47 protein-coding genes (1 of these 47 cut by a window edge) are annotated in these 57671 nt (G+C 62.8%); 26 read left to right on the plus strand and 21 right to left on the minus strand.

Annotated elements, in window-relative coordinates; all coding sequences use genetic code 11:
* The first annotated feature begins 28 nt into the window (after positions 1-28).
* On the plus strand, positions 29-310 hold the full coding sequence (locus C0058_RS22310; RefSeq protein ID WP_003210144.1) for a hypothetical protein: 282 nt from the start codon (positions 29-31) through the stop codon (positions 308-310).
* 12 nt (positions 311-322) lie between these two features.
* On the opposite strand, the gene C0058_RS22315 is transcribed toward C0058_RS22310, so the two are convergent.
* Positions 323-883: a TetR/AcrR family transcriptional regulator gene (locus tag C0058_RS22315; protein ID WP_003210141.1), complete on the minus strand. Its 561-nt coding sequence runs from the start codon at positions 881-883 to the stop codon at positions 323-325.
* A gap of 89 nt (positions 884-972) precedes the next feature.
* On the opposite strand from C0058_RS22315, the gene C0058_RS22320 reads away from it, so the two are divergent.
* Together C0058_RS22320 and C0058_RS22325 are read left to right on the plus strand one after the other, a co-directional pair.
* Complete coding sequence (locus C0058_RS22320) at positions 973-1704, plus strand: SDR family oxidoreductase (RefSeq protein WP_102369597.1); 732 nt, start codon at positions 973-975, stop codon at positions 1702-1704.
* Between the two features lie 35 nt (positions 1705-1739).
* Positions 1740-2330, plus strand: a complete 591-nt coding sequence (locus C0058_RS22325) for a 2-hydroxychromene-2-carboxylate isomerase (protein ID WP_102369598.1) — start codon at positions 1740-1742, stop codon at positions 2328-2330.
* Here the strand turns inward: C0058_RS22325 and C0058_RS22330 are convergent.
* The 3 genes from C0058_RS22330 to C0058_RS22340 form a co-directional block, all read right to left on the minus strand.
* Positions 2327-4135 (minus strand): aminopeptidase P family protein, encoded by a 1809-nt coding sequence (locus tag C0058_RS22330; protein WP_087695275.1) that lies wholly within the window; start codon positions 4133-4135, stop codon positions 2327-2329. The genes C0058_RS22325 and C0058_RS22330 overlap by 4 nt on opposite strands.
* Positions 4136-4171: 36 nt before the next feature.
* Entirely contained in the window at positions 4172-5332 is a 1161-nt protein-coding gene (locus tag C0058_RS22335; RefSeq protein ID WP_087695274.1) for a cysteine desulfurase family protein, read from the minus strand.
* Between the two features lie 228 nt (positions 5333-5560).
* Positions 5561-5830 (minus strand): hypothetical protein, encoded by a 270-nt coding sequence (locus C0058_RS22340; RefSeq protein ID WP_008430855.1) that lies wholly within the window; start codon positions 5828-5830, stop codon positions 5561-5563.
* A 397-nt stretch (positions 5831-6227) separates the two neighbouring features.
* On the opposite strand from C0058_RS22340, the gene msuE reads away from it, so the two are divergent.
* From msuE to C0058_RS22360, 4 genes are read left to right on the plus strand one after another with little or no spacing between them, the layout of a single operon-like run.
* Positions 6228-6791, plus strand: coding sequence for an FMN reductase (gene msuE, locus C0058_RS22345; RefSeq protein WP_102369599.1), 564 nt, complete (start codon positions 6228-6230; stop codon positions 6789-6791).
* Between the two features lie 9 nt (positions 6792-6800).
* Complete coding sequence (ssuD, locus tag C0058_RS22350; protein ID WP_087695272.1) at positions 6801-7946, plus strand: FMNH2-dependent alkanesulfonate monooxygenase; 1146 nt, start codon at positions 6801-6803, stop codon at positions 7944-7946.
* 47 nt (positions 7947-7993) lie between these two features.
* On the plus strand, positions 7994-9181 hold the full coding sequence (locus C0058_RS22355; protein ID WP_003210129.1) for an acyl-CoA dehydrogenase family protein: 1188 nt from the start codon (positions 7994-7996) through the stop codon (positions 9179-9181).
* 11 nt (positions 9182-9192) lie between these two features.
* On the plus strand, positions 9193-10296 hold the full coding sequence (locus C0058_RS22360) for a sigma-54-dependent Fis family transcriptional regulator (RefSeq protein WP_003210127.1): 1104 nt from the start codon (positions 9193-9195) through the stop codon (positions 10294-10296).
* On the opposite strand, the gene C0058_RS22365 is transcribed toward C0058_RS22360, so the two are convergent.
* Positions 10288-10650, minus strand: coding sequence for an antibiotic biosynthesis monooxygenase (locus C0058_RS22365; RefSeq protein ID WP_043226062.1), 363 nt, complete (start codon positions 10648-10650; stop codon positions 10288-10290). The two genes, C0058_RS22360 and C0058_RS22365, sit on opposite strands and share 9 nt — an antisense overlap.
* A gap of 90 nt (positions 10651-10740) precedes the next feature.
* On the opposite strand from C0058_RS22365, the gene soxR reads away from it, so the two are divergent.
* Positions 10741-11184: a redox-sensitive transcriptional activator SoxR gene (gene soxR / locus C0058_RS22370; protein ID WP_008430848.1), complete on the plus strand. Its 444-nt coding sequence runs from the start codon at positions 10741-10743 to the stop codon at positions 11182-11184.
* Between the two features lie 146 nt (positions 11185-11330).
* Here soxR and C0058_RS22375 read toward each other — a convergent pair whose 3' ends face one another.
* Genes C0058_RS22375 through C0058_RS22385 form a run of 3 tightly spaced genes read right to left on the minus strand, consistent with a single transcriptional unit; the run spans position 11331 to position 14023 of the window.
* A complete protein-coding gene (locus C0058_RS22375; RefSeq protein WP_102369600.1) occupies positions 11331-12101 on the minus strand; it encodes a MetQ/NlpA family ABC transporter substrate-binding protein in 771 nt (256 codons plus the stop codon).
* Between the two features lie 29 nt (positions 12102-12130).
* Positions 12131-12796 (minus strand): methionine ABC transporter permease, encoded by a 666-nt coding sequence (locus tag C0058_RS22380; RefSeq protein ID WP_008430846.1) that lies wholly within the window; start codon positions 12794-12796, stop codon positions 12131-12133.
* A gap of 3 nt (positions 12797-12799) precedes the next feature.
* The gene (locus tag C0058_RS22385) at positions 12800-14023 is read right to left on the minus strand and encodes an SfnB family sulfur acquisition oxidoreductase (RefSeq protein ID WP_102369601.1); all 1224 of its coding nucleotides are present in this window, start codon (positions 14021-14023) and stop codon (positions 12800-12802) included.
* 235 nt (positions 14024-14258) lie between these two features.
* Here C0058_RS22385 and C0058_RS22390 point away from each other — a divergent pair, with 235 nt between their 5' ends.
* From C0058_RS22390 to C0058_RS22405, 4 genes are all read left to right on the plus strand, one after another.
* Entirely contained in the window at positions 14259-14720 is a 462-nt protein-coding gene (locus C0058_RS22390; protein ID WP_102369602.1) for a VOC family protein, read from the plus strand.
* A 238-nt stretch (positions 14721-14958) separates the two neighbouring features.
* Positions 14959-15834 (plus strand): alpha/beta fold hydrolase, encoded by an 876-nt coding sequence (locus C0058_RS22395; RefSeq protein WP_008430843.1) that lies wholly within the window; start codon positions 14959-14961, stop codon positions 15832-15834.
* A 98-nt stretch (positions 15835-15932) separates the two neighbouring features.
* Positions 15933-17237 (plus strand): C4-dicarboxylate transporter DctA, encoded by a 1305-nt coding sequence (gene dctA, locus C0058_RS22400; RefSeq protein ID WP_003207293.1) that lies wholly within the window; start codon positions 15933-15935, stop codon positions 17235-17237.
* A gap of 226 nt (positions 17238-17463) precedes the next feature.
* Positions 17464-18378 (plus strand): LysR substrate-binding domain-containing protein, encoded by a 915-nt coding sequence (locus C0058_RS22405; protein WP_173883068.1) that lies wholly within the window; start codon positions 17464-17466, stop codon positions 18376-18378.
* Positions 18379-18764: 386 nt separating this feature from the next.
* Here the strand turns inward: C0058_RS22405 and leuD are convergent, their stop codons facing one another.
* Positions 18765-19379, minus strand: coding sequence for a 3-isopropylmalate dehydratase small subunit (gene leuD / locus C0058_RS22410; protein WP_003208984.1), 615 nt, complete (start codon positions 19377-19379; stop codon positions 18765-18767).
* The gene (gene leuC / locus C0058_RS22415; protein WP_003208986.1) at positions 19376-20797 is read right to left on the minus strand and encodes a 3-isopropylmalate dehydratase large subunit; all 1422 of its coding nucleotides are present in this window, start codon (positions 20795-20797) and stop codon (positions 19376-19378) included. Before leuC ends, leuD begins: the two co-directional genes overlap by 4 nt.
* 251 nt (positions 20798-21048) lie before the next feature.
* Here leuC and C0058_RS22420 point away from each other — a divergent pair, with 251 nt between their 5' ends.
* The 8 genes from C0058_RS22420 to C0058_RS22455 are packed head-to-tail and all read left to right on the plus strand — an operon-like array spanning position 21049 to position 27203.
* Positions 21049-22251, plus strand: coding sequence for a PepSY domain-containing protein (locus C0058_RS22420; RefSeq protein WP_008431658.1), 1203 nt, complete (start codon positions 21049-21051; stop codon positions 22249-22251).
* Entirely contained in the window at positions 22248-22787 is a 540-nt protein-coding gene (locus tag C0058_RS22425) for a hypothetical protein (protein WP_008431660.1), read from the plus strand. Before C0058_RS22420 ends, C0058_RS22425 begins: the two co-directional genes overlap by 4 nt.
* Entirely contained in the window at positions 22784-23113 is a 330-nt protein-coding gene (locus C0058_RS22430) for a hypothetical protein (RefSeq protein ID WP_003208992.1), read from the plus strand. The genes C0058_RS22425 and C0058_RS22430 overlap by 4 nt, the downstream gene beginning before the upstream one ends.
* Entirely contained in the window at positions 23110-23670 is a 561-nt protein-coding gene (locus C0058_RS22435; protein WP_008431663.1) for a DUF6162 family protein, read from the plus strand. Before C0058_RS22430 ends, C0058_RS22435 begins: the two co-directional genes overlap by 4 nt.
* Before the next feature lie 26 nt (positions 23671-23696).
* On the plus strand, positions 23697-24617 hold the full coding sequence (locus C0058_RS22440) for a metal ABC transporter substrate-binding protein (protein ID WP_023659272.1): 921 nt from the start codon (positions 23697-23699) through the stop codon (positions 24615-24617).
* Positions 24614-25360 carry a metal ABC transporter ATP-binding protein gene (locus C0058_RS22445; RefSeq protein WP_102369603.1) on the plus strand — a complete coding sequence of 249 codons (747 nt, stop codon included), beginning with the start codon at positions 24614-24616 and terminating at the stop codon, positions 25358-25360. Before C0058_RS22440 ends, C0058_RS22445 begins: the two co-directional genes overlap by 4 nt.
* A complete protein-coding gene (locus C0058_RS22450) occupies positions 25357-26256 on the plus strand; it encodes a metal ABC transporter permease (protein ID WP_102369604.1) in 900 nt (299 codons plus the stop codon). Before C0058_RS22445 ends, C0058_RS22450 begins: the two co-directional genes overlap by 4 nt.
* Positions 26256-27203, plus strand: coding sequence for a metal ABC transporter solute-binding protein, Zn/Mn family (locus tag C0058_RS22455; RefSeq protein ID WP_003208999.1), 948 nt, complete (start codon positions 26256-26258; stop codon positions 27201-27203). The genes C0058_RS22450 and C0058_RS22455 overlap by 1 nt, the downstream gene beginning before the upstream one ends.
* 149 nt (positions 27204-27352) lie before the next feature.
* On the opposite strand, the gene C0058_RS22460 is transcribed toward C0058_RS22455, so the two are convergent.
* The 5 genes from C0058_RS22460 to C0058_RS22480 all read right to left on the minus strand — a co-directional run bounded on the left by C0058_RS22460 (position 27353) and on the right by C0058_RS22480 (position 32105).
* Complete coding sequence (locus C0058_RS22460) at positions 27353-27577, minus strand: MbtH family protein (RefSeq protein WP_003209001.1); 225 nt, start codon at positions 27575-27577, stop codon at positions 27353-27355.
* A gap of 80 nt (positions 27578-27657) precedes the next feature.
* A complete protein-coding gene (locus C0058_RS22465) occupies positions 27658-29058 on the minus strand; it encodes an aspartate aminotransferase family protein (RefSeq protein WP_102369605.1) in 1401 nt (466 codons plus the stop codon).
* A 150-nt stretch (positions 29059-29208) separates the two neighbouring features.
* Positions 29209-29982, minus strand: a complete 774-nt coding sequence (locus C0058_RS22470; RefSeq protein ID WP_003209007.1) for an N-acetylmuramoyl-L-alanine amidase — start codon at positions 29980-29982, stop codon at positions 29209-29211.
* Between the two features lie 123 nt (positions 29983-30105).
* Positions 30106-31425 carry an ATP-binding protein gene (locus C0058_RS22475; protein WP_102369606.1) on the minus strand — a complete coding sequence of 440 codons (1320 nt, stop codon included), beginning with the start codon at positions 31423-31425 and terminating at the stop codon, positions 30106-30108.
* A complete protein-coding gene (locus C0058_RS22480) occupies positions 31425-32105 on the minus strand; it encodes a response regulator (RefSeq protein ID WP_003209011.1) in 681 nt (226 codons plus the stop codon). Before C0058_RS22480 ends, C0058_RS22475 begins: the two co-directional genes overlap by 1 nt.
* Before the next feature lie 175 nt (positions 32106-32280).
* On the opposite strand from C0058_RS22480, the gene dsbD reads away from it, so the two are divergent.
* Genes dsbD through dsbG form a run of 3 tightly spaced genes read left to right on the plus strand, consistent with a single transcriptional unit; the run spans position 32281 to position 35617 of the window.
* Complete coding sequence (gene dsbD, locus C0058_RS22485) at positions 32281-34011, plus strand: protein-disulfide reductase DsbD (protein WP_102369607.1); 1731 nt, start codon at positions 32281-32283, stop codon at positions 34009-34011.
* Positions 34011-34880: a TlpA disulfide reductase family protein gene (locus tag C0058_RS22490; protein ID WP_003209015.1), complete on the plus strand. Its 870-nt coding sequence runs from the start codon at positions 34011-34013 to the stop codon at positions 34878-34880. Before dsbD ends, C0058_RS22490 begins: the two co-directional genes overlap by 1 nt.
* A complete protein-coding gene (gene dsbG, locus C0058_RS22495; protein ID WP_003209017.1) occupies positions 34856-35617 on the plus strand; it encodes a thiol:disulfide interchange protein DsbG in 762 nt (253 codons plus the stop codon). The genes C0058_RS22490 and dsbG overlap by 25 nt, the downstream gene beginning before the upstream one ends.
* Positions 35618-35678: 61 nt before the next feature.
* Here dsbG and C0058_RS22500 read toward each other — a convergent pair whose 3' ends face one another.
* From C0058_RS22500 to C0058_RS22510, 3 genes are all read right to left on the minus strand, one after another.
* On the minus strand, positions 35679-38267 hold the full coding sequence (locus C0058_RS22500; protein WP_102369608.1) for a hypothetical protein: 2589 nt from the start codon (positions 38265-38267) through the stop codon (positions 35679-35681).
* 132 nt (positions 38268-38399) lie between these two features.
* Entirely contained in the window at positions 38400-51338 is a 12939-nt protein-coding gene (locus C0058_RS22505) for a non-ribosomal peptide synthetase (protein WP_102369609.1), read from the minus strand.
* A gap of 60 nt (positions 51339-51398) precedes the next feature.
* Positions 51399-52157: a thioesterase II family protein gene (locus C0058_RS22510; RefSeq protein ID WP_003209023.1), complete on the minus strand. Its 759-nt coding sequence runs from the start codon at positions 52155-52157 to the stop codon at positions 51399-51401.
* 278 nt (positions 52158-52435) lie between these two features.
* Between C0058_RS22510 and C0058_RS22515 the strand changes: the two genes are divergently transcribed.
* On the plus strand, positions 52436-52987 hold the full coding sequence (locus tag C0058_RS22515; protein WP_003209024.1) for an RNA polymerase factor sigma-70: 552 nt from the start codon (positions 52436-52438) through the stop codon (positions 52985-52987).
* Positions 52988-53125: 138 nt separating this feature from the next.
* Here the strand turns inward: C0058_RS22515 and C0058_RS22520 are convergent, their stop codons facing one another.
* From C0058_RS22520 to C0058_RS22530, 3 genes are all read right to left on the minus strand, one after another.
* Positions 53126-54139, minus strand: a complete 1014-nt coding sequence (locus C0058_RS22520) for a GNAT family N-acetyltransferase (protein WP_003209026.1) — start codon at positions 54137-54139, stop codon at positions 53126-53128.
* Between the two features lie 66 nt (positions 54140-54205).
* The gene (locus C0058_RS22525; RefSeq protein WP_102369610.1) at positions 54206-54994 is read right to left on the minus strand and encodes an ABC transporter substrate-binding protein; all 789 of its coding nucleotides are present in this window, start codon (positions 54992-54994) and stop codon (positions 54206-54208) included.
* A gap of 99 nt (positions 54995-55093) precedes the next feature.
* A complete protein-coding gene (locus tag C0058_RS22530; protein WP_087695088.1) occupies positions 55094-55717 on the minus strand; it encodes a TetR/AcrR family transcriptional regulator in 624 nt (207 codons plus the stop codon).
* Between the two features lie 154 nt (positions 55718-55871).
* On the opposite strand from C0058_RS22530, the gene C0058_RS22535 reads away from it, so the two are divergent.
* Together C0058_RS22535 and C0058_RS22540 are read left to right on the plus strand one after the other, a co-directional pair.
* Positions 55872-57650, plus strand: coding sequence for an acyclic terpene utilization AtuA family protein (locus C0058_RS22535; protein WP_102369611.1), 1779 nt, complete (start codon positions 55872-55874; stop codon positions 57648-57650).
* 12 nt (positions 57651-57662) lie between these two features.
* Positions 57663-57671: the 5' portion of an SDR family oxidoreductase gene (locus tag C0058_RS22540; protein WP_102369612.1), read on the plus strand. It continues 864 nt past the right edge of the window; only the first 9 of its 873 coding nucleotides appear in the window; it begins with the start codon at positions 57663-57665; the stop codon falls past the right edge of the window.

Consider the following 57671-nt stretch of genomic DNA (forward strand, 5'->3'; position numbering starts at 1 on the left):
TTAAGCGAGGCGGCTATTAAGGATAGTAATGAAGCGAATTTTGATGCTGTTCATGATTGTGGCAATCGCAGGTTGTGCCGCGACCACCAAGACCGAAGTAAAACGGGGAAAGAAGGGCCTGCATATCAACTGCTCAGGCCTGTCCTCTTCCTGGGACCAGTGCTACGCCAGTGCAGCTAATTCGTGTGGCGCCAAAGGCTATAAAGTCATCGCCAAGTCGGGGGACAACGCCGAAGACCCAGGCGACTACCCGTTCGGTCTTAACCCCGCCGGCTACACAAGCCGAAGCATGATTGTCATCTGCAAGTAACTGTCGATGACCTCACAGCCTCGACAGCTGCTGGCTGAGCACCTCGTAGTTCGATGACAGGACCTGTGCCTGCACCTGCGGGTCGACCATCATCCGCGCCACCACCAGGGCGCCGATGCATTGCGACAGAATCGACCACGCCAGGGCCTCGCTGCCCAGTGTTGCTGCCCACCCCACCTGCAATCGGCAAATCCAGTCCTGCGCCTGTTGACGAACGGCCACATCAGATCGCGCAATCTCCGCCCCCAGGCTCGGCAACGCACATCCGGCTTCGGATTGCTCCACATGGGCCATGCTCAGGTAGAACTTCAAACAGCGATCCAGCCGCTCACGGCTTTGCACCCCGTCGCCATTCAATCGCTCAAGGCTGTGGCTCAATTCACGCTCGACAATCGAACTGAACAATTCATCCTTCGAAGCGAAGTGGCTATAAAACGCACCGCCACTCAAGCCAATGGCCTTCATCAAGCCATCCACCCCGACACTGGCAAAACCCTCTTTCTTCGCCAGTGCCGCACTGCTGTCCAGAAGCTTTTCCCTGGTTTGCTGCTTGTGACTAGCCGAATATCGCATCGCTTCCTCCACTGTGCTGTCAGCTTGACGCCTGCTGGATCGTAGCATAACGTTCGTTTGGCAAACGATCGTTTACTAAAGGATCTCCCATGACGAACAACAAGAAAATCGTACTGGTAGTGGGTGCCGGCGATGCCACAGGTGGTGCCATCGCCAAGCGTTTCGCCCGTGAGGGTTACGTCGCCTGCGTCACCCGGCGCAGCGCCGACAAACTGCAACCCTTGGTGGATAGCATCCACGCAGCAGGTGGCGAGGCGCATGGCTTTGCCTGCGATGCCCGCAAGGAAGAAGACGTTATCGCGCTGATCGAGCGGATTGAAACCGAGCAGGGCCCCATCGAAGCCTTCGTGTTCAACATCGGCGCCAATGTGCCGTGCAGCATCCTGGAAGAAACCGCCCGCAAGTACTTCAAGATTTGGGAGATGGCCTGTTTCTCAGGCTTCCTCAACGCGCGGGAAGTGGCCAAGCGCATGGTCACCCGTAACCGCGGCACCATCCTGTTTACCGGTGCCACGGCCGGGTTGCGTGGAGCCGCCGGCTTTGCCGCGTTCGCTGGAGCCAAACACGGGATCCGTGCACTGGCGCAAAGCATGGCTCGCGAACTGGGCCCACGGAATATCCACGTCGCCCACGTCGTCGTGGATGGCGCCATCGACACCGACTTCATCCGCGACAACTTCCCGCAAAAATACGCCCTCAAGGATCAGGACGGCATTCTCAATCCGGACCACATCGCCGATAACTATTGGTACCTGCACAGCCAGCCCCGGGACGCCTGGACCTTCGAGCTGGACCTGCGCCCCTGGAATGAACCCTGGTAAGCGCGCCCCATAACAATAAACTGCGAGTATCCAGCATGAGTAAAACAGTAGAATTTTTCTTCGACCTCGGCAGCCCTGCCACCTATCTGGCCTATACCCAACTTCCAGGCCTGTGCGCTGCAACCGGCACCCAGCTGATTTACAAGCCAATGCTGCTGGGCGGGGTGTTCAAGGCCACCGGCAATGCGTCACCGGCCACCGTTCCCGCCAAAGGTCGCTACATGTTCCAGGACCTGGCACGCTACGCCCAGCGCTACCACGTTCCGCTCAAGTTCAATCCGCACTTTCCCATCAACACATTAATGCTGATGCGTGCGGTCACCGGCGTCCAAATGCGCCAGCCCGAACGCTTTCTCGACTTCATCGACTGCCTGTTCCACGCACTCTGGGTCGAGGGCCGACACTTGGGAGACCTGTCTGTGGTAGCCGCAGTGCTGACCGAACACGGCTTTGATCCTGAAGCAGTCCTGGCGCTGACCAACGATGACGAAGTCAAGACAACCCTCAAGGACAACACCGAACACGCGATTCAGCGTGGCGTATTCGGTGCCCCCAGTATGTTCGTCGGCGACCAGTTGTTCTTTGGCCAGGATCGCCTGGACTTTGTGCGCGAAGCGCTGGGCTAGATCGCAGCCGTGCGCACCTGCAACCACTCCAGCGCTGCACCGCTGAGCAGCGGGCTCAGGCGCTCACGGACGTGTGCGTGGTAATCGTTGAACCACTGGCGCTCCTCCACCGTCAGCAATAACGGCTCCAGGCAACGGGTGTCGATCGGACACAGTGTCAGTGTCTCGAACTTGAGGAACTCGCCAAACTCGGTCTTGCCCGCTTCACGGTTTAACACCAGGTTCTCGATGCGCACACCCCAGCGGCCCGGCCGGTAAGTGCCGGGCTCGATGGAGGTAATCATGCCTGCCTGCATTGCCGTTTGCGGCGCCGCGACGGCTTGGTACGCGATCACCTGCGGGCCTTCATGCACATTGAGGAAATAGCCGACGCCATGACCGGTACCGTGGCCGTAGTCCACACCCTCGGCCCAGATCGGCGCACGGGCAATCGAGTCCAGCAGCGGCGAGAGAATGCCCTTGGGGAAATGTGCACGGGACAACGCGATCACCCCCTTCAGCACCCGCGTGCAGTCGCGCTTCTGCTCTTCGCTTGGCGTCCCGATAGGCACCATCCGCGTGATATCGGTCGTGCCACCCAGGTACTGGCCACCGGAGTCGATCAGCAGCAAGCCATCGCCTTCGATCAGCGCGTGTTCTTCTTCGGTCGCGTGATAGTGCGGCATCGCGCCATTGGCGTTGAATGCGGCAATCGTATTGAAGCTCAGCGACACATAACCCGGACGACGGGTACGCGCTGCCGTCAGGTGCTCATCAATGGTCAGTTCGGTGATGCGCTCACGGCCCAACGCACTGTCGAGCCAGGCGAAGAATTCGCACAAGGCCGCGCCGTCCTGCTCCATGGCCTGGCGAATGTGCTCGGCGTCCGCCAGGCTCTTGCGCGATTTGGCCAAGGTGGTCGGGTTAAGCCCCTCGATCAGCGTGACGCCACTGCCCAGGTTTTCCAGCAAGCCGGCGGTCACCCGGGCCGGGTCGACCTGCACACTCGCGCCCGAAGGAATGTCCTTCAACGCCGCTGCGACTTCGCTGTAATCGCGCAGGGTCACGCCATCCTGTTCCAGCACCGCGCGAAGCTCGGCGTCGACTTTGCTCAGGGCCACAAACAGCGTCGCCTGCTGCTGGCCGATCAAGGCAAACGAGACAAACACCGGGTTGAACGAAACGTCGCCACCCCGCAGGTTAAAGAGCCAGGCAATGTCATCCAGGGTCGCGATGAAATGCCAGTCGGCCCCCTTTTCCGTCAAGCTGGCACGCAGGGCTGCGAGCTTCTCGCCACGACTGACGGTGGCCTGGGGTGGCAGATGTTGATAGATCGGTTGGTTCGGCAAGGTTGGACGGTCTTGCCAGACTTCATTCAACAAGTCGATATCCGTGCGCAAGCGTGCACCACGTGCCTCCAGCTTGCTGCCCAGGGTGCGCGCCGAGGCCACGGCCATGACCGCACCATCAACGGCCACCACGCCGCCTTCCGGCGTCTGCTCCGCGAGCCATTCCAGCGGCCCGGGCTGGCCGGGTTGCAGCTTGACCAACTCGATGCCGCTGCCCTTGAGTTCCTTGGTCGCCTGTTCCCAATAGCGGCTGTCAGCCCATACACCGGCAAAATCCGCAGTAACAATCAACGTGCCCACCGACCCATGGAAACCCGACAACCACTGGCGCCCCTGCCAGTAACCCGGCAGGTATTCGGACAAGTGCGGGTCCGCCGACGGCACCAACAGGGCATGAATGCCCTCGCGGCTCATCAGTTCGCGGGTGTGCGCCAGGCGCTGGGGAACCGTTCCATGGGTCAAAGGCTGTGTGCTCATCGTGTCTCCTGCTAACCACTAATAATTGTTATGGGGTCAAACGGCCCAGAACGCCGGTGCGCTGGCCAGTGCCGCCTTGATCAGCTGTACCGCCTGATCGATATCCTGCTCGGTGGTAAACCGCCCGAGGCTCAAGCGAATGGTGCGACCTGCGCTGCGGGCATCATGGCCCAGCGCCAGAAGCACATGGGACGGTGCATTGCTCGCCGAATTGCAGGCCGAAGTGGCCGAGAAGGCAATGCCCGCGCTCAAGGCGGCGGAATTGAACTCGCCTTCGCTGAACGTCAGGCTCAGGGTGTGGGGAATGCGTTGGGTAAGGCTGCCATTGAGGCGCACCCCGGCAATTGTATTCAGCTGTTCCAGCAGGCGCTCGCGCAAGGCAACGATGGTCGCCTTTTCTTCAGCAAAGGACGCTGCCGCCAGGGCAAACGCGGTACCCATGCCGGCAATCTGGTGAGTTGCCAGGGTGCCCGAACGCAAACCACCTTCATGGCCACCGCCGTGAATCTGCGCCAGCACTTTCTGCTGCGCACGTGGGCCGACGTACAACGCGCCGATACCCTTGGGACCATAGAGTTTGTGTGCGGAAAATGACATGAGGTCCACTGGCCATTCGGCCAGGTCAATCTCGACCTTGCCTGCGCCCTGCGCCGCATCCACGTGAAACAGCGCGCCATGCTCGCGCACGCGTGCGCCAATCGCCCGGATATCGTTAAGAGTGCCCAGCTCGTTGTTCACCAGCATCAGCGACACCAGGAAGGTGTCCTCACGCAATGCTTCGCTCACCGCCTCGACACTGATCAAACCCTCGGCGTCCGGCACCAGGTACGTCACGGCAACCCCGGCTTCCTGCAACTGGCGAGCGGTGTCGAGCGTGGCCTTGTGTTCAATCTGGCTGGTGATGATGTGCCCGCCGGCCACGCCGCGCGCCTGGGCAACGCCCTTGATGGCGAGGTTGTTGGACTCGGTGGCACCGGAGGTCCAGACAATCTGTGCCGGCTCGGCGCCGACCAACTCAGCCACCTGGCCCCGTGCCTGCTCAACCGTTTGCCGGGCCTGTTGCCCGAACGCGTGGGAACTGGACGCAGGGTTGCCGAAGTTGGCATTGAAGCCCAGACACTCAACCATCACCTGGATGACCCGCTCATCCACCGGCGTGGTGGCGGCGTAGTCGAAATACAGCGGACGTTTATTCATGACGTTAAAGACTCGCAGAGCAGGTTCCCGAGAACAACGTCTCAGGGGCCGCAATCAGGAAGGAAGATGGTTTACCTGATCCCGTGCCGTTAAAGAAAGACCACTTTATTTAAAAGTGCGTAGGAACGCTCCTGAAATTCAGCTTAACAGGCTCCGGGAAACGGATGGCAAACAAAAAGCCCGAGGTTCCTGTGGGAAACCTCGGGCTTTTCAGACCTCGCCACTGACTCAACTGGGGCGACCGTGCAGCGTCATGCTGCGCTCGGCATTCATCTCACCCTGACGGTCGAAACCGAAGGTGTTCCGTGGCTGGCCGGTCAGTTCGGCTTTCTTCTGTTGGTATTCATCAAATGACAGGCCTCGACGGCTCAGGGCTTCAAGCGCCAGTTCCTTGCTCTCCTCGGCCGAATAGCCACGCAGTTCGGGCGACGAATGCGTCGCACAACCGGCAAGGACTGAGGTGACAAGCAATACGGAAATGGCGAGAAAACGGTTCATGGCGAAGGTCCTGCGAAACGGGCTGAAGTCAATGAGTACAGGCTACTCCCGCACCTGCACGGTGAAAAATCATCAGCCGTGATAGTCGCTATCAACCTTTGCGACACTTCTGATAGTCGCGTCATATATTCCATTTAGGTCTATAAATATGGAAATACGTTCATTTACGGAATAAACACAACCCTCTATAAATGGCCTCAACACTCACGCCACTGTTCGCCTGGCAACTGTTGCCCAGGCAACAGTCATTCAACAAAACACCAGGCAGACAACACCACCATTTTCCAACACCTGGCACAGAGGCCACGCCAGTCAAGGGCTGCACAGCTTGGTACAGCTCTTGCTCAAGCCCTGCTACTGCTCTTGCCCTGAGCCACTGTTGAAAAAGGAACTGTTGATGACCCGTCCACTGAATGTCGTTGCCCTCTCCGGCGGAACCTGGCGTCCGTCCCGCACCCTGGTGTTGACCCAGGCGGTGCTGGCCGAACTGGCCGATCAATTGCCGATCCAGGCCACCCTGATCGAACTGGGCGACATTGCCCGGCCGCTGGGCGGCGCACTGTCCCGCCAGGAATTGCCCGCCGACGTCGAAGCGCAACTGCAGGCCATCGAACAGGCCGACTTGCTGATCGTTGCCGCGCCGGTGTATCGCGGCTCCTACCCCGGCCTGCTCAAGCACCTGTTCGACCTGGTCGACCTCAACGCCCTGATCAACACCCCGGTGTTGCTGGCGGCCACCGGCGGCAGCGAACGCCACGCCCTGGTACTCGATCACCAGTTGCGCCCGCTGTTGAGTTTCTTCCAGGCCCTGACCTTGCCCATTGGCGTGTACGCCACCGAGGCCGACTTCACCGATTACCACATAACCAGTGAGCCCTTGAAGGCCCGCATTCGCCTTGCTGCAGAACGCGCCGCGCCGTTGTTTGCCGCGCATCCCACCTCTCTGCTGAAAATCGCTTAAGGATTTGTCATGGATGTTTTCTGGTTTCTGCCTACACACGGTGACGGCCACTACCTGGGCACCACCCAGGGCGCTCGCCCGGTCACCCTCAACTATTTGAAACAAGTCGCCCAGGCCGCCGACAACCTCGGCTACCACGGCGTGCTGATTCCCACCGGCCGCTCCTGCGAAGACTCCTGGGTGATTGCCTCGGCGCTGGTGCCGTTGACCGAACGCCTGCGTTACCTGGTGGCGATTCGTCCGGGGATCATCTCGCCAACCGTCTCGGCCCGCATGGCCGCCACCCTCGACCGGCTGTCCAATGGCCGCCTGTTGATCAACGTGGTGACCGGCGGCGACCCCGACGAAAACCGCGGCGACGGCAGCTTCCTCGATCACAGCGAACGCTACGAAGTGACCGACGAATTCCTCAAGATCTGGCGCCGCGTGCTGCAAGGCGAATCGGTGGATTTCGAAGGCAAACACCTGCGCGTGCAGAACGCCAAGGCACTTTATCCACCGGTGCAGAAGCCATATCCACCGCTGTACTTCGGCGGTTCCTCGGACGCTGCCCACGACCTCGCCGCCGAACAAGTCGACGTGTACCTGACCTGGGGCGAACCACCGGCTGCCGTCGCCGAGAAACTCGCCGACGTGCGTGAGCGCGCCGCCCGCCACGGGCGCACCGTCAAATTCGGGATTCGCCTGCATGTGATCGTGCGTGAAACCGAAGAAGACGCCTGGAAAGCCGCGGCCAAACTGATCGAGCACATCAGCGACGAAACCATCGCCGCCGCGCAAAAATCCTTCTCGCGCTTTGACTCCGAAGGCCAGCGGCGCATGGCCGCCCTGCACGACGGGCGCCGCGACAACCTTGAGATCGCCCCCAACCTGTGGGCCGGCGTCGGCCTGGTACGTGGCGGCGCGGGCACGGCCCTGGTGGGCAACCCTCAGCAAGTCGCCGAGCGCATCAAGGAATACGCAGAGCTGGGCATCGAAAGCTTCATCTTCTCCGGCTACCCGCACCTGGAAGAGGCGTATCGCTTTGCCGAACTGGTGTTCCCGCTGCTGCCGGAACCCTACGCCAGCCTGGCCGGGCGCGGCGTCACCAACCTCACCGGACCGTTCGGCGAAATGATTGCCAACGACGTCCTGCCGGCAAAAGCCAAGGCCTGACCTGCCGTCTGCCGGGGCACGCCCCGGCACACCATGAGGAATACCGCGTGACAGCCAAACCCAACAGCGTCCTGCCCTCACCCTTGCAGACCGCCAAACTGCTGGCCGCCGAATTTGCCCTCACTGCCGTCGAACGCGACGAGCGCGGCGGCACACCGAAGACCGAACGTGACGCCCTGCGCCAAAGCGGCTTGCTGGCCCTGAGCATTCCCACCCAATACGGCGGCCTCGGCGCCCGCTGGAGCGAAACCCTGGAGATCGTGCGCGAATTCGCCAAGGTCGACAGCTCCATCGCCCACGTCTTCGGTTTTCATCACCTGATGCTCGCCACCGTTCGCCTGTTCTCACGCCCGGAGCAATGGCAACCCTGGTTCGAACAAACCGCGCGCAAGAACTGGTTCTGGGGCAACGCCCTCAACCCGCTGGACACGCGCACGGTGGTCAAAGCCTACAACGGCTGGCGCGAATTCTCCGGCAAGAAGAGCTTTTGCTCCGGAGCCAGCGACTCGGAAATGCTGATCGCCTCGGCGGTGGATGAAAGCGCCGGCGGCAAGCTGCTGATCGCGGCCATCCCCAGCGGGCGCAGTGGCATCACCCTGCACAATGACTGGAACAACATCGGCCAGCGCCAGACCGACAGCGGCAGCGCCAGCTTCGAACGGGTACGCGTGGAAGAGTCGGAATTGCTCCTCGATCCCGGCCCGCTGAGTACGCCCTTCGCCTGCCTGCGCCCGCTGATCGCTCAACTGACCTTCACCCATATGTTCCTCGGCATCGCCGAAGGCGCCTTTGCCGAAGCCCGGAATTACACCCTGACCGAAACCCGGCCCTGGCATAAATCCACGGTGCAGGACATTCGCCAGGACCCGTACGTGCTCAACCACTACGGCGAATTCTGGGTCGCGCTGGAAGGCGTGCGCCTGCTTGTAGAACGCGCCGCCGAACTGCTGGACCAGGCCTGGGCCAAGGGCCCGAGCCTCAGTGAAAGCGAGCGCGGCGAGCTGGCCATCGCCATCGCCACGGCCAAGGTCGCTGCCACCCGCAACGGCCTGGAGCTGTGCAGCCGCCTGTTCGAAGTCACCGGCGCGCGCTCCACCCACGCCTCGCTGCGCCTGGACCGGCACTGGCGCAACCTGCGCACGCAAACCTTGCACGACCCGGTGGACTACAAGCTCCACGAACTGGGGGACTGGGCGTTGAACCAGTCCCTGCCGATTCCCACGTTCTACTCCTAGAAGAGGTGCCCATGCAGCTTTTAACCTTACCGCCCTCGCCCGCTCTTGCGACCTCGATCCGCGCCACGGCCCAGGTCTTCGAAGACCCCAAATCCCAGGCGCTGCTGGCGCACATCCAGCAAGTCGCGCCCAGCGAAGCCAGCGTGTTGATCATCGGCGAAACCGGCACCGGTAAAGAGCTGGTGGCGCGCCATATCCACAACCTCAGCGCCCGGCGCAACCGGCCCTTCGTGGCCGTGAACTGCGGCGCGTTTTCCGAATCCCTGGTGGAAGCCGAGCTGTTCGGCCATGAAAAAGGCGCCTTCACCGGCGCCCTCAGTGCCAAGGCCGGCTGGTTCGAAGAGGCGGACGGCGGCACCCTGTTCCTCGATGAAATCGGCGACTTGCCGATGGCGATCCAGGTCAAGCTGCTACGGGTATTGCAGGAACGCGAAGTGGTGCGCCTGGGCTCACGCAAAAGCATTCCCATCGACGTGCGGGTATTGGCGGCCACCAACGTTCAGTTGGAGAAAGCCATCAATGCCGGGCATTTCCGCGAAGACCTGTACTACCGCCTAGACGTGGTCAGCCTCGAACTCAGCCCCCTGCGGGATCGGCCCGGTGACATCCTGCCACTGACCCGGCATTTCATCGAAGCCTACAGCCAGCGCCTGGGTTACGGCCCGATCACCATCAGCCGCGAGGCCGAGCAAAAACTCAAAAGCTACAGCTGGCCGGGCAACATCCGCGAGCTGGAAAACGTGATCCACCACACCCTGCTGATCTGCCGCAACGGGGTGATCGAGCGCGACGACCTGCGCCTGTCGAACATGCGCATCGAGCGTCAGGACGACAGCCAGCACGGCACCGACAACAGCGCCGAAGCCCTGCTGGAACGCGCCTTTCAAAAGCTCTTCGAGGAACAGGCCGGGGCCCTGCATGAAAAGGTCGAGGATGCGCTGCTGCGCGCCGCCTACCGCTTCAGCCATTACAACCAGGTGCACACCGCCAACCTGCTGGGCCTGAGCCGCAACGTGACCCGTACCCGTTTGATCAAGATCGGCGAGCTGGCGGTGAACAAGCGACGCCCCGGCGAAAACGTACAGGGCGAACGCATGCTGCACCTGTCAATTTAGGCGGCAGTGCAGAGCGTTGTCATGGCTGCGCTCGATGCTGCGCAGCACCTGGAACGAACCGAAGGTCACTGCCTTGGCCTGGTGGGCGCGGATCAGCGTCCAGAAATCTTCCTCACCGTGCTCAAAACACTTGAAGGCCGCTTCCCCCTCCTCGCGGGAGCGCCATTGCAGGTAGCTGAGCACCCGGCGTCCATCATCACTGACCTGCACGCTGGCATTGATGAAGCCGCCATGGCCCTGGGCCAGGCGCTCGCTCTGGGATGACAGGGCCGCCACCAAAGCCGATTGCTGCTGAGGCTCGATGTGGAATTCGACCATCTGGGTAAAACTCAGACTCTTCTCTAATACCTGCATGAACATTCCCCTCTCACTGTAGGCACAATCTTGCGATTCGATGCCACGCAGGGTAAAACCTCTAGTTAAGTCAAGGTCAAGGGCTTTTTCATGGTCACCAAAGAACTCACCGTCGGCCAACTGGCAGCCCGCAGTGGCGTGGCGGTTACCGCGCTGCACTTTTATGAAACCAAGGGGTTGATCAAGAGCCACCGCAACGCCGGCAACCAGCGGCGCTATCCGCGGGATGTGCTGCGCCGGGTGGTGGTGATCAAGATTGCCCAGCGTTTGGGCATTCCCCTGGCGACGATCCATGACGCGCTGCAAACCTTGCCCGATGGCCGCACGCCCAACGCTGCCGATTGGGAGCGCCTGTCTGCGCTATGGCGTGAGGACCTGGACCAGCGCATCGAAAAACTGATGTTGCTGCGGGATAAACTCAACGGCTGTATTGGCTGCGGGTGCCTGTCGCTGGAGGCGTGCCCGCTGCGCAATCACGACGACGTACTGGGTGAGCGCGGGCCTGGGGCACAACTCTTGGAGCCGTCCACATAATGGCGGGGTAAAACTCGATCAATGTGGGAGCGGGCTTGCTCGCGAAAGCGGGGTGTCAGTCGCCAGATGCAGTGGCTGATCCACCGCCTTCGCGAGCAAGCCCGCTCCCACACCAGCCCGCTCCCACATTTTGATCGCCGTCAGACTTAGAATCCCGGGGCAATCTGGCCTTTATAGCGGGTCAGGATGAACTGGCGCACTTCATCGGAGTTCAACGCCTTGGCCAGTTTCTGGATGCCAGGGTCATTGATGTTGTCCGGGCGCGCGACCAGGTACTCCACGTACAGGCTCTTGCCCTTCTCGACGATCAACGCGCTGTTGGTGTCGATCCCCGCTTCCAGGGCGTAGTTGGCAAACACGAACGCCAGGTCCACCTGGCTCACCGAGCGGGCCAGCAACGCACCTTCCAGTTCACGAATTTTCAGGTGCTTGGGGTTTTCAACGATATCCCGCGGCGTGGCCAGGGTGTTGCTCGGGTCCTTGAGCTTGATCAGGCCGGCTTCGTCCAGCAGCACCAAGGCGCGGCCAGTGTTGACCGGGTCGTTGGGGATCGACACTGTCGCGCCGTCTTTCAACTCCGAGATATTTTTGATCTTGGTCGAGTACGCGCCGAAAGGCTCGATGTGCACACCGACCACCGGCACCAGGTTGGTATTCCGGGTCTTGTTGTAGTCATCCAGGAATGGCCGGTACTGGTAGTAGTTGGCGTCGATGTTCTTCAGCGCCAGTTGCTGGTTGGGCTGGATGAAATCGGTGAAGACCTTGATTTGCAGGTCCACACCTTCCTTGGCCAGCACCGGCTTTACGAACTCGAGGATCTCGGCGTGAGGCACGGGCGTGGCGCCGACGACCAGCGTCTCGTTGGCAACGGCATTGAAGGACAAGACAGCGGCCAAGATGGCCAGGGATTTTTTCATGGTTGCTCCGAAGGCATTAGTTATAGGAATCAACGGCGGCTGTAATGCGCCACCAAACGGTCACCGGTCATCTGCAGGGCCTGCACCAGCACCAACAGCAGCAACACGGTGACCACCATCACGTCGGTCTGGAAACGCTGATAGCCGTAGCGGATAGCCAGGTCGCCCAGGCCACCGCCACCAATCACCCCGGCCATGGCGGTGTAGTCCACCAGCACAATCGCGGTGACAGTGACCGCTGCCAGCAGCCCGCCCCGGGCTTCCGGCAACAGCGTGTGGCGGATCACCTGCCAGGTGCTGGCGCCCATGGATTGAGTGGCCTCCACCACGCCACGGTCGACTTCGCGCAAGGCGGTTTCCACCAGCCGTGCAAAGAACGGCGTACAGCCCACCACCAACGGCGGAATCGTACCGGCCACGCCCAGGGAGGTGCCCACCAGCAAGGTGGTCACCGGGATCAGCACAATCAGCAGGATGATGAACGGCAGCGAGCGCAGCACGTTGACCACCACCGACAGCGCCCGATACACCACCAGGGTTTCGTGCAACTGGCGCTTGCCGGTGAGGAACAACAGCACCCCCAGCGGCAACCCCAGCAGCACGGTAAAACCCAGGGCCGCGCTGAGCATGCTCAGGGTTTCCAGGCAGGCTTGGCCGATGTCGGCCCAATAGATGTTTTTAAACAGCTCGGCCATGGGTCAAGACCAATCGTGACGCGGTGGCTTGGCGCCGTTGAGCAGCCAGTTGCCCACCACGTGATACTTCCAGCGCACCGGGTCATGCAGGGTATGCACCCGTGCATTGCGCCAGTGACGGTCGAAGTTGTGCTTCTTCAAGGTGGAGCGGGTGCCGCCGAGTTCGAAGAGCTTGTTGCTGGCTTCAATGGCGATTTCAGTGGTCAGTACCTTGGCTCGCGCGACAGCCAGGGAGGCGTGGGCAACGTTGTCTTCATCGGGTGCCGGGCGCGCGGCGTCCAGGGCCTTTCCGGCCCGCTCCAGCAAGGCTTCCGCCGCTTCCAGGCGAATATCCAGCGCGCCGACCTGGATGATAGTCAACGGGTCTTCACTGGCTTTTTCCACCCCGGCATCGATCCATGGACGGGCGAATTGCCGGACGAACTGCACCGTGTCACGCAGCGCGGCACGGGCGATGCCGGCGTCGATGGCGGCGGTGGTCAATTGGGCGAAAGGCCCGGCCAGGGTCGGCGAATCGTAGGAGCGATGGGTAGGAAACAGATTGAACGCCGGCACCTTCAAGCCTTCGGCCAGCACCGTGCCGCTGGAGGTGGTGCGTTGGCCCATGCTGTCCCAGTCGTCGACCACCACCAGGCCTGCGGTGCCGCGCGGCACGAACGCCAATTGCGCATTCTGCTGTTCATCCAGCGCCAGCACCGCCAGCCAGTGGGCATACAGCGAACCGGTGCAATAACCCTTGCGACCGTTGATCACATAGCCATCGCCTTGCTGGCGAATGGTCGCCTGGATGTCCTGGACGTTCTTGCCGCCGGTTTCCGACAGCGCATTGGCAAACCGATGCCCTTCCAGCGCCAGGCCAAAAAAGTACGCCTGCTGCTCCGGCGTGCCTTGCAGGCGGATATCTTCCAGCAGGCAGTAATGGTTCTGCGGGATTTGCCCCAGCGAAGGGTCGGCCGCCGAGATAATCGCAATCACCTGGGCCAACACCGCGTATGACACCTGGGCACCACCAAACTCGCGGGGCACGCTGATGCCCCACAGACCGCTGTTGGAATACAGGTCGACGACCTCCGCAGGCACCTGGCGGGTGCGATCGCGCTCGGCATCCTGCTCCAGCAACACGGCAGCGACTCGGTGGGCAACCGCCAGTGCGTGGGCCTCGTCGCGGATCAACTCGGCGTGGGGCGTGTGAATCGGGTAATCGGCAGATACAGGCAGTACAGACATACAACGCTCTCGGGCGAATGGTTTGCCAGAGGCATTGCAGCTTCTGTGCCTGAGGCGCCTGGCCTTCAAACACAAGGGTTTGCTCCCGATATACGCGCGGCAGACGGCCCTTGGCGCAGCAAACTGCCGGTTTGCTGTTGCCTGGGCAACACCTCGTCGGCTGCCCGCAAGCCACGGCGCACGTGGCCTATAGTGAAAAAGCCGTCCCTCCACAACCACCATCAAGGAGAACGATATGAGCGTTAAACCCATTCCCGAGGGCTACCACAGCATCACGCCGTACCTGGGCATCGACAAAGCCGCTGAAGCCATCGAGTTCTACAAACGAGCCTTTGGTGCCACCGAAGTCATGCGCCTGGACATGCCCGACGGCAAGATCGGCCATGCCGAACTGCGCATTGGCGATTCGGCGATCATGATGGCCTCGCCCTGTGGCGAAATGTCGTTCGGCAGCCCGGGAAAAGAACACCCCAGCGTGTGCCTGCATCTCTATGTGCAGGACGTCGACCAACAGTTCGTCCAGGCCGTCAAGGCCGGCGGCACGGCGATTTCAGAACCCAAGGATCAGTTCTATGGTGACCGTTCCGGGACGCTGAAAGACCCGTTCGGGCATGTGTGGTTCCTGGCCACGCGCAAGGAGGACTTGACCGAGGCGCAAGTTCGCCAGCGGGCCGAGGCGTTGTTCAAGCAAGGATGAAGTCGCCTGGGCGACACAACCCAACTGTGGGAGCAGGCTTGCCTGCGATGGCATCACCTCGGTGCGACTGATACACCGAGTTGCCTGCATCGCAGGCAGGCCAGCTCCCACCGTTGACCTGCACTGCCTGAAAGATCGGGCTTCAACACACTTCATGAACAACCCCTCCACGCTTTCCCCCTTGCCCCGGGCGCCGTGTGATTTCAGGATGCAAGCAATCATCACAAGGAGTCATTCCATGTTCGCCGGATTCCAAAAAGACCAGCGCCACGTCAACGGTGTGGACATCAGCTACCGCAAAGGCGGCGCGGGTCCCGGCCTGCTCCTGCTGCACGGGCACCCGCAGACCCACGTCATCTGGCACAAGGTCGCCGAGCAACTGGCCGAACACTTCACCGTGGTCGCCGCCGACCTGCGCGGTTATGGCGACAGCAGCAAGCCCGCCGCCATTGACCATCACACCAATTATTCAAAACGCGAAATGGCCCGCGACGGCGTCGAGCTGATGAAGGCGCTGGGCTTCGACGAGTTCTCGGTGCTGGCCCACGACCGTGGCGCCCGCGTCGCCCATCGCCTAGCTCTGGACCACCCCAAGGCCGTGCAGCGCATGGTGCTGCTGGACATCGCACCAACCCTGTCCATGTACGCCCAGACCGACGAAGCCTTTGCCCGCGCCTACTGGCACTGGTTCTTCCTGATCCGCCCGGCGCCGTTGCCCGAGAGCCTGATTGAAGGCAACCCGGAACTCTACCTGCGCAGCGTCATGGGCAGCCGCAGTGCCGGGCTCAAGCCGTTCACCGATGAAGCCTTCGCCGAATACCTCCGTTGCCTGAAACTGCCGGGCACCGCCACCGGGATCTGCGAGGACTATCGCGCCGCCGCCGGCATCGACCTTGAGCACGACCGCGCCGATATCGACAAGGGCAACCACCTGGAGCTGCCGCTGCTGGTGATGTGGGGCGCCGAAGGCACCGTCGGGCGCTGCTTCGAACCCCTCAAGGAATGGCAGAAAGTCGCGACCGACGTACGTGGCAAGGCCCTGCCGGCCGGCCACTACATCGCAGAAGAAATCCCTGAAGTGCTGCTCGGCGAAGTCCTGACCTTCCTTCGCTGAGCCTTTATGAACCGCTGACCTGACCGATCCCGCCCCGCAGGCTTGAAACAGCCTGCGACGGGATCTGCTTGCCCAAAAAACGTCTCGAGATAATAAAAATGACAATCAGAAAACTGCTGGGAACCCTGTATGTGCAGGTGATCATCGCCATTGTGCTGGGCGTGTTGATCGGCAACCACTGGCCTCAGGTGGGCATCGACCTCAAGCCGTTGGGCGACGGGTTTATCAAGCTGATCAAGATGATCATCGGCCCGATCATCTTCTGCACCGTGGTCTCCGGCATCACCAGCATGCACGACGTGAAGCAGGTGGGCCGCGTCGGCGGCAAGGCGCTGCTGTACTTTGAGATCGTCTCCAGCATCGCCCTGGTAATCGGCATCCTCGCCGCGCACCTGCTGCACCCCGGCGTGGGTTTCAATATCGACGTGAAGACCCTCGACACCTCCGCCATCGCCGGTTTTGTCGGCCAGGCCGAACACGGCGAAGGCGTCACCGGGTTCCTGATGCATGTGATCCCCACTACCTTCTTCGACGCCTTCTCCAAAGGCGAAATCCTCCCGGTACTGTTTGTGTCGGTGCTGTTTGGCCTCGGGCTGGTGATGATCGGCGAGAAGGGCCGGCCCCTGGTCGGCGTGATCAACCAGGCCAGCGAAGTGTTCTTCCGCATCGTCGGGATGATCAGCCGCGTCGCGCCGATCGGGGCCTTCGGGGCCATCGCCTTCACCATCGGCAAATACGGCCTGGGCTCGCTGCTGCCGCTGTTGAAACTGGTGGGCACGTTCTACGTCACCGCGTTTTTCTTCGTCGCCGTGGTGCTGGGCAGCATCGCCCGGTATGTGGGGTTCAGCATCTTCAAGCTGCTGACCTACATCAAGGCTGAACTGTTGATCGTGCTGGGCACCAGCTCCTCCGAATCGGCCCTGCCGCAACTGATCCAGAAACTTGAAAGCCTTGGCGCGTCCAAAGGCGTGGTGGGGATCGTGGTGCCCACCGGCTACACCTTCAACCTGGACGGCACCAACATCTATATGACCCTGGCGGTGCTGTTCCTGGCCCAGGCAACCAATATCGACCTGACGCTGGAGCAACAACTGACCCTGCTGGCGGTGGCGATGCTTACCTCAAAAGGCGCCGGTGCGGTGGTGGGCGCAGGTTTTGTCGCGCTGGCCGCCAGCCTCGCGGTGGTGCCGACGGTGCCGGTGGCGGCGATGGTGCTGATCCTGGGTGTGGACCGGTTCATGGCTGAATGCCGCTCACTGACCAACATCATCGGCAATGCCGTGGCGGCGCTGGTGGTGGCGGCCTGGGAAGGTGAACTGGATCGCGAGAAAATGGCGCCCATCGCCCTCAAGCACGGCCGCCATGCACGGGCCGCCGCCCAGGCGAAGATCGCCGCCGAGTAACCCTTAAACACCAATCCCCTGTGGCGAGGGAGCTTGCTCCCGCTGGGCTGCGCAGCGGCCCCAAGATCTTTGGGAGCGCTACGCACTCCAGCGGGAGCAAGCTCCCTCGCCACAGCAAGCTCCCTCACCACAGAAGCTCCCTTGCCACAGCAAGCTCCCTCACCACAGAAACTCCTTCGCCATACCGGTGCTATTCTGGCGGTTCATGCCGCCATGCCTGTTTCTGATGAACAACAAGAAAGATACCGTGCCCCTACCTGAAGACCTGCGGGTATTCCTGACCGTGATCCGCAAGGCCGGCTTTGCTGCGGCTGCCGACGAGCTGGGTTTGTCCCCGGCCTACGTCAGCAAGCGTATCCAGATTCTCGAAACCACACTCGCCACCCGCCTGCTGCACCGCACCAGCCGCCGTATCGCCCTGACCGAAGACGGTGAGCGCGTGCAGCGCTGGGCCGTGCGGATTCTCGAAGACTTCCAGCAGTTGTCCGACGAGCTTTCCGACGCCCACGACAGCCCGCGCGGCCACCTGCATTTGTGCAGCAGCTTCGGGTTCGGCCGTAACCATGTGGCACCGGCCTTGTCGCTATTGGCCGAACAATACCCGGACCTGGAGATTCGCCTGGACCTGTTCGACCGGGTGGTGGATATCGTCAGCGAGGGTTTCGACCTGGAGATTCGCGTGGGCGACGACATCCCCGGGCAACACATCGGTCGCCGGCTGGTGAGTAACCGGCGGGTGCTGTGTGCGGCGCCCGCCTACCTCGAACGCCGTGGTGTGCCGCAGCACTTGAGCGACCTGGAACAGCACGACTGCCTGGTGCTCAAGGAGCGCGACAACGCGTTTGGTATCTGGCACCTGGAGCGCGATGGCGTGCAGGACAGCGTGCGCGTGCGCGGGCCGTTGTCGTCGAATAACGGCGAGATCGTCTTGCAATGGGCCCTGGACGGGCGCGGCGTGTTGCTGCGTTCGATGTGGGATGTGAAGCCGCTGCTGGAGCAAGGGAAACTGGTGCAGGTGCTGCACGACTACACCCAGAGCGCCAACGTGTGGGCGGTGTACCCGACGCGGCTGGCCTACTCCGGGAAGTTGCGGGCGTGTGTGGAGTTTTTGCAGGAGCACTTCAAGGGGTTGTCGATTTAGCGTGCCGGGTTTGAGTACATATCCGTTGCTGCGGTAACGGCCGCTGACGGTTCTGCTCTTACAGCGGCCTACCGGCCGGCTTGAGTGTTGTAGAGCAAAAAGCCAAATCAAAAGCGGGCACGGTCCAAATGTGGGAGCGGGCTTGCTCGCGAAGGTCGTTAACGATGACGCGGGCATTCTGGATGAACGCGGCGCTCTCAGGTTTTTCGCGAGCAAGCCCGCTCCCACAGAAAAGCAGATCTGTTTTCGCTCTGGTCTTTGCTTTTGCTTTTAACACTCAAGCCGGCCGGGAGGCCGCTGTGCTCTTGATTTTGATCTGACTGCCCCATCCAGCCCGAAGCCGAACGCAGGCAGTGCGCAGCAGCCAACCTGCAACTACAGCCCCATCACCCGAGCCAGGGATTGGCCGCCAAATGCTCCCGCTCAAACGCCTTGATCTGCTCACTGCGCTGCAACGTCGTGCCAATAGCATCCAACCCCAACAACAACGCAGTCTTGCGCAACGTATCGATCTGGAACGCAATCACCTGCCCGTCCGCCAAAAGAATCTCCTGCGCCTCCAGGTCCACACTGATCTGCGCCTGCTCAGGCTGACTCACCATCTGCCCCAACCGCTGCAACACCGCCTCCTCCAGCGTGATCAACAACACCCCGTTACGCTGGCAGTTGTCATAGAAAATCCCCGCAAAGCTGCTGCCGATCAACGCGCGAATGCCCATCTGCTTCAGGCCCCACACCGCATGCTCCCGGCTGGACCCACAGCCGAAGTTCGGCCCCACTACCATAAAACTCGCGCCCTGCCAGGCCGGCTGGTTCAGCACAAATTGCGGGTCAGGCTCCCCCGAGGGCAAAAAGCGCAAATCAAAGAACAACCCGCGATCCAGCCCGTTGCGGTCGATGCCCTTGAGAAACTGCTTGGGCATGATCACGTCGGTGTCGATATTGGCCGCCAGCATCGGCGCCGCCTTGCCGGTGATCCGAGTGAAGGGTTGCAAGCTCATGTGCGGTCTCCAAAGTGGCGAATATCCGTCAGCCGGCCAGTGATGGCCGCAGCGGCGACCATGGCCGGGCTCATCAGGTGCGTGCGGGCACCCGCGCCCTGGCGGCCTTCGAAATTGCGGTTGGTGCTGGAAGCGCAGCGGTCGCCCGGCTCCAGCACGTCGTCGTTCATCGCCAGGCACATCGAGCAGCCCGACTGGCGCCATTCAAACCCGGCGTCGATAAAGATCGCGGCAAGGCCTTCGGCTTCGGCCTGGTCACGCACTTCGGTGGAGCCCGGCACGATCATCGCCCGCACATGGTCGGCCACGTGCTTGCCGCGCACCACGCTGGCGGCGTCGCGCAGGTCTTCGATACGGGCGTTGGTGCAGGAGCCGATAAACGCGTGGCTGATCACAATGTCGCTCAACGGCATGCCGGCTTCCAGGCCCATGTAGTTCAAGGCGCGGCGCATGTCCTGGCGCAGGATCAGGTCGCTGATGTCTTGCGGGTCCGGCACGCGGGCGCCGATGGGGGCGGCCTGGTCGGGGCTGGTGCCCCAGGTGACCATCGGCTCAAGGGCGCTGGCATCCAGCTGCACTTCGAGGTCGAACACCGCGTCGGCATCCGAGTGCAGTTGGCGCCAGCCCACCAGGGCGCGTTCCCACAACTCGCCCTTCGGCGCGCGTGGCTTGCCCTTGAGGTAAGCGAAGACTTTTTCATCCGGCGCCATGAACGCTCCACGTGCGCCGGCTTCCACCGCCATGTTGCAAATGGTCATGCGCGCCTCGACGCTCAAGGCATCGATGGTCGACCCACAAAACTCAATGGCGTAGCCGGTGGCACCCGAGGCACCGATCTTGCCGATCAGCGCCATGATCACGTCCTTGGAGGTCAGCCCACGGGCCAGTTCGCCGTCCACGGTCACACGCAGGCTTTTCAGACGCTTGTAGACCAGGGTTTGCGAGGCCAGCAAATGCTCGATTTCCGAAGTGCCAATGCCAAAGCCGAACGCGCCCAAGGCCCCGTAGGTGGTGGTGTGGCTGTCGCCGGCGGCGATCACCATGCCCGGCAGGATAAAACCCTGCTCCGGGGCGATCACGTGTTCGATGCCCTGGCGCTTGTCGAGGATATCCAACAGCTCGATCCCGAAATCCCGGCAGTTTTCCGCCAGGTACGACACCTGGCGCGCGCCGCCCGCATCCGGCATGGTCGCGATGCGCTTGGGCGTGGTGGGGTTCACATGGTCGACCACCGCCAGCGCCGTACCGGGCCGCCACACACCACGGCCCGCCTCGCGCAAGCCGCTGAAAGCTTGCGGGCTGGTGTATTCATTGATCACCTGGCGGTCGATGTACAGCAGCACATGGCCCTGGTCATCCAGGCGGCACACCGTGTGGGAATCGATGTGTTTGTCGTAGAGGGTTCTGGCAGAAGTCATTATGGGGCTCGCTCAACGGTATGACCCCATCATAGGCAGCGCCCCCGCCCCATCAATCCCGCCTTGGTGATGGCTCGGAACATGTTTCGTGTTGCATGAATGCGTATCTGAAACATTTACTTTCATATCCGCCTTAGGGTTTTGTGTTTCTCATCCGTCTTAACTTAGATACAGCCGCTCGCGTCAGCAAAAGCTACGGGTGGCGTTTTCCGGGCCTTTACCGCCTCCCTCCGATCAAGACCCTCATTCACATGTCGAAGAAGTCACGCTCAAAACTCTGGTTTCTCGTGCACAGCTGGCTGGCATTGCCCATCTGGTTCTTTGTGCTGATCGTCTGCGTCACCGGCACCCTGGCGGTGGTCAGCCAGGAGATCGTCTGGCTGGCCAACCCGGACATCCGCGCCAGCAAGCCGTCGGACGATGCCGAACCGCTCACCTACGACCAGGTGATCGGCGCCATCAAGCGCGCCGAACCCCAGGTGATCGTCGAATCCCTGAGCCGCCCGGACGAATCGCACTTCGCCCTCAGCGCCGACCTCAGCTACCCCGACGGGCGCTCGCTGGAGGTCTACGTCAACCCATACACCGGGGTGATCCAGGGCATCAGCCCATCGTTCAACTTCCAGCAATTTACCCGTGCCCTGCATGGCTGGTGGCTGGTGCCTTTCACCAATGGCTACAGCTGGGGCTGGTACCTGGTCTCGCTGCTGGGCTTGCCGCTGCTGGCCTCGCTGGTCACCGGCCTCGTGGTCTACAAGCGTTTCTGGAAAGGTTTTTTCAGGCCGACCCTGCGCATTCGTCACGGTGCGCGGATTTTCTGGGGCGACTTCCACCGGTTGAGCGGCATCTGGTCGATCTGGTTTATCGCGGTGATCTCGATCACCGGCACCTGGTTCCTGATCCAGGCGATCCTGGGCGATAACCAGATCACCATTTCCAGCGAGCCGATCGTCCCGGCGATTGCCCGCGACAAAGTGCCGATGTCCGCCCCGGGCGTACCGGCGCCCATGATTCCCCTGGACGAGGCGATCAACATCGCCACCCAGCGCATTCCCGGGCTTGAGGCCAGCTTCGTGAGCCTGCCCAGCAACGCCTACAGCCACCTGCGCATCGGCGGGCGTGGCTGGTACCCGCTGATGTTCCAGACCGCGGAAATCAACCCGTACAACGGCGAAATCGCCGCCTCGCACCTGCTGTCCGACCGTTCGGCCCTGGAGTTCGTCACCGAATCCATGCGCCCGTTGCACACCGGGGACTTTGGCGGGATCTGGATCAAGCTGATCTGGGCCTTCTTCGGCCTGGTGCTGAGCATGATGGTCTTGAGCGGCTTGCTGATCTGGACCAAACGCACGGCCCTGGCCACCCTCAATGCGCTGAAACGCGAAGCCAAGGCAGCCCGTCAACCGGCGAAAACCCAGGCCTTGCAGGCTGAGACCACGGAGGCCACCCCATGAACAAGGCCATGACGGTTCAACCCCCCTCGCCCCTGCGGGCCTTCTGGCTCAAATGGCGCTTCCACATCAATATCCTGCTGTTGCTGGTGCCCCTGGGCTTCATGCCCAAGTACTTTGCCGACGCGGCACTGTTTCGCGGCGACAGCGGCCTGGGTGAACGGGAGATCGGCGAAGTACAGGTCGGCCCCTGGAGCCTGAAGCTCGCCGAGCTACGCAACGAGCCGCCGCGCCCGGACCCGGCAGGCCCGATGAAATCCTTCAACGCTGCCCTGTGTGCCACGTGCATCGACCAGGTCAAGGCGACCTACCTGCGTATCGGCAAGCCCCGCAGCCTGCGGGCGGCCGGGGTGATTTTCTTCGGCACCCCATACCGCATGGGCGCCGCGTTGCCGATCCCTGAGCGCACCCCGCTGGACGCCGAAGTGTGGATCACCATGGAAGGCTGGGACGGCGCCATGCACCAGGCCTCCATTCCCTTGAGCCAGGCATCGCCGGCCACCATCGACTGGCTGAAAAAACGAGGAGTTAAACCATGACTTTGCCGCAACTGGCCCGCACCGTTGGCGCGCTGATCCTCAGTGCCGGTTTCAGTACCGTCGCCCTCGCCCACAACCCGATGTGCGAATGCAAGGAAATCGCCGGCGAGCAGATCCAGTGCACCGGTGGTTTCTCCGATGGCAGCGGTGCCCCCGGCGTGACCCTGGATGTGATCGGCTACGACGAGACCATCCTGGTGCCCGGCAAGCTGGGAGAAGACTCGAAGCTGACCTTCAAGAAACCCTCCGCCGAGTTCTACGTGTTGTTTGATGCCGGCCCCGGCCACGTGGTGGAAATCGACCAAGCGGATATCCAGCCCCAATGAGCCGTACAACCCAAGTCGTGCGCCCGGCCGGCGCCGGGCACGAAACCCTGTATGTCCTGCTGTTGTGCCTGATCATCCTCGCCGTTGCCGGCACGGTGGTGGCCTTGCGCGGTGAAAACCAGGAGATCGCCGCCGTGCCCAGCCACCAACTGGACGCCCGCCGCGACCTCAGCGCCGCCGAGCAAGGCATCTACGCCGACCTGCGGGTGACCCTGGATGAAATCCACTTGCTGCAGGAGGAACACAGCGCTCTGCCGACGCCTGAACAGCTGGCCGAAGAGGGCTTCGCGCCCTTCGCCCAGGACGCCAGTTCGGTGAGCCGTGGCGACCACCGCTGGCAGTTGCTGGACGCGGCCTATCTGGGCCTGAGCCAGACGCCAGACCTCAGCGGTTCGCTGTTGATGCGCATCCGCGGCGCCGAGCCGGATATCTGGCTCAACCGCAGCGCCCACCTCACCGCCCCCACCGACCTCACTGACCAGGCGCTGATCAGCGCGGGCTGGCAGCAGGTAGTCGCGCAATTCGATGCCGGTGTCACCCGCCAGCATCGTCACTGAATTCACGTTGCAGCCGAGAGAAGACCATGTCTATTTCATCTCCATTATTACGTCTGGTGCTGGTCGGCCTGATCACCGTGCTGCTGGCCCCGTTCGCCAGTGCCGACCCGGCAAAGCGCCTGCGCATCGGCATCACCCTGCACCCGTATTACAGCTACGTCGCCAATATCGTCGGCGACAAGGCTGAAGTTGTCCCGCTGATTCCGGCCGGTTTCAATCCCCATGCCTACGAACCCCGCGCCGAAGACATCAAACGCATCGGCACCCTTGATGTGATCGTGCTCAACGGCGTCGGCCATGACGATTTCGCCGACCGCATGATCGCCACCAGCGAGCGCCCGGACATCCCGGTGATCGAGGCCAACGCCAACGTGCCGCTGCTGGCCGCCACCGGCAACGCTGCGCGCGGTGCCGGCAAGGTGGTCAACCCGCACACCTTCCTGTCCATCAGCGCCTCGATTGCCCAGGTGAACAACATTGCCCGGGAACTGGGCAAACTCGACCCGGACAACGCCAAGACCTACACCCAGAACGCCCGCGCCTACGGCAAGCGCCTGCGCCAGATGCGCGCCGACGCCCTGGCCAAGCTCACCAGCGCGCCCAACCCCGACCTGCGGGTGGCCACCGTGCACGCGGCATATGACTATCTGCTGCGGGAATTCGGCCTGGAAGTCACCGCCGTGGTGGAACCGGCCCACGGTATCGAGCCGAGCCCCAGCCAGTTGAAGAAAACCATCGACCAACTGCGGGAACTGGACGTGAAAGTGATCTTCTCGGAGATGGATTTCCCGTCCAGCTACGTCGACACCATCCAGCGTGAGTCCGGGGTGAAGCTGTACCCGCTGTCGCATATTTCCTATGGCGACTACAGCGCGGAAAAATACGAAGTGGAAATGACCGGCAACCTCAACACCGTGGTGCGGGCGATTCAGGAGTCCGGGGCATGACGGCGGCTGAACACCTGAGTGTGGCCAGCGTTGGCCCGACCCTCGACTTCGATAACGTCGCGCTGACCCTGGGCCGTACGGTGATCCTCGATGCAGTGAGTTTCCAGGTGCAGCCCGGCAGCATCCATGCGCTGGTGGGCCCCAACGGCGGCGGCAAAAGCTCGCTGATCAAGACCCTGCTGGGGCAAACGCCGCACCAGGGCCAGTTGAGCCTGCATTGGCCGGATGCACCCGGCACCATCGGCTACGTGCCCCAGGCGCTGGAGTTCGACCGGGGCTTGCCGATGACCGTCGACGATTTCATGGCCGCGATGTGCCAGCGGCGTCCGGCGTTTCTCGGGCTGTCCAAACATTACGCCGCCGCGATTGGCGATGCACTGGAACGGGTCGGCATGCAGGACAAGCGCAAGCGGCGCATGGGTGCCCTGTCTGGCGGTGAACGCCAGCGGGTGCTGTTGGCCCAGGGCTTGATCCCGGCACCGCAATTGCTGGTGCTGGACGAACCGATGTCGGCGCTGGACGAAGCCGGGATCCAGGTGTTCGAGCGGCTGCTGAACGACTGGCGCCAGGCCGGGATCACCGTGCTGTGGATCGAACACGACCTGGAAGCCGTCGGCCGCCTGGCCGATCGCGTCACCGGCCTGAACCGCCGTGTGCTGTTCGACGCCACGCCGAAAGAGGCACTGACCCCGGACCGCCTGCTGACCCTGTTCTCCACCCACCCACGGAGCCCGGCCTTATGAGCTATGAAGCCTTTCGCCTGATGGTCCAGGGCTGGGCGTCTTCCGGGTATCTGCCGGAAGCGCTGGCCTATGGATTTGTAGTCAACGCCCTGCTCGCCGGCCTGCTGATCGGCCCGGTGCTGGGCGGTTTGGGCACCCTGGTGGTGGTCAAGCGCTTTGCGTTCTTTTCCGAAGCCGTGGGCCATGCCGCACTGACCGGCGTGGCCGTGGGCATTCTGCTGGGGGAACCCTACACCGGGCCTTACGGCAGCCTGTTCGGCTACTGCCTGTTGTTCGGGATCCTGCTCAACTACCTGCGCAACCGCACCGGCCTGGCGCCGGACACGCTGATCGGCGTATTCCTCTCGGTGTCCCTGGCCCTGGGCGCGAGCCTGCTGCTCATTCTGGCGGGCAAGATCAACGTGCACATTCTCGAAAACGTGCTGTTCGGCTCGGTGCTGACCGTCAACGGCAATGATCTGTTGGTGCTGGCGATTGTCGGCGCGCTGGTGATGGCCCTGGCCCTGCCACTGTACAACCGCATCATGCTCGCCAGCTTCAACCCGCAGTTGGCGGCGGTGCGCGGGGTGGCGGTGAAGACCCTGGACTACCTGTTCGTGATCCTGGTGACCCTGATCACCGTGGCGGCGGTCAAGGTCATCGGCGCGATCCTGGTGGGTGCGTTGCTGGTGATTCCGGCGGCCGCCGCACGCCTGTTGAGCCAGTCGCTCAAGGGCTTCTTCTGGATCTCGGTGGTGATCGCCACCGTCAGCACCCTGTGCGGGATCCTGCTGCCGATCATCTTCGACCTGCCGATTCCGTCCGGTGCCGCGATCATCCTGGTAGCCGGTATCGCCTTCGCCATCGCCGCCATCGCCCGCGGCACGGTCCCCAGCCTGAAAGGGAATCTTGGATAATGCGCCCGATGTTTCGACCACTGCTTCTGGCCCTGGCCATCGCCACACCGGCATTCGCCGCCGACGGCGTCAAGCCACTACAGATCACCGCCAACCAAGGCGTTGGCCATGCTGCCTTGAACCAGGCCAAGGCGACAAAACCGGTGAAAGTCCTCGCCGCCTTGCCGATCACCTATGGCTTGGCGCAGGTGTTGCTCAAAGGCACTGATGTGCAGCTTGAGCGCGCGGCACCGGCCAACCTGCCCGGCTCGCGGCAAGTCGCCTATTTCACCGGGCGCGGTGCGCAGGCGCTGAACACCCTGGCGCTGGACGCCGATGCAGCCATCGGCCTGCGCTCGCTGTGGCCCGACGACCCGCTGTACCCGGTGGCCCGGCGCAGCAATATCCGCATCGTCGAAGTCGACGCCGCGCGCCCGGTGGACGGCGGCTTGCCGGGGATTGCCGTGCAGCCGGGCGCCACCGACGGCCTGAACAGCCAGCCGTGGCAAGCCAGCAACAACATGGGGCGCATGGCCGATGTGATGGCCGCCGACCTGAGCCGTCTGGCGCCCGAGGCCAAGCCGCAGATCGAAGCCAACCTGGCCGCGCTCAAGCAACGCCTGCTCAAGCTCACCGCCGACAGCGAAGCGCGACTGGCCAAGGCCGATAACCTGACGGTGGCCAGCTTGAGCGATCACTTTGGTTATCTCGTCAGTGGCTTGAACCTGGAGCTGGTCAGCACCGATGCAAGGGCGGATACCGAGTGGACACCCGAGGCGTTGCAGCAACTGAGCGAAGGCTTGAAGGAGAATGAGGTGGCCGTGGTGCTACATCACCGCAAGCCAAGCGATGCAGTGCAGGCGGCGGTCACGGCGGGCGGGGCGAAGTTGCTGGTGCTGGGCACCGATGGCGCCGACCCGGTGGCGGAACTGGAAGGCAATGTGGATCAGGTGATCAAGGCGCTGTAACGCGCCTCTCACCGGCGAAACACAGTAAATGTGGGAGCGGGCTTGCTCGCGAATGCGGTGTGACAGTCAACACATACGGTGACTGAAACAACGCCTTCGCGAGCAAGCCCGCTCCCACATTTGAGTCGGTGTTATGCCCGAGGTCCGGGTCAGCCAGCCAGCGCCTGGCTATCCATCTTCTGGCGCAAGCTCAGCGGGCGCATGTCGGTCCACACTTCTTCGATGTAGGCCAGGCACTCTTTCTTCATCCCGCTCTTGCCCACGGTGCGCCAGCCTTCCGGCACGGCCTTGTAGTCGGGCCAGATGGAATATTGTTCTTCATGGTTGACCACTACCTGAAACAGGATGTCTTCGCGGTCGAATACTGAGGTCATTGCTGTTCTCCGTCGGTGTAAGGCTGGCTGCGCACCACGCACAGCTGATGTAAGAAGGAACGTGCCAGCCCGATAAAAAATTAGAGACTGGTGACCGACGCCGCCAGGGCGCGACCAAAAATCTCGGCCACACGGTCGATTTCTGCGGCAGTAATCACCAGCGGCGGCAGGAAACGCACGACGCTGCCGTGTCGCCCGCCCAGTTCGAGAATCAACCCGCGCTTGAGGCATTCACGCTGCACCAGCGGCGCCAGTTGGCGATGCACCGGCGGGTGGCCCAGGGCATCAGGCGCACCGGCGGGGTCCACCAGTTCCACACCGAGCATCAGCCCACGGCCACGAATGTCTCCCAACTGCGGGAAGTCGCGCTGCAGGATGCGCAGGTGTTCGCCGAGGCGCTCGCCCATGGCGGCCGCGTGGGCGGGAATGTCGTGGTCCTTGAGGTAACGCATCACCGCCGAGCCGGCCGCCATGGCCATCTGATTGCCACGGAAGGTCCCGGCATGGGCGCCCGGCAACCAGGTGTCGAGCCAGTCGCGATACACCACCACCGCCAGTGGCAGGCTGCCGCCAATGGCTTTGGACAGCACGACCACGTCCGGGACAATGCCGGCATGTTCGAAGGCAAACATCTTGCCGGTGCGACCAAAGCCGCTCTGGATTTCGTCGACAATCAACGCCACACCAGCCTGCTCGGTAATGCGCCGCAGGCCGCGCAGCCAGTCGAGATCAGCCGGGATCACGCCGCCCTCGCCTTGCACCACCTCGACGATCACCGCCGCCGGCAGCAATACACCGGCCTCGGGATCGTTGAGCAGGTTTTCCAGATAATGCAGGTTGACCTTGACCCCTTCCGCGCCGCCCAGCCCGAACGGGCAACGGTAGTCGTACGGGAATGGCAGGAATTGCACGCCATTGCCGAGCAACGCGCCCAGTGGTTTCTTCGGCCCCAGGCTGCCCATCAGGCTCAGGGCGCCTTGGCTCATGCCGTGATAACCGCCCTGGAATGACAACACCGTGCTCCGCCCGGTGGCGGTGCGCACCAGTTTCAGCGCGGCCTCCACCGCATCGGTGCCGGTGGGGCCGCAGAACTGGATCTTGGCTTCCCGCGCCAGCGCCGGCGGCAGCAGGCCGAACAGGTCCTGCACGAATTGGTCCTTGACCGGCGTGGTCAGGTCCAGGGTGTGCAACGGCAATTCATCGCTCAGCACCTGGCGAATGGCATCGATCACCACCGGGTGGTTGTGCCCCAGCGCCAGGGTGCCGGCACCGGCCAGGCAATCGATAAAGCTGCGTCCTTCGACGTCCTCGACATAGATCCCGCGGGCGCGCTTGAGCGCCAGGGGAATGCGCCGTGGGTAGCTGCGGGCATTGGATTCCTGCTGGCGCTGGCGGGCCAGCAGCGGGGTTTCATCGAACTGGTAAAGCGTTTCCGCAGGGACCGCCTGGGTCTCTTCGATACGGCTGGTAGCGACTGACATCTCTCGATCCCTCAATACGCTGATGATGGTGACCAAACTGCCCACCCGTTGGCGCCAGGCCCAAGGGCCGCGCACGGATTTCCTGTTCTGGAAACGCATCAGCGAAGGGAGGATTTACACCTGTGGTCGTTAAAAACAGCTTTAGCGGATTTACCCGGCCACCCCGGTGTATTTTTCATTCAACGCATACAGGATCGCGCAGGTCTGCGCATCCAGCCGCCCACTGTAGTCAGAGGGCCGAAAATGCATCTGGAACGCACGGACACGTTGCTGGAAACCCAGGCGATTTTTCGCCGGGGCATAACCGTAGCGCTGGAACGCCCGCTCCACCTCAACCTCTGGCGGCAGGCCGATGTCGAACCGACGTTGATAGGCCATCTTGGCCACCTCTTCATACCAGGCCCCCACGCCCGCCTCGAACAGGCAGCGCCATGGCAAGCGGGGGCCGGGGTCGCTCTTGCGCCAATAGGCAATGTCGGAATGCCCGAGGATGTCGGTAGGACCGATCGCCGGGTAACGCACCTGAATGTCACGAATCAAGGCGATCAACACGTCAATCTGCTCTGCGCCATAGGCCGGGAAGGTCAACACACCGGCGTCATCCCGGGCCTGGTTGACGATTTCAATGCCGATGGAGCGGCTGTTGAGGTTATCGCGCCCGGCCCAGTGGCTGGTGCCGGCGTGCCAGGCGCGTTGCGCTTCGTCCACCAGGCGAAATACCCGCAACTCGTCATAGCCGGCGGCGCGGTAGCTGGCGTCATGGGGGTCGGCCAACAGGTAGTGGGCACTGAAACCGTCGCGGGTCAGTGCACGCAATGACGAGGCAAAGGGCGCGGCGGTGTAATGCACAATCACCTGGCGCACGGCCTGGCCATTGCGCTCATTGAAGTCGTTTGCGGGATACGTGGAATCGATAACCAACATAGGGGCTGTCCTTTTCAACACAGGCCGAGTCATTCAGCCGGTTCAAACACAAAAAAATGACCGCCATCCTGAAGCGTTGCGCTTGAGGATGGCGGTAGCTATGTGTGCTGTGAAAAGAAGGTTTCAGCGCCGCAACGGCATGCCCAGGTCGACGCGCATGCCATCGGCCTGGCTGTCGAATTTCAGGGAGCACGAGCAGCGCTGCACGATGGCCTGGACGATCGCCAACCCCAGGCCGCAACCCGGGCTGTTGCCGTTGCGCCAGAAGCGCTGGGTCAAGTGTTGCAAGTCTTCGCTGGAAATCGGCGCGCCATGGTCACGCACCCGGAACACCACGTTGTCACCCGTGCTGGACACACTCAGCTCCACCCGGGTATCGGCCGGGGTGTGGCGCAGCGCATTGTCCAGCAGGTTGCGCAGGGCGGCGACGGCCAGGCCCACCGGCATTTCCAAAGGTTTTTCGGACAAACCGTCTGCCAGGATCAGGTCAATACGCTGATTGTCGCCGCCGTTGGCATCCTGGATCGCCAGTTGCGCAACTTGCTCGGCACTCGATTGCAGGCCGTCATCAAACGACAGGCTGCCTTCGACCCGCGCCAGCAGCAGCAACTGCTCAAGGGTGCGGTGCAAGCGGTCGGCGCCCTCTTCAGCATGGGCCAGGGACTGGTCACGGGCGGCGCCTTCGGTCATGCGCGCCACTTGCAGGTGGGTCTTGATCGCGGTCAACGGGCTGCGCAGTTCGTGGGCCGCGTCACCGGTCAAGCGGCGTTCGCGTTCGATGGTCTTGGCGATGCGTTGCAGCAACTGGTTCTGGGTGTCGAGCAGTGGCTTGAGTTCGCTGGGCAGCGGGCTGATCTGCAACGGTTCGAGGGAGTCGGCACTGCGGCGCATCAAGGCGTCACGCATGCGGTTGAGCGGCAACAGGCTCTGGCCGATCCCCAGCCACAACAGGCACAGGCAGCCCAACAATGCCACGCCCACCGGCACCGAGGCGGCCAGCAGGATCGACAGGTTCAACGCTTCACGCTCCACCTGCCGGTCGGCGGTGGTGATAAACAAATCGCCACGGGACAGGGTAAAGCTGCGCCAGCCCACGCCATCAATCATCTGGTCGCGAAAGCCGCTCTTGCGCGACTCCAGGCCCTGGTCCGGCGTGGTGTGGCTGCGGGCCAAAACCACGCCGCGCAAGGAACTGACCTGGCACGCCATACCGCCTGGCACGTTCAATTGTTCGGCGCTGAAGTGCGCGCCCTCCCCCGTGCTGGAGAGGCCGGGCATTTGCTCCATCAGGCCCGCCACCATGCGTGCCGACGCCACCAGGCGCTGGTCGAGGGAAAACATCATCTGGTTGCGCAGGTCGTTGAGCATCCACGCGGCGGCCAGGACCCAGATCAGCACGAAAGCTGCGCCGAGCTTGAAGGTCAGCCGCAGGCGCAGGCTCATCACGAAGCGTCCTCTCCACCGTCAGCCGGGCCCAGGCGATAGCCCAGGCCGCGCACGGTTTCGACGATGCCGTTGCCGAGTTTGCGCCGCAGGTGGTGGATGTGCACGTTGAGGGCGTTGCTTTCCAGTTCGTCGTTCAGGCCGTAGACGCTGTCCTTGAGCTGCTCGCTGGAGAGCACCCGGCCGCGGTTCTGCAACAGGGCCTGCAACAGCGCCTGCTCGCGGCGGGACAGGTCCACCGACTCACCGCCCAGCAACGTTTCGCGGCTGCTGGGGTTGTAGGTCAGGCGCCCGTGCTCGATCAGGTTGACGCTGCGCCCAGCCACCCGGCGCAACAGGGTGTGCAGGCGTGCGGCGAGTTCGCGCAGGTCGAAGGGTTTGAGCAGGTAGTCGTCGGCACCGGCCTGCAGGCCGTCAACGCGGTTGGTCACCGAATCCCGTGCGGTCAGGATCAGCACTGGAATCTCCAGGCCCTGGCTGCGCAGTTGCTGCAACAGCTTCAAGCCGTCTTCATCCGGCAGGCCGAGGTCGAGTACCATCACGTCGAATTCCGCCACCTTGAGCATCGCCCGGGCAGCCGCAGCCGTGCCGACGCGCTCGACCGTCAGGCCCTGGGCGCTGAGCCCGGCAACAATGCCGCTGGCGATCAGCTCGTCGTCTTCACAGACCAGTACGTGCATGGTGAACCCTTTGCAAAATGTGAGGGTGATTAAAAAGGCAGTGGATTAAGCGTGCATTATGCCGCCAACGCCAAGAATCCCGGATAATCGCTTCTTTCTAGGATAGCCCGGTTAATCATCGGTTAATCAACGCCACACATTGTGTGTCCCACTTGCTTCGAACTAAGGCTTGATCATGCGGCATCTGTTTATCTTCCTGCTGGTGTTGTTTGCTGGATTCACCCAGGCCGCGCCTGGCAACAATCCATTCGAGACCAAACCCGACTTCCTCCCGGTGGGCAAAGCCTTCACCTTTACCTCCGAGCGTCTGGCCTCCGGCGAAACCCAGTTGTATTGGCAGATTGCCGACGGTTACTACCTGTACCAGCAGCGCATGAAATTCGATGGCCTGGCCGAAAAGCCGACGTTGCCCCAGGGCGAAGCCCACAGCGACGAGTTCTTTGGCGAGCAGCAAGTCTATCGCCAGGGCCTGGAAGTGAAGATTCCCGCTGGCGCCACCGGCCAGGTCAAGCTCGGCTGGCAAGGCTGCGCCGATGCCGGCCTGTGCTACCCGCCGCAATCGATCACCGTGGATCTGGGCGGCAACCCTGCCGTCGCCGCCACCGGCCAGGCCCAGGACCAAAGCCTGGCCAGCGGCCTGCAACAACGCAGCCTGGGCTGGAGCCTGCTGGTGTTCTTCGGCCTGGGCCTGCTGCTGGCCTTCGCCCCGTGTTCCCTGCCGATGTTGCCGATCCTCGCCGGCCTTGTGGTCGGCAGCGGCGCCAGCCCACGGCGCGGCTTTGCCCTGGCCGCCAGCTACGTGGTGTGCATGGCGCTGGTGTATGCCGCGCTCGGTGTATTGGCTGCGCTGCTCGGCAGCAACCTCGCCGCCCTGCTGCAAACCCCGTGGATCCTCGGCAGCTTCGCTGCGTTGTTTGTGATTCTCGCCCTGCCGATGTTCGGCTTCTTTGAACTGCAACTGCCGGCCTTCCTGCGCGATCGCCTGGACAACGTCAGCCGCAACCAAAGCGGCGGCAGCCTGGTAGGCGCCGGCGTGCTCGGCGCCCTGTCCGGCTTGCTGGTGGGCCCGTGCATGACCGCGCCCCTGGCCGGCGCGCTGTTGTACATCGCCCAAAGCGGCAACGCCCTGCACGGCGGCCTGATCCTGTTTGCCATGGGCATCGGCATCGGTGTGCCACTGTTGCTGCTGGTGACCGTGGGCAACCGCTTCCTGCCCAAGCCTGGCACCTGGATGAATATCCTCAAGGGCATCTTCGGTTTCCTGTTCCTCGCCACCGCCGTGCTGATGATTCGCCCGGTGGTCGGTGAAACCCTGTGGCTCGGCTTGTGGGGTGTGCTGGCGCTGGTCATGGCCTACTGCGGCTGGCGCCTGGCCCACGATTTCGGGCGTACCGCCATGCTGTTCGGTGCCGGTTCGCTGGTGCTGGGCCTCTGGGGCAGCGTATTGGTGATCGGCGCGGCCGGCGGCAGCGACGACCTGTGGCAACCGCTGAAGGTCTACAGCGGCTCGCGGATAGCCGGTGCTCCCACCGCCCACGAAGCCTTCATGACCATCAACGACCCGGCCGTACTGCAAAGCCAGCTCGACAGTGCCAAGGCCCAGGGCCAATGGGTACTGGTGGACTACTACGCCGACTGGTGCGTGTCGTGCAAGATCATGGAAAAACAGGTGTTCGGCAAACCCGAGGTACTGGACGCCCTCAAAGACGTGCGCCTGCTGCGCCTCGACGTCACCGCCGACAACGCCGCCAGCCGCGAGCTGCTGGGCCGCTACAAGGTCCCCGGCCCGCCGAGCTTCGTCTGGATCGGCCCCGACGGTGAAGAGCGCCGCGCCCAGCGCATCACCGGCGAAGTCGACGCCGCCGCCTTCCTGCAACGCTGGACCCAAGCCCGGGAAGCCCTCTGATGCTGACACTGACCATCGGCACCTTCGCCATCGCCCTGAATCACTTGCTGCTGATCACGGCGTTGATCCTCGCCACCCTGGTGGGCTGGCGGGTGGCCAAGCGCGGCGGCGAGAACCCCGAGTCGGTGCTGTTCACCCTGTTTCTGCTGGGTATGCTCGCCGCACGCGTCAGCTTCGTATTGATGTACTGGTCGTACTACCAGAATGACCCGCTGCAAATCGTCGACCTGCGCGACGGCGGTTTTCTCGCCTGGCCCGGCGTGATCGTGCTGATCATCGGCGCGCTGATCTACGGCTGGCGCCGCCCGCTGCTGCGCAAGCCACTGAGCGCCGGCGTGATCACCGGCCTGGCGTTCTGGGCCCTGACCAGCCTGTCCCTGACCCTCTACGAAAAAGGCACGCACCTGCCGGACATTGCCCTGCGCAACGCCAATGGCGAAACCGTGCAACTGGCCGACTACAAGGGCGGCCCGCTGGTGATCAACCTGTGGGCCACCTGGTGCCCGCCGTGCCGGCGCGAAATGCCGGTACTGGAAAGTGCCCAGCGCCTGCGCCCGGACGTGACCTTCCTGTTCGTCAACCAGGCCGAAAGCATGCAAAGCGTCGCCACCTACCTGGCGACCCAGGGCCTGAACCTGGACAACGTGCTGTTCGACGCCAGCGGCCGCCTCGGCCAGGCCGTCGGCTCCATGGCCTTGCCCACCACCCTCTTCTACCAACCTGATGGTCGCCTGATCAACAGCCACCTGGGCGAACTCTCACAGGCCAGCCTGGCCCGCGCCATGGAGCGCTTCGAGCCGACCCCCGCCAAACCGGCCTTGCCGGCCACCACAAGGAATTCGCCATGCTCCGCCTCCGCCACCTGCTGACACTCCTGCCCCTGACCCTGGCCGCCAGCCTGGTCCACGCCGAAGACTGGCCGGCGCCGATCAAGAACATCGAGGCCAAGGGTGCCAAGATCATCGGCAAGTTCGATGCGCCCAGCGGCCTCACAGGTTACGCGGCGCAATACCAGAACCGTGGCATGGCGCTGTACCTGACTGCCGATGGCAAAAGCGTGATTGCCGGCAACCTGTACGACGCCGATGGCAATGACCTGAGCACCGCGCCGCTGGAGAAACTGGTGTATGCGCCGATGGCCAAGGAAGTCTGGGCCAAGATGGAACACAGCAACTGGATCCAGGACGGCAACAAGGACGCGCCGCGCATCGTGTACCTGTTCAGCGACCCGAACTGCCCGTACTGCAATATGTTCTGGGAACAGGCACGGCCGTGGGTGAAGTCGGGCAAGGTACAGTTGCGGCACATCATGGTGGGGATTATCCGTGAAGACAGCCCGGGCAAGTCGGCCGCGCTGTTTGCCGCCAAGGACCCGCAACAGGCCTTGGAAGCCCATGAGTCGGCCGGTAAAGGCAGCAAGTTGCAGGCGCTGGAGAAGATCCCGGCGGATATCCAGGCCAAGCTTGATTCGAATATGAAGCTGATGGACGAACTGGAGTTGTCGGCCACGCCGGCAATTTTCTATCTGGATGACAAGGGCGGGTTGCAGCAACAGCAAGGAGCGCCGTCGCCGGATAAGCTGGTGAAGATTCTCGGTCCGAAATAATCAGCCCTAGCCTGTAAAGACAATGCCCGCATCGAAGCGGGCATTGTCTTTTCAGCGCGGATTAAATCCCCTCGACCAGGAAATCATCCATGTACCAATCGTTGCCGCTCGTAGCGCCTTCATGGCTATAGATTTCCAGCAGCACGGGAGCGATGGTTGGCGTAAAGGTGAAGCTCAGTGTGTGCCAGTTCAGGTCAACCAACTCTTCCACCGGTGTTTGTTGAATGGAGTCTTTGCGCAACGATAACTTGGGCGTCGCGAACGCAACGCTGTACCGTCGAACCCGTACGGAAAACCGGTAAGTAAAACCGCTCTCCAAATCCAAGAAGCGCCGCTGCAGGATCGGGCCGAAACTGTTATTGGTAAATGTGAAATTCCTGACTGCGTAATCCGGCTTGCCGTCAGGTCCCGTCCCCATATATTCAATGCTGATATCCCTGGCATCGGGTGCGCCTGACCCTACGGTCCATAAACCCAAGGTCTGATCGTTGAAATCCGTCAGGTCTCTGTACTGCTTGCGCAACAGCAACATCAGCACAGGGAACACAATTGCTTCGCTCACATGGGAGCTGCCGTCCGCCGTAACCTTGAACACGATGTTCAATACGGACCTGTGGCGAAACTTTTCCAGTTCCTCACGAGGCAGAACGTGCGACAACCCATGGTTTGCCTGCTCTTGCGTGATCGGCTCATTGACCAGCAGCTTGAGGGTATGGGACGACCCGTCGAGCAAGGTTCCCGTACATTCCAGCCAGCCCTTTTGCCCCGCCAGGATGAACCACCAGGCTTGCAGCGTAATCTCGGCATCCCCGGTAAAGGTGCGCAAGTCCAGTGTCCCCTGGCCACCGGGCAATTGAGTGGCCTGCGGCACCTCTGGCGCAGGCAAGCGCTGCGGGACACTGATCTGTAGCTCCAGGTCAGCTGACGTGACGTGCTTGCATGCGCTCGCGACGCTGTAACTGACGGGCACTGTTTTGCCGCTTCCAGCGATTACAGCCTCGCGGGGAATGGTGAAGTCAACGTACTTCGGATCAGTGTTACCCGGCTTGGGTGGCAACGGCAGGCAACTACCGTCCGATTGTGTCCAACACACGCTGATCTCGTCATGAGCACTGATGTGGTCATATTCCACCCGTGCCGTCACGCCATCACGGCCATTCCATACCGTCAACTGCGAGCCCACGGCCTCCCGAATGGTCAAGGGTTTCAGGACCAGGTCTTCCTGATGAATATCCAGGTGCAGCACAGGAAACGGCTCGGCGCTGGCCCTGTCGGACCGGCCATCGAAGTTCACCGCAAAATGCACGTCAAAGCGGCTGCAATCGGCCAGCTTTTGCAGATCGCGGCGGGACAGCAGCGTACTGACGCCCTCCTGCTGCCATTGCTCGGAGAGCGGCTCGCCGTCCAGCACATCGAAGCGATAAGGCGCGCCATCTTCCCGCTCACCGGTTACCCACATCCAGCAGGGCTGCCCCAAGGCGCCGTAGGCATAGGCCGCCACCGTCAGTTGCGCGTCCCCCTGGAACGTATTGAGGTCCAGCGTACTGCCCGTGGCCTGTTCCACCTGCGGCTTGGGCAGGCCGGAGATATTCAGGATTTTTACCGGTCGCGGCAGCGCCGACCAGGTTTGCCCTTCCCGTCGGACGGTGTAGCGGACCGACACCTGCTTATTGAAATTGGCGCTGATGGCTGACGCCGGCACATTAAAATCAACAACGTCCCGATTGTCGGCCTGCTTGCACTCGATTACCGGAGTGCCTGCCCCGGCAGTCCCTTCCCAGAAGGCGCAAACCCAGTCGCAAGGGCACATATGCTCATAGCTGACCCGGATGGTCGCACCGTCCCGGGTATTGACCGGATTCAATACGAGATTTTCAGGTGTGATTTGCGTGGCTTCCACCACCGTGGGCGCTACGAGATCCAAATGAGGCTCGATGAGCAACGTCAACACCAAACCAGAAATCAGCCGATACACCGGCCTGGAACCCGCACGCGGCAAAAACTCAACGTAGAACGCAATATAAAGCTCACTGTCATGCTTGAGCGTGGCCAGCTCGGCACGGGACAACTTTCGGGTCCAGCCGTGGCGCACGTCCTCATCTGTTACCGGTGCATCTTCATAAGGGTAGAGACTGGCCTTGGACCCATCAGGGTAAATCCCCCCGATATAGACCTGAGCCACTTGAACCGGGTCGATGAACGGCCAGGCGTCGACATGCAGAACCGGGTCTTCACCGCACAACAAGGACAGGTCCAGAACACCGCCTGAGGCTTGAAAGATCTGCAGTTGCGGCAAATTGGACGGCAACTTGATGAACACGTCGGCAACGGGGGAAGGATGTTCCTCGCCATCGCGGGTAACGACATAGGAAAACAGCGCGAAGTTATCAATGCGCAGCCCTACGTAATACGGGGGTACGTGGAACTCGACCGAGCCCGCTTCGACGCCATCCTGGGAGGCAATCGGCGCGTATTCCCCCGGTGTCGACTCCCAGCGCAACGCAATACTGTCGGTGCTGAGCATCCCTTCGTAGAACACCCGGACAGTAGCCCCCTCCAGCAACTGGAGCGGGTCAACCCGGGGCTCTCCCTCGGCCTCGATCAACTGTGGCTTGGGCAGATCAAGGGTCAACGGTGATGACTTGGGCATGATAGAACTCCATTTCAACGAGTGATGGTGTTGCCCATCACACGCCGAAATGCCCCCCTTGCCTACTGTCAGAATTCACAGTTCGAACCTTAACAACCGCGCCACCCGACGAGTGGCGCGTTGCGATCCGAGTTAAAAACCCTCCAGCTCCGCCATCAAATCACTCAACCGATCCACCTTCTCGGCGCTGATCTCATTCGCCGCCAGCCCGTCGATATACCCCGCCAACGCCTCCACCGTGCTGCACTCGAACATCGCCCGCAACGGCACATCCCGCTGCAGCGTCTTCTGCACCCGTGAAGCTATCTGCGTGGCCAGCAACGAATGCCCGCCCAGTTCGAAGAAGTTGTCCTGCACGCCGACGCGCTCGACCTTGAGCACCTCGGCCCAGATCCCGGCCAGCGTCTGCTCCAGCTCATTGCGCGGCGCCAGATATTCCTGGCTGTGCAACTGGCCGATCTCCAGTGCCGGCAAGGCCTTGCGGTCCAGCTTGCCGTTGGCGTTCAGCGGCAACCGGTCGAGCCACAACCAATGCAACGGCACCATGTATTCCGGCAGCTCGGCCCGCAGGCGTTGCTTGATGCGATCGAGGCGCTCACCCGGGTTGAGCTGCGCATCCGCCGCCACCAGGTAGCCCACCAGATGCTTGCCGTTGACGCCCTCCTGCACGCCCACCGCCGCATCCCGCACTTCAGGCTGCTCATGCAGGCGCGCTTCGATTTCACCCAGCTCGATCCGGTAACCGCGAATCTTCACCTGATGGTCGATGCGCCCGACGTACTCCAACACACCGTCGCTGCGACGGCGGGCCAAATCCCCTGTTCGATACAACCGGTCCGCACCCAATGGATTCGGCACAAACGCTTGCGCCGTGCGCAGCGGATCGCTGACATAACCACGACCCACGCCCGTCCCGGCCACGCACAACTCGCCAACCGCGCCTTGGGGCACCAATTCCAGCGCGCCATCCAGCAGGTACAACCGGTTGTTGTCGGTCGGCGTACCAATCGGCAGATAAGTGCCACGGGTCGACGCCAGGTCGACGCGGAAGAACGCCACGTCGTCCGAACATTCCGCCGGGCCATACGCGTTGACCAGGCCAATCTGCGGATAACGCAGCAACCACTGGTGCGCCAGTTCCGGCGGCATCGCTTCACCCGTCGGCAGCATCCAGCGCAAGCCATCCAGGCTCATGCGCTCCTGGGCGAGCATGCCCTGGATCAGTGACGGCACGCTTTCCAGCACGGTAATGCCCTGGGCCTGGACGTGAGCGAGCAAGCCTTGCGGATCATGGGCAATGGTATTCGGCACAATGTCCACCCGCGCCCCGAACAGCGGCGCCGCGAGGAACTGCCACACCGAGATATCGAAACTTTGCGAGGCGGTCTGGGCGATCACATCGTGCTCAGTCAGTTGCAGATACGGCACTTTGCTCAACTGGTTATTGAGCATGCCGCGCTGTTCGACCATCACGCCCTTGGGCAGGCCAGTGGAGCCCGAGGTGTAGATCACGTAGGCCAGGTTATCCGGCGCGCTGTAGATGCCCGGGTTCTGCTCTGAACCCACCAGCTCCTCCCACACCAGCAGCCTCGGTCGCGAGCCACAGGCAAACTCTTCCAGCAACAGATCCGCCTGTTCCCGACAAGCCTCGGTGCACACCAGCAACGGCGTACGACTGAGGTCGATGATCCGGCTCAAGCGCTGGGTCGGCAGCCCCGGATCCAGCGGCAAGTAACCCGCGCCAGCCTTGAAGCTGCCGATGATCATGCCCAGCAAATCCAGATTACGTTCAGCCAGCAACGCCACCGGTTGGTCCAGCCCGACACCCGCGGCAATCAGCGCATGGCCCAGGCGGTTACTGCGCCGGTTCAGCTCAGAGTAGGTCCATTGCTGATCCAGGCAACTGGCGGCAATCCGCTGTGGATGCTGTGCCACCTGGGCTTCGAACAGCTCGATGTAACTGCGCTCCAGCGGATATTCATGCTCGCTCTGGTTGCAGCCGTCCACCAGGAACTCACGCTCCTGCTCGCCAATCAGCGGCAAGTCGGCCATGTCGCCATGGAAGCCCTGCACCAGCGCCAGCAGCAGCCGCTTGAATTCAGCGAGCATGCCTTGCACGGTGGTTTCATCGAAATAACGCTGGTCGTAGGACAGGTGCAAGCCCAGGTCATCGCCCGGGTAGCACACGGCCGTCAGCGGGAAGTTGGTGTGGGTGCGACCGGAATCCGAGGTGGCATTCAGGCTTTGCGCACGGTCCAGTACCGAGACTTCCACCGGGGCGTTCTCGAACACGAACAGGCTGTCGAACAGCGGCTGGCCTTTCGGCAGTTCGCTGTGCTCCTGGATGGTCACCAGCGGCAGGTACTCGTACTCGCGCAGTTGCATATTGCTGTCGAGCAGGCCGCTCAACCATTGGCGCACGCTGCACTGCTGATCGTCCTCCGGCAGCTTGACCCGCAAGGCGATACTGTTGATAAACAGCCCGACAGTGCGCTGCATCTCGGGCATTTCTACCGGGCGCCCTGCCACGGTGACGCCGAACAGCACGTCGCGATCGCCACTCAAGCGCCGCAGCACCAGGGCCCATGCCGCCTGGGCGAAGGTGTTCACCGTCAATTGATGAGCCTGGGCCAGCTCGCGCAATTGCGCGCCGTCGCGCACATCCAGGCGGGTGTAGCAGTCGCCTACCACCATGCCGCCGCTGTGGCCGGCATGCTCGCGCAGGAACGGCCGGTCGCTCGGAATCGGTGTGGTGCGTTCGAACCCTTGCAGGTTCTGCTGCCACCACTGGCGCGCCTCGGCGAGGTTCTGGCGTTGCAGCCAGGCGATGTAATCGCGGTAACGCGGTGGCGTCGCCAGTTGCGCTTCGCGACCTTCGCCGAGGGCCATGTAGATGTCGAAGAAATCGTTCATCAGCAGCGAGCGGCACCAGGCATCGATCAGGATGTGATGGTTGCTCATCATGAACCAGTAGCGGGCTTCGCCCACGCGGATCAGCCGCAGGTGGAAGGGCGCCTGGTTAAGTAGATCGAAACCGGCTTCACGCTCGTTTTTCAGCAACGCTTGCAGGCGCGGTTCCTGCTCGCTTTCCGGCTCCGGGCTCCAGTCGAGGTACTCGATCGGCGTGCTGCCGGGCTTGTGGATAACCTGCAACATGTCTTCGCCGACGTTCCAGCAGAACGAGGCGCGCAAGGCTTCATGACGGGCGATCACCGCCTGCCAGGCCTGGGCGAAACGCTCGGGGTCCAGGGCGCTGTTGATGCGGTAGCGGTCCTGCATGTAGTAGAGGCCGGTGCCCGGTTCCAGCAGGGTGTGCAGCAGCAAGCCTTCCTGCATCGGGGTCAGCGGGTACACGTCTTCGATGGCATTGGCCGGCACCGGCAGCGCATCGAGTTGCCCCTGGGTCAGGTGCGCCAGCGGGAAGTCCGACGGCGTAAGGCCGCCCGCGTCTGCCTTGAGGCAATGTTCGATCAGGCTTTGCAGTTCCGCCAGGTAAGCGTCCGCCAGTTCAGCGATGGTCTGGCTGTGGTGACGCTCGCGGCTGAAGGTCCAGCGCAGCACCAGCTCACCGCCGTACACCTGGCTGTCGACACTCAGCGCGTTGGGCAACGGCGCGTCCGGGTCGTGGGCGATCCCGGCGGACTCGTCCAGCGGGTGGAACAGTGCGTCGGCGCCAAAGCTCTGGTCGAACTGGCCGAGGTAGTTGAAGGTGATACTGGCGGTCGGCAACGCGGCCATGGTCTGGCGGCACAGGTCGTCGGCCAGGTAGCGCAGCACGCCATAACCCAACCCTTTGTGGGGCACGCCGCGCAGTTGCTCCTTGATCGCCTTGATCGAGGCGCCCTGCCCGGCGGCCTCTTCGATATGCAGCGGGGTCAGGCGCAGCGGGTAGGCGCTGGTGAACCAGCCGACGCTGCGGGTCAGGTCGATCTCGTCGAATAGCGGTTCGCGGCCGTGGCCTTCCAGCTGGATCAATGCGGATTCATGGCCACTCCAACGGCACAGCACACGGGCCAGGGCGGTCAGCAGCAAATCGTTGACCTGGGTGCGGTAGGCACTTGGCGCCTGCTGCAACAACTGGCGGGTGCGCTCGGCATCCAGGCGCACGCTGACGGTATCGGCGTCGCGATTGCGCAGCGAACCCTGTGGGCGATCCACCGGCAACTCAACGGCAGGGCCGGCCAACTGTTGCTGCCACACGTGCAGCTCCTCACGCAGGGATTCGCTGCCGGCATACGCCTGCAACCGCGCCGCCCAGTCGCGCAAGGCGCTGGTCTTGGCCGGCAGGTTGACCGGCTGGCCGTCGCTCAACTGGCGATACACGGTCTGCAAATCTTCCAGCAATACCCGCCAGGAAACGCCGTCCACCACCAGGTGATGGATCGCGATCAGCAGCCGGCGCTGGCCTTGCGGGCCGTCCACCAGTAACGCGCGCAACAACGGGCCATGGGCGAGGTTGAGGCTGCGCTGGGTGTCGGTGAACAGCGCGCTGCACTGTTCCATGTCCGCCACCTGGGCTTGCAACAGCAGGCCGCCTTCCGGCACCGCCAAGTGTTCGGCGTGCCATTGGGCGTCGCGCTGGGTGAAGCTCAGGCGCAGGGCGTCGTGATGTTCCAGCACCGCCAGCAACGCTTGCTCCAGGCGATGAGGTTCCAGGGCCTGAACCGGCTCCAGCAGCAATGCCTGGTTCCAGTGTTGGCGCTCCGGGATGTCGGTGTCGAAGAACCAGTGCTGGATCGGCGTCAGCCCGGACGCGCCGGTCAACACGCCTTGTTCGGCGCTGACCTGCTCGCTGCGGGTCGCCACGGCGGCCAGGGTTTGCACGGTCTGGTGCTGGAACAAATCACGCGGGCTGAAATGAATCCCCGCCTGCCGGGCCCGGCTGACCACCTGGATCGACAGGATCGAGTCGCCGCCCAACTCGAAGAAGTTGTCGTCAAGGCCTACCTGTTGCACGTTCAGTACCGCGCACCAGATGGCCGCCAGGGTTTGCTCCAGCTCGTTGCGCGGCGCCACGTACTGTTGACGATTCGCCTCGGGGTCCGGCTGCGGCAAGGCGCGGCGGTCGAGTTTGCCGTTGGCGGTCAGCGGCATGCTGTCGAGGACGATCAGGTGCGCGGGCACCATGTAGTCCGGCAGCTGCGCTTTCAGATGCGCCTTGAGGGATTCACGCAGCGCGCCCTGCTCCTGGTCGCTGACCAGATAGGCCACCAACTGTTTGCCGCTCGGTGAGTCCAGCGCCAACACCACTGCTTCACGCACCGCCTGGTGTTCCAGCAGGCGGGTTTCAATTTCCCCCAGCTCGATGCGGAACCCGCGAATCTTCACTTGATGGTCGATACGACCGAGGTATTCCACCAGGCCATCGGCACGCTGGCGCACCAGGTCGCCGGTGCGATACAGGCGACCGCCGTTCGTGGCAAACGGATCCGCGACAAACCGCTCCGCCGTCATCCCCGGACGCTGGTGATACCCCTGGGCCAGGCCGGCACCGCCGACGTACAACTCACCCGTCGCGCCTTGCGGCACCAGCGCCAGATCCGCATCCAGAATGTAGGCCACACGCGCGCCGATGATGCTGCCGATCGGCACGCTGCCGGCGCCCTCTTCCAGGGCTTCCGGGGCCAGGCTGGCCAACGGCATCACCACGGTTTCAGTCGGGCCATAGGCGTTGAAAAACAGCGCCGGCTTGAATGCCGCACGAATGCGCTGCAAGTGTTCGCCGGTCAGGGCCTCACCGCCGGTGATGCACATGCGCACCGCCAGGGTCTGGTCTTGCGTGGCCAGCCATTGCGCCAACTGGCTGCCATAGCTTGGGGTGAAGCCCAGGATATTGATGCGGTGCCGACGAATCAGCCCGCAGATTTCTTCCGCGTCCCACTGGCCCTGGGCCCGCAACACAACCTGGGCACCACTGAGCAACGGCACCAGCAGACGCTCGGTGGCAGCGTCAAAGTTGATGGAATAGAAGTGCAGCTCGCAGTCATCCGGGCGCATGCCGAAGCGTTCGATCACCGCCTGGCAATGCATGGCGATTTCACCGTGGGACACCACCACGCCCTTGGGCTTGCCGGTGGAACCGGAGGTGTAGATCAAGTAGGCCTGATGTTGCGGCAGGCTGATGAAAGGCAACTCGCTTGCCGGGTAGTCCGCCAGGGTCAGCAGGTCATCTTCCAGGCACCAGCGGCCGACACTCTCAGGCAGTTCGCCCAATGCGTCGAACATCGCGGCATCGCTGAGCAACAGGCCGATGCCACTGTCTTCGATCATGTAGTGCAGGCGGTCCAGCGGGTATTCCGGGTCCAGCGGCACATAGGCGCCGCCGGCCTTGAGGATTGCCAGCAGGCCGACGACCATTTCCAGCGAACGCGACAACGCCAGGCCGACCCGCACCTGCGGGCCCACGCCGCGCTCGCGGAGCATCCAGGCCAGGCGATTGGCACGGCTGTCGAGTTCGCTGTAGCTCAGGGTCTGCCCGGCAAAGGTCAACGCCGGTGCATCGGCACGGGCCAGGGCCTGCTCGCTGAACAGGTGATGGATGCACTGGTCGAGGCGATGCTCGCCAGCCTCAATGCCAAGGCTGTCTTGCAGGGCGCGCTGTTCGCCAGCCTCCAGCAACGGCAACTCACTCAGGCGCTGTCGCGGATCGCCGAGCAAGGCTTCCAGCAGGTTTTGCCAATGCGCCGCCATGCGCGCAATACGCGGCTCGTCGAACAGGTCGGTGCTGTAGGTCAGGCAGCAACCCAGGCGATGATCGAGGTCGGTGACCTCCAGGTTGAGGTCGAACTTGGTGGCGCGGGCATCGTTGGCCAGGTATTCGACGGTCATCCCGGCCAGGGTGCGGCTTTGCTGGAATTCCCAGCGCTGCACGTTGCACATCACCTGGAACAGCGGGTTGTACGCCGCGCTGCGGGTTGGTTGCAGGGCCTCCACCAGATGGTCGAACGGCAGGTCCTGATGGGACTGGCCTTCGATCACGGTGTGGCGAACCTGGTCAAACAGTTCGCCGACACTCATCTGCCCGTTGAGCTGGCAACGCAGCACCTGGGTGTTGAGAAATGCGCCAATCAGCCCTTCGCTTTCCGGGCGAATCCGGTTGGCCACCGGCGCACCGATGCGCAGGTCAGTCTGGCCGCTGTAGCGGTAGAGCAATACCGCGAGGGTGGCGGTCATGGTCATGAACAGGGTCAGGCCGCGTTCGGCGTTGAAGGCACGCACGCGGGCGGCGAGGTCGTCGCTCAAATCAAAACGGTACAGCTCGCCCTGGTGACTTTGCACCGGCGGCCGCGGACGGTCGGCCGGCAGTTCCAGCAGCGGATGTTCGGTGCCCAGTTGCGCGGTCCAGTAATCCAGTTGGCGCTGGCGTTCGCCGGACTCCAGCCACTGGCGCTGCCACACGCTGTAGTCGAGGTACTGCACCGGCAGTGGCGCCAGTGGCGATTCGCGGTCGTCGATGAACGCTTCATACAGCGCGCTGAGTTCACGGGCAAAGATGTCCATGGCCCAGCCTTCGGTGACGATATGGTGCAGGGTCAGCACCAGGTAATGTTCCTGCTCGCCGGCCTTGACCAGGCAGGCGCGCAGCAGTGGACCGGTTTCCAGATTGAACGGCGTGTGGGCTTCATGATCGGCCAGTTGCTGCACACGCCGTTGCCGCTCGGCCTCACTGAACGCCGAGAAATCCTGCCAATCCATGCGCACGCCGGTTTGCGCCGCAACCTTCTGTTGCGCCACGCCATTGATGCTCGGGAACGTGGTGCGCAGGGTTTCATGGCGCATGATCAAGGCCTGCAACGCCGCCTCGAAACGGCCCACGTCCAGCACCCCGCGAAAGCGCGCCATGCCGCCGACGTTATACGCCGGGCTGTCGGGCTCCATCTGCCAGAGGAACCACATGCGCTGCTGGGAATAGGACAGTGGCACCGGTTGGCTGCGGTCGACCTTGCCGATGGCCAGCTGTTGGTTACGTTGCCCGGCGGCCTGGATCAGCCGGACCTGCTCGGCGAAAGCCCCCAGCTCGCTGGCGTCGAACAGCGTGCGCAACGGCAGTTCGACGTCACAGGCCTGGCGGGTGCGGGAGATGATTTGCGTGGCCAGCAACGAATGGCCGCCAAGGGCGAAGAAGTCGTCCCGCAGGCCGATGCGTGGCAGCGCCAGGACTTCACGCCAGATCGCGGCGATTTGCTGTTCCAGCGCTGTTTCAGGTTCGACGTGCTCACGTACCTGCCACACCGGTTCCGGCAAGGCGCGGCGATCCAGTTTGCCGCTTGGGCTCAGGGGCATCGCGTCCAGGCGCATCAACTGCGCCGGGACCATGTACTCCGGCAGCTCGGCGGCCAGGGCGGTTTTTACGTCCTGTTCATCCAACGGTTCGCTGGCGGTGTAGTAACCGATCAACTGCGCACCGGCTGCGGTTTCCCGCACCAGCACCACCGCTTGGGCGATGCCGTCGAGAGCCAGCAGGCGGGCTTCGATTTCTTCAGGCTCGACACGGAAGCCACGCAGTTTGACCTGCTGATCCAGGCGCCCGAGGTATTCCAGCACACCGTCGGTGCTCCAGCGCACGCGGTCACCGGTGCGATACAGGCGTGCGCCCGCCTCACCCAACGGGTCGGCGACAAAGCGTTCGGCGGTCAGCCCCGCACGCCCGAGGTAACCCCGGGCCAGGCCGATGCCACCGATGCACAACTCACCCGGCACACCCGCCGGCAGCGGCTCGAACTGATCATCCAGCACCCGGCAAATCACATTGCCCAGCGGCCGGCCAATCGGCGAACGCTCGCCGTCCTCGGCCTGGCAATGCCAGTGCGTCACGTTGATCGCGGTTTCGGTGGGGCCATACCGATTGTGCAACTGCACCGCCGGCAACTGCGCCAGCACCCGGTTGCGCAACTCGGCAGGCAGCGCTTCACCGCCGGAGAACAGGCGACGCAGGCTGGTGCATTCGGCAGCCAACGGTTCGTCGACAAACAGCTGCAACAGCGGCGGCACAAAGTGCAGGGTGGTCACGCCGTGTTCCTGCACCAACTGCGCGATGCGATGGGGATCGCGATGCTCGCCGGGGCCGGCCAGCACCAGGCGGCAACCGGTGATCAGCGGCCAGAAACACTCCCACACCGACACGTCGAAACTGATGGGCGCCTTTTGCATCAGCACATCGGTTTCATCCAATTGGTAGGTGGCTTGCATCCACTGCAAGCGCTCGGCCAGCGCGGCATGAGTGTTGCCCACGCCCTTGGGCTGGCCGGTGGAGCCGGAGGTGTAGATCACGTAGGCGAGGTTGTCGCCATTGAGGTGCAAACCCGGCGCGTGGGTCGGCCAACTGTCGAGCTTGAGGCTGTCCATGGCGATGACGCACACGCCTTGCGCCGTGGGCAGTTGTTCCAGCAGTGGAGTCTGGGTCAGCAGCAGTTGCACGCCGCTGTCCTTGAGCATGTAGCCCAGGCGTTCGGCGGGATAATCCGGGTCCAGCGGCACATAGGCGCCGCCGGCCTTGATGATTGCCAGCAGGCCGATCAGCAGTTGCGGCGAACGCTCGGCGGCGATGGCCACGCACACGTCCGGGCCGACGCCCTTGTCCCGCAGGTAATGGGCCAGGCGGTTGGCCTGGGTGTGCAATTGCGCGAAGGTCAGACTGCCGTCCTGCCACACCAGTGCGGTGCGTTCCGAGACCTGTTGGTTAAGTTGTTCCGGCAGCCAGCGCTGCGCCGGTGTGCACGGCGCAGCGCTCCACTGCTGTTGTTGGCGCTGCTCGTCGACGTGCAACAGCTTCAGATCGCCGATGGCCTGTTGTGGTTGCTCGCAAATGGCTTGCAGCAGGTTGATGAAGTGCCCGGCCAGGCGTTCGATGGTGGCGGCGTCGAACAGTTCATCGGCGTAGTCGAAGGACAGGCTCAAGCGGCCGTTGCGGTCTTCTTCCGTGTGCAGTTGCAGGTCGAACTTGGCTTCGCGGCTGTGCCATGCCAGCTCGTCGGCAAGCAGGCCCGGCAAGCGGCGCAAGGCGCCGATGTCACGTTGCTGGTGGTTGAACATCACCTGGAACAGGCCTTGTTCCCGAGCTTGGGGGAAGGCTTCCAGCAGTTGTTCGAAAGGCAGGTCCTGATGGGCCTGGGCGCCCAGCGCTGCGGTGCGGGTTGCCGTCAGCAACTCGGCGAAGGGCAGGCGCGCATCCAGTTCGGCGCGCAGTACGAGGGTGTTGATAAAGAACCCGATCAGGCCTTGGGTTTCCTGGCGCGGACGGTTGGCGTTGGGCACGCCGATGCGGATATCGCGCTGGCCGCTGTAGCGATAGAGCAGGCTCTGGAACGCCGCGAGCAACAGCATGAACGGCGTGGATTCGTGGCTTTGGGCAGTCTTGCGAATGGCTTCGCCGAGGCTCGCGCTCACACGCACACTGTGACGCGAGGCACTGCGCAGGTGCTGCGCCGAACGCGGGTGATCGGTGGCCAGGCTCAGGGTTGGGTGCTCGTCGCCCAGTTGTTGTTTCCAGTAAGCCAGTTGTCGCTGGCCCTCGCCTTCGGCCAGCCACTGGCGCTGCCAACTTCCGTAGTCGGCGTATTGCAGGGCCAGCGCAGGCAGCTCCAGGGGTTGGCCCTGGCACGCAGCGGCGTACAGTCGCGAGAATTCGTCGATCAACACGTTCAGCGACCAGCCGTCCGCGATGATGTGGTGCATCGTCACCAGCAGTTGGTGGTCTTCGTCATCCAGGCGTACCAGCGTTACCCACAGCAGCGGGCCTTTCTCCAGGTCGAACTGGGTGCGGGCTTCGTCTTCACGAATCTGCTTGGCGCGGGCTTCCCGCTCGGCGGCAGGCAAATCGCTGAGGTCGATGACTTGCAGGTCGAAATCAGCCTTGGCGTCGACCCGCTGTAAGGCTTGGCCATCGCGCTCGAAGAAGCGCGTGCGCAGGGCTTCGTGGCGCTGGATCAATTGCTGGAAGCTTGAGCGCACCGCGTCTTCATCCAACTCGCCGCGCAACCGCAAGGCGCCGGGAATGGTGTAGGCGCTGCTGTGCGGGTCGAGTTGCCAGGTGATCCACAGTCGGTTTTGCGCGAGGGATTGCGGCAGGTCTTCCTGGCGCGACAACCCATGGATTGCGCCTTGGGCCACGCCGCCGTCCTGCTGCAATTGCCCGACGCTGGTGGCGAAGGCGGCCAGGGTGGGCGCTTCGAACAACAGGCGCAGGTTCAGTTCCAGGCCGAGGGTTTCCCGCAGCCGGGCGACGACCTGGGTGGCGCTGATGGAGTTGCCCCCCAGCAGGAAGAAGTGATCGTCGGCGGCGACCTGCGTCACCTGCAATTGCTCGCACCAGATCGCGGCAATCCGGCTTTGCAGCTCGGACGCCAGCACCGCATCACCCGCCTGCGCCTGCACGCCGGGGAACTGCGCATAACTGTCGAGGCTGCCGTCCGCCAGGCGTGTGCGGCAGGCCGAGCGCTGCACCTTGCCGCTGGACGTTTTCGGCAAGCCACCGGGGTTGAGCAGCACCACCACGCTCGGCGCTTCCTGGCAGGCTTCGGCCACCGCCTGGCGAATCGCCTTGATCAGTGCTTCCGGCGGCAGGATTTTCTGCACGCTGCGGCTGATTTCGGCGGCGATGCCAATGCCTTCCAGGCCCTGGTCATTCACCGCGAACGCGGCGACCCGGCCCTTGCGCACCACTTCCACTTCGCGCTCGATGGCTTGCTCGATGTCCTGGGGATACAGGTTGTGGCCCCGCACGATCAGCAGGTCTTTCAGCCGGCCGGTGATGAACACTTCACCTTCGCGGATAAACCCGAGGTCGCCGGTCCGCAGCCAGGTACGGCCTTCGTGCTGAACGAAAGTCTTGGCGGTGGCTTCAGGGTTGCGCCAGTAGCCGTGGGCGATGCTCGGGCCGGTGGCCCAGATTTCACCGACGGCATTGTCGGGGAGCGTCGCCAGGGTGGCGGGGTCGGCAATCAGCACCGCGTGCTCGGGCTGGCTGGTGCCGCAACTCATGATCGCCGCGCCCTGACCGGGCTCGGCGCGATTGGCGGCCAGAGCCTGTTCGTCCAGGCGCAGGGCCGGGATGCCGTGGCCACGGGTGCCGCCGGCAACGAACAAGGTGGCCTCCGCCAAGCCGTAGGAGGCGAAGAAATTGTTCGGGGTAAAACCGCAGGCGGCGAACTTCTCGGCGAAGCGTTCGAGGGTGTCGAGGCGGATCGGCTCGGAGCCGGAATACGCCACGCGCCATTTGCTCAGGTCCAGGCGATCCAATGCCGATTCGCTGACTCGCTCGCTGCACAAGCGATAGGCGAAGTCCGGCCCGCCGCTGATGGTGCCGCCGTATTCGCTGATCGCTTCGAGCCAGCGCAATGGCCGGCCAAGGAAGTACGCCGGCGACATCAATACGCACGGCACACCGCTGAAGATCGGCTGCAGCAGCCCGCCGATCAGGCCCATGTCGTGGTACAGCGGCAACCAGCTGACGATCACGTCGTCGGGGTTCAGGTCGATGCCGAAGCCGCGACGGATCAGCAATTCGTTGGCCACCAGGTTGCCGTGGGTCACTTGCACGCCCTTGGGCAACGCAGTGGAGCCGGAGGTGTATTGCAGGAAGGCGATGTCATCGTCCTGCAAGTTGGGCGCGATCCAATTGCCCGCGATTTCAACATGGAGACTGTCAACGCACAGCAACTGCGGCGCGCCTTCGAGTTGCGCCAGCGAATCACCGAGGCTGGACGTGGTCAGCAGCAACCGCGGCTCGGCGTCTGCAATGATCGACAGCAGCCGCTCCTGATGATGGCGGCGGGCGGACTCCGGCGGATAGGCCGGCACCGCGATGACCCCGGCGTACAGGCAACCAAAGAACGCCGCGACGTAATCCGGCCCGCTGGGGAACAGCAGCACCGCACGATCGCCCAGCCCGGCGTCGGCCTGCAAGGCGGCGGCAATGGTGCGGGCGCGCAGGTCGAGGTCGCGGTAACTGAGGACAACGCTCTGTTCGGCCGTCTCGGCAAGGAAGCGCAACGCCAGTCGATCCGGGGTTTGCGCGGCGCGGCGTTGAAGGGACTGAACCAGGGTGCGGGGAAGTTCGAAGGCGTCCATCATGGGGTTCCTGCCTGAAATCGGCTTACTGGGAAATCGGGGAATGTGTGGCCGGGGGCTTGTTCAGCCGGTCGCCCGGGCCATCTGCCGCGCGGCGTCGTTGCGCCAGCGGGCCAGGTGTTCGTCGGCGTAACGCCGCACACAGCGCAGTACGGAACTCTCGTGCTGCACCAGGAAGAAGTGGTGACCGTCGAACATGTCGAGGGAGAAACCGCTGGCGGTGTCTTGCTGCCAGTCCAGCAGTTGATCGGCGCGCACCGTGTCCTGCTTGCCGCCGAATACATGGATGGGCAGGCTCAGCGGCTCACGCTCGCCGTATTCGAAACTGCCGCACAGCAGGAAGTCGGCCCGCAGGATCGGCAGCATCAACTGCATCAGTTCGGCGTTGGCCAGCACGTCTTCGCCCGTGCCCTTGAGTTCTCGCAGGCGGGCGATCAGTTGTTCGTCGTTTTTCTCGATGGCGTATTCGCTGACATCGCGACAGGCCGGGCCGGCGGTACCCGAGGCAAACAGCGCCAATGGCGGCGGCGCGCCCCGTTCGCGCAGGGCATGGGCCAGTTCGAAGGCCAGCAGGCCGCCGAGGCTGTGGCCGAACAAGGCGTAGGGGCCGTCCAACTCGGCGCGGATCTCATCAGCCAGTTGCCCGGCCAGGTTTTTGATATCGCGCTGCAACGGCTCGTCCATGCGCATGCCGCGCCCCGGCAACTCCAGCGGCCGCACCTGCAACCACTCCGGCAGCGCCCGTCGCCAGCGGCTGTAGACCATGGCGCTGGCGCCGGAGTAAGGCAGGCAAAACAGGCGTAATCGAGCCGGCGTGTTCATTTCAGACCACTCCCGCTCACACGATAAAAACCCATTTTGTCCTCCTCCAGGCGCTGATCCTTGGCCGGTTTGTTAACTGGCCTTTCACCCATGAGAACGGATGGCACCGGGAAATAATTAGTCAGCGAGACGCCGTTCACACCTCTCGATAAAGCATAAGATTAGTTCGTCTTCTCATTTGACAATCATTATCATTAAGCATAATTTGTTGCCCGATGTGTAGGAGGCCTCAGCAAGGACGCCCTCCCCCAACCTTCTCTTGCAACAAGGTGATTTCCATGACGGAACAAGTATCCACAGGCAGGTGCGACTCACCCCTACTCCAGGCCTTCGTCGACAATCGACTGATCCTGGTCAAGATCGCAGCGCGTATTACCGGCTGCCGATCCCGCGCCGAAGACGTGGTGCAAGACGCCTACTTCCGGTTGCAATCGGCCCCCACCATCACGTCATCGTTCAAGGCGCAGCTCAGTTACCTGTTCCAGATCGTGCGCAACCTGGCTATTGATCACTACCGCAAGCAGGCGCTGGAGCTGAAATATTCCGGCACGGAAGAGGAAGGCTTGAATGTGGTTATTCACGGCGCTTCACCTGAGACCTCGCACATCAACTTTTCGACGCTGGAGAACATTGCCGACGCCTTGACCGAGTTGCCTCAGCGCACGCGTTACGCGTTTGAGATGTACCGGCTGCACGGGGTGCCGCAGAAGGATATTGCCAAGGAGCTGGGGGTTTCACCGACGTTGGTGAACTTTATGATTCGCGATGCACTGGTGCATTGCCGGAAGGTTTCCGGGACCCATAGCGACACGTTTGCGCGGCGGGCCTGACGCGCCACACATCCCATGTGGGAGCGGGCTTGCTCGCGAAAGCGGTGGATCAGTCACACATGCATTGACTGACACTGCGCTTTCGCGAGCAAGCCCGCTCCCACATTTGATCTTCGTGCACTCAGATTTTTTGCTCAGTCAAACCAACCCACACCGCTCAAAAAACCGCTCCCGCCCCAGAATCATCAACGCCGCCCGCTTATGAGGAAAATCAAACTCCTTCTCACAGTGGAAACACTGATTCTGCATATGCCCAATCATCTTCCCGTTATCCGCCCGAGGCTCAGCCACCACACGCTGCGTACGCGGATCATCGAGAAACAAGTAATGCACCAGCGCCGACAACCAGCTCGCTACCTTGTGCGGACCACGGTGGTGCTCTTCGCCCACCAGCATATGAATCCCGCGATCGTAATCCGCCGCATCATAAAACGGCGCAATCCGATCCTCCTTCGCCCAATACGCCTCGAAATAAGCAAACGGCTCATCATCGAAACAGCCAATTAACGTCAACGCATGGGGATCCGCTTCCAGCTTGTCCAGATACTCCCGATGCTGTTCCAGGCTGCCAGTTTCCTGCCAGAAATTCGCCACCCGCGCACTGTTCTGCCAACGATTGAAGCGCGCCAGATCAACATCAATCTCCACCGTACGCAGTGAAATCCACGCCCCCAGCCGCGCATCAAACCGCCGATACACCTCGCCCCGCGGCTTCGGCGCACGGGCAGGATGACGCTTGCCACCGCTGATGATCATCTGCTGCGGATAAGTCCCCGTGAGAGATTGCCCCAGCCACGGTTGCGGCAACTGCCAGAACAACGTGCGCTCGCAATGAAACTGCCCGGCAACCCCGGTCGCCACCAGCAACCCACTGCGCAAGGCATCTTCCGGCGCATGCTCAAGACACCAGACCAGTCGCTGACGCCCGGGCTCCCTGGCAAACAGCCAATAACACGCCGCCCACAAGGCACGGGCAGCCGGCACACTGGCGGGCTCCTGCAAATGCACCTGCACCTCATCACCCCGCTCAAGGCGCAGGCGAATCAGCGGCTGGCCCTCAAGGGTGAGGCTCAGGCGGCTATCAGTTTCATCAGCATTCAGGGCGGGTCCCGCCGGCAAGGGCAGCACTGACAGGTCATTCAGATTGGACATGGGATGGGCTCACGAATCGTCGACAGTTCAACAAGTGACGTGAGCCGAGGGCAAAAATTTAGACGATCACGGTACCGGCATTACATCGATGCGGTAAGGCTCGAAGATCTTCAGCAACTGGCCGTTGTCCCTCAGCTGCTTGAGCAGCCCGGCGAACGCCGGCCCCGAGATCGGCGCCTTGGGCCGCAGCAACGCATAGTGGTGGTACACCTGGTCGATCCGCTCGGACACCAGGAACTGCGCCGCCGTATCGGCATTGCGCACCAGGAAATCACTGAGGTAGGAACGTGTCACCAGGGCAATGTCGGCCCGGCCCCGGGCGACCATCAGCAGGTTGCTGTCGTGGGAATAGGTCAAGGTGGCGTTGAAGTGCTCCGCCATGTACTTGGGGTCGGGGTTGAAGTTGGCGAACGCGTAGTGATAACCGCTGAACACCGCCAGGCGCTTGCCGGTCAGGTCAGCGAAATACGACTGGTCGCGACCGGGCTCCTGCTGGGCCACGAAGATTTCCGCATCCTCCAGGCCCATGTCGACATCGGTGTGGGCAATATCCTGCCAGCCCCACTTGGGGTTTTCGAAGATCGCCATGTCCACCCGACCTTGCTGGAAGTCGCGAAAACGCCGGGGAATCGAGGTGGGTACCAGCACAAACTGGTAGTCGGTTTGCAGGGCGTTCAAGGCTTCCACCAGTTGCGGCAGCAACCCGGTGTCGGCACCCTGCTCCGGGCGCACGGTGTATGGCGGGAAATGCGCAGCACCGACCCTCACCAGTTGGGCGGCCGAGGCAGGCATCAGCCACAGTGCGCCAAGTGCCCATATTGAGAGTCCTGCAGCCAATCGCCAAGGCGAAAACATCAAGGCACACACCGTCGAAAACTTTGATCCCGCTAAGCTAGGCGTTTTTGTCTATCGAGACAACTTTCTGCCACACAATTAATAGCTTGCGCGAAAGGGCTAGTCAGCTTTCAACACCATCAGCAAGGCTTCGTCGGCCAGTTGCTCGAGGGTCATGCTGCCCTGGGCGCGAAACCAGGTGGTGGTCCAGGACAAGGCGCCCGTCAGGAAACGCCGCGTGATAAACACATCGCCCTTGATGTAACCGGCGTTTTTCGCCTCCCCCAGCACCTGCAACCAGATCTCTTCGTAGATATCGCGCAAGGCCAGCACCTGGGCCTGGCCCTCGGCCGACAGGGAACGCCATTCATACACCAGCACCGCCATGGCCTCGCCACTGCCGCCCATGATCGACTGCAATTCGCAACGAATCAGCGCCAGCACCCGCTCGCGCACGTTGCTCGCCTCGGCCAGGGAAGCGCGCATCAGGGCGGTGTTGTAGTGGATGGTTTCCTCCATCACCGCCCGCAGGATTTCGTCCTTGCTCTTGAAGTGATGAAAGATGCTGCCGGACTGGATCCCGACCGCGCCGGCCAGGTCACGCACGGTGGTGCGCTCAAAACCCTTGTTGCGAAACAGGTGGGCCGCGGTTTGCAGCAGCTTGCCACGGGCACTGTCGGGGTCGGTCAATTGGCCGGCGTCGACCATGGTGCGCATCACCCGCAGGGCTTTTTGCTCATCCATGCTGCTCTCCTTAACTTCTGGTTACGTCTTGGGCGGCAATTTAGGCCGTGGCAGCCAACCAAGCAAGCGCTTGGGGCAAAGTTATGACCAGAGTTTACAAACCAAGCGCTTGCTTGGTAGTGTGGGTGCCAGCAAACCAGAGGAAGGACGCCCCATGAACAAGACGGTACGCATCGGCTGCGCCAGCGCCTTCTGGGGCGACACTTGCACCGCCGCTGCGCAGTTGGTGCACGGCGGCACGCTGGATTACCTGGTGTTCGACTACCTGGCGGAAGTCACCCTGTCGATCCTCGCCGGAGCGCGAATGAAAGATCCCCAGGCCGGCTATGCCACGGATTTCGTCGAGGTGCTGACGCCGCTGCTGGCGGATATCCAGCGCCAGGGCATCCGCGTGATCAGCAACGCCGGCGGGATCAACCCCCAGGCCTGCGCCGCCGCGCTGCAGGCGGCCTGCGACCAGGCCCGAATCCCGTTGAAGATCGCCGTACTGCTGGGGGATGACCTGCAACCGCAGTTCAAGCAACTGCACGGCGTCACCGACATGTTCAGCGGCGCGCCCTTGCCGCCGATGTGCGTATCCACCAACGCCTACCTCGGCGCGCCCGGTATCGTGCAGGCGCTGGAGCTGGGTGCCGATATCGTGATAACCGGCCGTGTGGTGGACAGCGCGGTGGTCAGCGCGGCGCTGGTGCATGAGTTCGACTGGTCCTGGCAGGACTACGACCGCCTGGCCCAGGCGGCATTGGCCGGGCATATCATCGAATGCGGCGCGCAGTGCACCGGCGGCAACTTCACCGATTGGCGGGAGGTGCCGGACTACGAACACATCGGTTTCCCGATTGTGGAGGTCAGTGCCGACGGCCAGTTCACCGTCAGCAAGGTCGAGGGCACCGGCGGACTGATCAGCGAACTGAGCGTCGCCGAGCAACTGCTGTATGAAATCGGCGACCCGCGCGCCTACCTGTTGCCCGACGTGATCTGCGACTTCAGCCAGGTCAAGCTCCGGCAACAAGGCAAAAACCGCGTGCACCTGCACGGCGCCAAAGGCCTGCCGCCCACCGATCAATACAAGGTCAGCGCCACCTACCCGGATGGTTTTCGCTGCACCGCCAGTTGCCTGATCGCCGGGATCGACGCGGTGGCCAAGGCCGAACGGGTCAGCCAGGCGATCATCAACAAGACCTCAGAGCTGTTCAGCCAGCGCGGCTGGGCGCCCTACACCGACATCAACATCGAACTGCTGGGCAGCGAAGCCACCTACGGCCCCCATGCCCAACGCCAGGACTGCCGCGAAGTGGTGGTGAAACTGGCGGTGCGTCACCCCAGCAAACAGGCGCTGGTGCTGTTCGCCCGGGAGATTGCCCAGGCGGCCACCGGCATGGCGCCGGGGCTCACCGGAATCGTCGGCGGGCGACCCACGGTGTACCCGCTGATTCGGTTGTTTTCATTCCTGATCGATAAAAGCGCCTGCCAATTGCAGGTCGACTTCCTTGGCGAACGGCATGCCTGCGAATTGCCCGTCGCCAAACCGCTGAACACCTCGATCGCATTGATCGATCCGCCCAAACCCCAAGGCCGCGCCGACGCCAACGTGCCGCTGGTCAAGCTGGCCGTGGCCCGCTCCGGCGACAAGGGCAACCACAGCAACATCGGGGTGATCGCCCGCGAGCCCGACTACCTGCCGTGGATCGCCGAGGCACTGACGCCCGAAGTGATCGTCGACTGGATGAGCCACGTGCTCGACCCGATCCACGGCCGCGTCGAGCGCTGGTATTTGCCCGGCAGCCACAGCCTGAACTTCCTGCTGGAAAACGCCCTGGGTGGCGGCGGGATTGCCAGCCTGCGCATCGATCCCCAAGGCAAGGCCTTCGCCCAACAGTTGCTGGAAATCCCGATTGCCGTGCCGCAGCACATTGCCGATCAATTCACTTAAAGGACCCACGCCGTGGCCTTC

This window comes from Pseudomonas sp. NC02 (assembly GCF_002874965.1).
In the GTDB taxonomy this organism is placed as follows: domain Bacteria; phylum Pseudomonadota; class Gammaproteobacteria; order Pseudomonadales; family Pseudomonadaceae; genus Aquipseudomonas.

What these genes read in the sequence shown, in the direction of transcription:
- C0058_RS22330 (WP_087695275.1), bottom strand. Translation starts at nt 4,135, where the DNA reads ATGAGCACACAGCCTTTGACCCATGGAACGGTTCCCCAGCGCCTGGCG.
- C0058_RS22460 (WP_003209001.1), bottom strand. Translation starts at nt 27,577, where the DNA reads ATGACCTCAGTATTCGACCGCGAAGACATCCTGTTTCAGGTAGTGGTC.
- msuE (WP_102369599.1), top strand. Translation starts at nt 6,228, where the DNA reads ATGACCCGTCCACTGAATGTCGTTGCCCTCTCCGGCGGAACCTGGCGT.
- soxR (WP_008430848.1), top strand. Translation starts at nt 10,741, where the DNA reads ATGGTCACCAAAGAACTCACCGTCGGCCAACTGGCAGCCCGCAGTGGC.
- leuD (WP_003208984.1), bottom strand. Translation starts at nt 19,379, where the DNA reads ATGAGCTTGCAACCCTTCACTCGGATCACCGGCAAGGCGGCGCCGATG.
- C0058_RS22505 (WP_102369609.1), bottom strand. Translation starts at nt 51,338, where the DNA reads ATGATGGACGCCTTCGAACTTCCCCGCACCCTGGTTCAGTCCCTTCAA.
- C0058_RS22520 (WP_003209026.1), bottom strand. Translation starts at nt 54,139, where the DNA reads ATGTCCAATCTGAATGACCTGTCAGTGCTGCCCTTGCCGGCGGGACCC.
- C0058_RS22510 (WP_003209023.1), bottom strand. Translation starts at nt 52,157, where the DNA reads ATGAACACGCCGGCTCGATTACGCCTGTTTTGCCTGCCTTACTCCGGC.
- C0058_RS22480 (WP_003209011.1), bottom strand. Translation starts at nt 32,105, where the DNA reads ATGCACGTACTGGTCTGTGAAGACGACGAGCTGATCGCCAGCGGCATT.
- C0058_RS22420 (WP_008431658.1), top strand. Translation starts at nt 21,049, where the DNA reads ATGTCGAAGAAGTCACGCTCAAAACTCTGGTTTCTCGTGCACAGCTGG.
- C0058_RS22500 (WP_102369608.1), bottom strand. Translation starts at nt 38,267, where the DNA reads ATGCCCAAGTCATCACCGTTGACCCTTGATCTGCCCAAGCCACAGTTG.
- dctA (WP_003207293.1), top strand. Translation starts at nt 15,933, where the DNA reads ATGACAATCAGAAAACTGCTGGGAACCCTGTATGTGCAGGTGATCATC.
- C0058_RS22425 (WP_008431660.1), top strand. Translation starts at nt 22,248, where the DNA reads ATGAACAAGGCCATGACGGTTCAACCCCCCTCGCCCCTGCGGGCCTTC.
- C0058_RS22530 (WP_087695088.1), bottom strand. Translation starts at nt 55,717, where the DNA reads ATGGATGAGCAAAAAGCCCTGCGGGTGATGCGCACCATGGTCGACGCC.
- C0058_RS22535 (WP_102369611.1), top strand. Translation starts at nt 55,872, where the DNA reads ATGAACAAGACGGTACGCATCGGCTGCGCCAGCGCCTTCTGGGGCGAC.
- C0058_RS22335 (WP_087695274.1), bottom strand. Translation starts at nt 5,332, where the DNA reads ATGAATAAACGTCCGCTGTATTTCGACTACGCCGCCACCACGCCGGTG.
- C0058_RS22395 (WP_008430843.1), top strand. Translation starts at nt 14,959, where the DNA reads ATGTTCGCCGGATTCCAAAAAGACCAGCGCCACGTCAACGGTGTGGAC.
- C0058_RS22360 (WP_003210127.1), top strand. Translation starts at nt 9,193, where the DNA reads ATGCAGCTTTTAACCTTACCGCCCTCGCCCGCTCTTGCGACCTCGATC.
- dsbD (WP_102369607.1), top strand. Translation starts at nt 32,281, where the DNA reads ATGCGGCATCTGTTTATCTTCCTGCTGGTGTTGTTTGCTGGATTCACC.
- C0058_RS22525 (WP_102369610.1), bottom strand. Translation starts at nt 54,994, where the DNA reads ATGTTTTCGCCTTGGCGATTGGCTGCAGGACTCTCAATATGGGCACTT.
- ssuD (WP_087695272.1), top strand. Translation starts at nt 6,801, where the DNA reads ATGGATGTTTTCTGGTTTCTGCCTACACACGGTGACGGCCACTACCTG.
- C0058_RS22475 (WP_102369606.1), bottom strand. Translation starts at nt 31,425, where the DNA reads ATGAGCCTGCGCCTGCGGCTGACCTTCAAGCTCGGCGCAGCTTTCGTG.
- C0058_RS22365 (WP_043226062.1), bottom strand. Translation starts at nt 10,650, where the DNA reads ATGCAGGTATTAGAGAAGAGTCTGAGTTTTACCCAGATGGTCGAATTC.
- C0058_RS22310 (WP_003210144.1), top strand. Translation starts at nt 29, where the DNA reads ATGAAGCGAATTTTGATGCTGTTCATGATTGTGGCAATCGCAGGTTGT.
- C0058_RS22515 (WP_003209024.1), top strand. Translation starts at nt 52,436, where the DNA reads ATGACGGAACAAGTATCCACAGGCAGGTGCGACTCACCCCTACTCCAG.
- C0058_RS22445 (WP_102369603.1), top strand. Translation starts at nt 24,614, where the DNA reads ATGACGGCGGCTGAACACCTGAGTGTGGCCAGCGTTGGCCCGACCCTC.
- C0058_RS22380 (WP_008430846.1), bottom strand. Translation starts at nt 12,796, where the DNA reads ATGGCCGAGCTGTTTAAAAACATCTATTGGGCCGACATCGGCCAAGCC.
- C0058_RS22375 (WP_102369600.1), bottom strand. Translation starts at nt 12,101, where the DNA reads ATGAAAAAATCCCTGGCCATCTTGGCCGCTGTCTTGTCCTTCAATGCC.
- C0058_RS22470 (WP_003209007.1), bottom strand. Translation starts at nt 29,982, where the DNA reads ATGTTGGTTATCGATTCCACGTATCCCGCAAACGACTTCAATGAGCGC.
- C0058_RS22430 (WP_003208992.1), top strand. Translation starts at nt 22,784, where the DNA reads ATGACTTTGCCGCAACTGGCCCGCACCGTTGGCGCGCTGATCCTCAGT.
- C0058_RS22320 (WP_102369597.1), top strand. Translation starts at nt 973, where the DNA reads ATGACGAACAACAAGAAAATCGTACTGGTAGTGGGTGCCGGCGATGCC.
- C0058_RS22340 (WP_008430855.1), bottom strand. Translation starts at nt 5,830, where the DNA reads ATGAACCGTTTTCTCGCCATTTCCGTATTGCTTGTCACCTCAGTCCTT.
- dsbG (WP_003209017.1), top strand. Translation starts at nt 34,856, where the DNA reads ATGCTCCGCCTCCGCCACCTGCTGACACTCCTGCCCCTGACCCTGGCC.
- C0058_RS22435 (WP_008431663.1), top strand. Translation starts at nt 23,110, where the DNA reads ATGAGCCGTACAACCCAAGTCGTGCGCCCGGCCGGCGCCGGGCACGAA.
- C0058_RS22385 (WP_102369601.1), bottom strand. Translation starts at nt 14,023, where the DNA reads ATGTCTGTACTGCCTGTATCTGCCGATTACCCGATTCACACGCCCCAC.
- C0058_RS22315 (WP_003210141.1), bottom strand. Translation starts at nt 883, where the DNA reads ATGCGATATTCGGCTAGTCACAAGCAGCAAACCAGGGAAAAGCTTCTG.
- C0058_RS22465 (WP_102369605.1), bottom strand. Translation starts at nt 29,058, where the DNA reads ATGTCAGTCGCTACCAGCCGTATCGAAGAGACCCAGGCGGTCCCTGCG.
- leuC (WP_003208986.1), bottom strand. Translation starts at nt 20,797, where the DNA reads ATGACTTCTGCCAGAACCCTCTACGACAAACACATCGATTCCCACACG.
- C0058_RS22405 (WP_173883068.1), top strand. Translation starts at nt 17,464, where the DNA reads ATGAACAACAAGAAAGATACCGTGCCCCTACCTGAAGACCTGCGGGTA.
- C0058_RS22440 (WP_023659272.1), top strand. Translation starts at nt 23,697, where the DNA reads ATGTCTATTTCATCTCCATTATTACGTCTGGTGCTGGTCGGCCTGATC.
- C0058_RS22390 (WP_102369602.1), top strand. Translation starts at nt 14,259, where the DNA reads ATGAGCGTTAAACCCATTCCCGAGGGCTACCACAGCATCACGCCGTAC.
- C0058_RS22450 (WP_102369604.1), top strand. Translation starts at nt 25,357, where the DNA reads ATGAGCTATGAAGCCTTTCGCCTGATGGTCCAGGGCTGGGCGTCTTCC.
- C0058_RS22325 (WP_102369598.1), top strand. Translation starts at nt 1,740, where the DNA reads ATGAGTAAAACAGTAGAATTTTTCTTCGACCTCGGCAGCCCTGCCACC.
- C0058_RS22490 (WP_003209015.1), top strand. Translation starts at nt 34,011, where the DNA reads ATGCTGACACTGACCATCGGCACCTTCGCCATCGCCCTGAATCACTTG.
- C0058_RS22455 (WP_003208999.1), top strand. Translation starts at nt 26,256, where the DNA reads ATGCGCCCGATGTTTCGACCACTGCTTCTGGCCCTGGCCATCGCCACA.